The organism is Meiothermus sp. CFH 77666 (assembly GCF_017497985.1).
Classification (GTDB): domain Bacteria; phylum Deinococcota; class Deinococci; order Deinococcales; family Thermaceae; genus Meiothermus.
Genome location: NZ_JAGDFV010000009.1, coordinates 56,432 through 111,025, shown reverse-complemented (window position 1 = coordinate 111,025; position 54,594 = coordinate 56,432). Strand labels below are relative to the sequence as shown.

Below are 54,594 nucleotides of genomic sequence, written 5' to 3'. Positions count from 1 at the left end.
AACCACTAGCAGTGAGGTGAGGGTATTGACGGGCGGTCATGCCCGGCTGGGTTGAGGGGTTCGGATCAGGCGTGGTCGGATGAGAGGGCGTCGAAGCAAAACAGAAAAGCTAATCTTTGACCTTATACCAAATCTGCTCAGAAGTGACCCAAAAGCGATATACAAGTCCCTCGAACGCGCCCCTTGGCGCGGCAAGTGAGGGGCGCGTTTAGCGCCGCTCACGCGCAGAGTTGGTATTAGACAGGTCAACCTGGCTTTCGGCCTTCAGCCTTCAGCTTTCGGCTGCTTCAGGCCCTTTTAGCGCAGATTGAACAGCGTGTTGAATTGTGTAAGCAGGTTTTGCCGGTTGGCCTGGATGTAATCGGCTGCCGAGGGCACCGAGAGCACCTCCCCGCTCACCCCCGCAGGGCGAGGGGCCGAAGCGATGACGGGAATGTAGCCTTGCTGGGCGAACAGGGCCTGGGCTTCGGGCGAGAGCAAGAAGCGCAGGAAGCGCTCGGCCAGTACCGGGTTGCGGCTATTGCTCAGAATGCCGATGGGGGTGGGCACCAGAATGGCCCCGTCGCGGGGGTAGATCACCTTGAGCGGCGCCCCCTGGCGAATGAGGTCGCGGATGCCAAAGTCGGTGATGATGGCCAGGCCATACTGCCCCTCGGCCAACTTTTGCTGAAGGACGGGGTTGGACTGCTCGACCTTTAGGCCGTTGCGCTGGAGTTGCTCAAAGAAGCTAAAGCCAAAGCGCTGGCTGAAGGTACCCAGGGTAGAGAGGGCCGCCCCGGAAAAGTTGGGGTTGGGCATGCCCACCAGGTCGCGGTATTCGGGCTTCAAAAGGTCGCGCCAGGAGCGCGGTTCGGGGAGGTTGCCCAGCTTGCGGGTGTTCACGGCAATGCCGTTGTAGAGAAGCCGTACCTCATAGTAGCGCCCACCCTGGTAGGCAAACTTGACCGGGAAGCCGGGCGTAGTGGCCCGCACCGGGCGCAAGCGGTTTGCGGCGGCCAGTTCGCGGAAAAAGGTCTCGTCGGCCACCCACAGCAGGTCGGCCTGGGGGTTGTTGGCCTCGAGCTCGGCCCGCAGACGGGTAATCACCTCGCCGGTGCCGCTGCGGAAGACCTGCATGTTGACGCCCGGATTGGCCCGTCTGAACAGCTCAATCATGGGGTTGACGTTGGTCAGGACTTCCGAGGTGTAGAGGGTGATGGTTTGCTGCTGGGCCAGAGCCAGCCCAGAAGCAACCAGAGTAGCCATAAAGAATCTTCGCATTAAGCCTCCAGTGAAGGGTTGTATCCCCTTAGAGATTGTGCCCTGTTTATTGTCAGCCCACGGTCAGAACAGACTTGGTGTTGGGCTACGAAAGCCGTAGTTATCAGTAATCTCTATGGTCAGAACAGCAGGGTGCTGGTCACAGGTCTTGGGTAATCTGAGGAGCTTTTTTACGTGGAAAGTTCAGGCAGCACCGGCGATGATGCGGTGGTCTTTGAGCTCGAGCCTGCCCAGGCCGTGTTTGCTCGAGAGCCGCTCGAGGTTTTGCTGGCGCTCCCCCTGGCGGGCGGCATAGGACATATTGGCTCCGTGCATGGAAACCGCAACGCCCCTGCCGGGAAGCTGAATGAGCGGGTAGCCCGCCGAGGTCACGCGCAGATACCAGTCCCAGTCCCAGTAGTCGGCCATCTCGGGGTCGAAGGGGCCCAGCTCGTCGTGCAAAAAGCGCGGATAGGCCGCGCCGGTGGCGAGCAGGTGGTTGTCGGTGCGGAGCGAGAAGGGGCTGGCTTTGAGGTCGAAGGGGATGCGCTCGAGTTCCAGACCGTCGCGCTCCAAAACCAGGTAGCCGCCCCGGTAGACCAGCCCGGCCTGCGCTCGGAGGGCCCGCACCACCCGGTACAGGTGGGTGGGGTCGAGCCACCAGTCGTCGTCGTCGAGCAGGGCAATTATCGAGCCGGTGGCATGGGACAGCCCGGTGTTGCGGGCGTGCACCTGCCCCCGCCCCTCGTTGCGAACCCCCAGGATGCGGGGGTCGCGCAGGCTGTGGGCGGCCAGGATGCCCGAGCCGTCGCCATCGTCCACCACCACCGCTTCCCAGTCGGGGTAAAGCTGAAGCTGGAGCGAGCGCAAGGCCCGCAGCAAGAACTGGGGCCGATTGTAGGTGGGAATCAGCACACTGACCATCGTTTACTTGAGATTAAAACCCTTTTGTCAGGGCCGCTTGGTACGCCTCCTGACATTTGGCTGACCCGCCTGACCCTGTCCTGACGCATGGGCGCAACCCTCTCTTTTGGAGAGGTTTTCTATGCGAATCCTGGTGACCAACGACGACGGTATCTACAGCCCTGGGCTTCTGGCCCTGGCCGAGGTGGCAACGGCTTTTGGCGAGGTGCGGGTGGTCGCGCCCGATGTGGAGCAGTCCGCCATGGGCCACGCCATCACCATTTCCCGCCCCCTGCACTACCGAGCCACGCCGCTGGGGGGCCTCGAGGCCTACCGCGTGAACGGCACCCCTGCCGACTGCGTGGCCCTGGGCACCCACCACTGGGACAAGGTAGACCTGGTGCTATCGGGTATCAACCTGGGCTCCAACCTGGGCAACGAAATCTGGCATTCCGGCACGGTGGCCGCCGCCAAGCAGGCCGCACTGCTCGGCATTCCTGCCATTGCCTTTAGCGCCCCCGTCAATGGCCGCGAGCCCGACTTCGAGGCCCTCAAACCCTGGGTGGGGCGGGTGCTGGAAGCACTGCTGCGCGAGCACAGGCCCTTCCTGATCAACGTCAACCTGCCCACCAAGCCTAAGGGCATTCTATGGGCCCGCCAGTCGGTGCGGATGTACGAGGGCCGGATTGTGCCCGGCACCGACCCCATGGGCCGCGAGCACTTCTGGTTTGCCGCCTACCCCGACCACGAACCCGAGGAAGGCACCGACCGCTGGGCGGTGGGCCACAACTTCATCGCCCTTACGCCGCTGCGCCTCGACCTGACCGACGAAGCCCGCCTGAGCCAGGCCTTTCAGCTGGCGGCCTCGGCGGATTGAAGGTATTCATGGTCGATAGCTTATAGCCGATAGCTGATAGCCCAATTGTGCAGTAGCCGCTGGGCAACCTCCGGCCAGCTTAGGGCTATCGGCTATCCACCATCGGCTATCGGCAGATTTTTCGGCTACACGTTGAACAAAATCAGCATTACGTCGCCGTCCTGCACCACGTAGTCCTTGCCTTCGGTGCGTACCCAGCCTTTTTCCTTGGCCTGGGCCCAGCCGCCGGCCTCCACCAGCTTGTGCCACTCGATCACCTCGGCCCGGATGAAGCCCCGCTCGAGGTCGGAGTGAATCTCACCGGCGGCCTGGGGGGCCCTGGTGCCTTTGCGAATGGTCCAGGCCCGCACCTCTTTCTCCCCAGCAGTGAAGAAGGTTTGCAAGCCCAGGGTGTGGTAGGCGGTGTGCACCAGTCGATCCAGCCCCGACTCCTTCAGGCCCAGGGTTTGCAGGTACTCGGCAGCCTCTTCCTCGGAAAGCTCGGCCAGTTCGGCCTCGATCTTGGCCGAGACCACCATCACATCGGCGCCCTCCTGGGCTGCCGCCTCGCGCACCTTTTGCACGTGGGGGTTCTGGGCACCATCGGGCAGGTCTTCCTCGGCCACGTTGCACACGTAAATCACGGGCTTGTAGGTGAGCAGGCCCATCTCGCGGGCGGCTTTGCTCAAAAGTTCCGGCTCGGCACCCTTGAAGGTTCGGATGGGCTGGCCCTGCGAAAGGTGTTGCATGAGCGGTTCCAGCACCTCCAGCAGGGCTTTGTCGTCCTTGTCGGTGCGGGCCGACTTGCGCAGCTTGTCCAGGCGCTTTTCGATTGTCTGGAGGTCGGCCAGGGCCAGTTCGGTGTTGATGGTCTCGAGGTCGTCCAGGGGGTTGACCTGGCCGGCCACATGCACCACGTTGGGGTCTTCGAAGCAGCGCACCACGTGGGCAATGGCGGCTACCTCGCGGATATTGGCCAGAAACTGGTTGCCCAGGCCCTCGCCCTTGTGGGCCCCCTTCACCAGCCCGGCAATGTCCACAAACTCCACATGGGTAGGCACAATGGGCGGCACCCGTTCGCCCTTCACAAAGAGCTTTTGCAGGGCGGTCAGACGCGGGTCGGGGAGCGTGACCACCCCCACGTTTTTGTCAATGGTGGCAAAGGGATAGTTGGCGGCCAGGGCGCCTGCTTTGGTAATGGCGTTGAAGAGGGTGGATTTACCCACGTTGGGAAGACCTACGATGCCGACTCCGAGTGATGCCATGCGGTTCCTCTGGGCAGGCCACGCTGCCTGCACACAAGCCCCCATTCTAACCCAGAGGCAAAAGCCCCGGGCAAGAAGGGTAGACTCGAGGTGTCTCAGGAGGTGTTCATGGCAACGGTGCTGCTCTTGATGCTGGCGGTGGCGGCAGTGCTGCTGATGGTGCAGTTTGGCCTGGATACCCAGAATCTATCCCAGAAGCCCGCCGATATCCTGGCCGATGAAAGCTACGTGCTGGTGGCCTTGCTGGCAATGGTGGTGATTGCCGGGCTGGTTACGGCGGTGTTGCTCTATGTAGCGCCCCAGTGAGCTTGCAATGAGTCGGCAAATCATTGGTGTGCTGAAAGCCCAAGGTTCAAGGCCAAAAGCGAACAGCGCTGCAAACCAGGCCAGATACACGCCCCCTGTTTGAAGAGCGTTTGGGTTACCGCCAGGCCCTGCGTTTGCTGCTCACCGGGGAGCTTCAGAGAACCACAAGGGCGCTCTGGGGGCGTTTTTTATGCCAGCTTTATGGGGGCACAGGGCGAGCCCTCTCATCAGGCGACACCCCAGGCGCAACTTTCTGCCTAGCTGTCGGTTTGTGAAGGCGAGAGGAACGATGTGGATTCGGTATCATTCGCCCAAGCCAAGATGGGCCCTGGCTTCCTGGGCGAACCCGGCCCAGTCCAGCACGGCCCCGGCCAGGGCCAGGTAGCCCCTGGTGGTACAGACCTTGCCCTGCCAGTGGTAGGGTTCTTTACAGCGCTCTAATGCGGTTCCGGCCAGGGCTTCTTCGGCAATGGGGTGAGCGGCGACCTGGCCCGAGACCTGTCCGGCCTCCCACAAAAAAAGCACCCCATTGGCCCCGGCGAACACCGCCCGCAGGCCCTCCCACACCTCGCCCAACCAGTCCTGGTGCTCCGCATCGCGCCCCAGTTTTCGCATCTGGGGGCCGCCGGGAATCACCAGCAAATCCAGTTCGGGCCTGGCGGCGAAGGTGTACCTGGGCGTCCAGACCGCGCCCGCGCTGCCTTCCAGGGCGGTGCGTCCCCGTGCCAGGGTGAACCGCTCCCAGCCCAGGAGCCGGGCCACCTCGAGCGTCAGGGCCGCCTCGGCCTCGAGGAAACCCGGTGTGAGCAAAACGCCCATTCGCATGGCCTCATCCTACCAACCAAGGCCAAAGATTGAGCGGCGCGTGTGGGCACACAACCCTCAAGAGGATGGCGTACTGGGCGCTTCCCCAATGGGCCACACCGGCCCGTGGGCGGGGTATATGCTGGTTGCCCCCTTTGCTCGCAGGCGTTGCCAGCTTGCCAGTGCGACGGGGTTATCGAAAGCATAGGCCTCTGCCGGGAGGTCGCCGGTGAAGGCAAAGCCGTTGTCCAGTACAAGCGAGACGCAGTGGTCGGTGTGGCCTGGCGTATGCAGGATTTCGCCAGCAATTCCCATCTGGCCCAGGAGCAGGCGGCTCTGCTCGAATGAGATGATGATGTTGCCGTGCTCCGTGATGTCCAGGTAGTGATCTCCTGGCTTCGTCCAGGTTTTCATGATGGGGATGGCCTCGAGCTGAACCTCGAGCACCAGCAGTTGAACCCCCTCCCGCTTGAGCTCCTCGGCAAGCCCCGCATGGTCTATGTGGTAGTGGGTAGCCAGGGCGTAGCGAATCTCGCAGAGGGGGATGCCCACCCTGGCAAGATGGGCCTTCAGGGTTCCAAGGGTTCCGGGCCAGCCGATGTCCACCAGCAAGCGCGAGGTGCCCGCGCTTACAACCCAGTAGTTGGTAGAGCGGTAGCCCACATTCACAACGGTAATGGGCGGTGGGGTATTCATTGCGAGGTGTGCGCTCTGATAGGTATTTGCGCTCAGAACTTCAGTTTTCGGCTTTTACCGTCTGGCTTGGGCCTTACTTTTCCGGGTCGGCTTGCGTTCACCCTGCACAAACGCCTTCAGGTCGGCGGCTTGCCGGGCCAGCGAGGGCAGGTGCACGTACATCATGTGGCCGGCGGGGTAGTAGTGTACCTGGATGTTTTGTTGCAGGTGGGGTTCCAGGCTCAGGTGGTTCAGGGTGTAGTCGGTGGCAAAGTAGGGGGTGGCCAGGTCGTAGTAGCCGCTGCCTACATACACCCGCAGGAAGGGGTTCATGCAGATGGCCTTGCGGAGGGTCTCGGCCACATTCAGGTACTGGTTCTCGAACTCCTTGTAGCTCCAGTTCTGGTACAGGTTGGAGAGAATTTCGTAGGGCAGGTCGCTCTCGAAGCCCAGGTCTTGCCGCACGTACTGGTTGAGGGTGGCGGTGTAGGGCCCCTGAATGGCGGCATAACTGGGGTCGTACTCGAAGGCAGCCCCGGCGGCGTCGCGGTCGGTGCCGGTAAAGCGGCTGTCCAGCCGACCCACGGTTTTGCGCTCGGCACGCAGAAGCTCCTTGGTGAAGCGGAAGATCTCCAGGCGCAGGTTGCTGGCTAGTACGTACGCTTCTGTTAGGCCGGTGTAGCGGGCCAGCTTCTGAGCGATGCGCTTTTGCTCGGCGGAGGCCAGTTTGCTGCCTTGCATCAGGGCCAGGGTGTACTCGCCTTCGGCAAAGGCTTCCACTTCCTTCAAGAGGGCCTTTAGCGGTTTTTGTTGGAGGTCTTTGGGAAGCTTGCCGTGATACCAGGCGGTGGCGCTAAAGGTGGGCAGGAACAGGATGTGCGGCAGGTCGTTGCCGGGGCCAAAGCGGGCGGTGGAGAACTCCAGAATGCTGCTGACCAGCATGAGGCCGTTCAGGTACATGCCGTGCCGCTCTTGCAGATAGCCCGACAGGCCCGCCGCCCGGGTGGTGCCGTAGCTCTCGCCGATCAGGTACTTGGGGCTGGTCCAGCGCCCGTAGCGGTGGGTGTAGAGGCGGATAAACTCCCCCACGCTCTCGAGGTCGCGCTTGAAGCCGTGGTACTCCCGGGTTTTCTCGCCCTCCACCATGCGGCTATAGCCCGTACCGACCGGGTCGATGAAGACCAGGTCGCTCACCTCGAGCAGGGTGTGTTCGTTGTCTACCAGCCGGTAAGGCGGGGGGGTGAGGGCCCCGGCGTCGCCCATCTCCACCCGTTTGGGGCCCAGTAGGCCCAGGTGCAGCCAGACCGAGGACGAACCCGGCCCCCCGTTGAAGGAAAAGGTAATGGGTCGCTGGCTGCGGTCACTTACGCCCTCTTTGGTGTAGGCCACGAAAAACACTGTGGCCTTGGGTTTGTGCCCCTCGGCGGTGCCGTCCTTTTCCGATTCTTCGCGCAGCACCACAGTTCCGCAGGTTACGCTGTAGCGCAGTTCCTTCCCTCCAATGCGGATGCTGTGCTGGGTGGTGGTGAGCTGATCTTGCGGCGTGGGTTTGGTCTCGGTGGTTTTGGTTTCTTCCGGCATGGGGCTATACTATACGCCCACTCGGGGTAACTCAAAACCCAGGCCAGCGGCGCTCAGGCAGGCCTTATCTGACATACACAATCCTGCGATACCCTGGGCGGGATGATGCCGAGATGGAAGTACACGCTGGGGCTTGCAGTAATGCTATGCGCCCTGGGACTGGCCCAGGTGTCTCCGGAGGCCGCCCAACTGCTGGAAAAAATGCGCCTTGCCCACGGTGGGCCGGCCCTGGCCAATTTGCGTACCTACCAGGAAACCGCCACCCTGACCACCTTTTCCGGGCCGCAACCGGAGAACCAGCTAACGGTGGTTTCGTATGCAGATTTTCCTTCCAGGCGGCTCAGGGTGGAGTACCGCGACGGCTCCAAGCTCATTCAGGTGCTCCAGGTAACCCCCGCAGGCGGACAGAGCTGGAGCGTGGTCTCGGGGAGCAAGGCCCTCGAGGCCGAACTGGCCCAGGAGCTTCGCAACGGACTGTTCCAGACCTGGTACGGCCTGCGCCTGGGAAGCAGCGGAAGAGAGCAGGCCCGGCTGCTGGGGCGTCACACCTTTGGCGACCGCACAGGAACCGCCATAGAAGTCACGACTCAGGGCAGCAAGACCACCTATCTGGCAAATGCCCAGCACCAGCTCATCGCCGAGCGCTACCAGAATAGCCAGGGGCAGATGACGGTGCTCTACGCCGACCTGCGGCGGGTCTCGGGCATCCAGATTCCCTTCCAGGCTCGCCTCTACGCCGATGGCACCCTGTTTGCCGAGGTCAAGGTGCAAGAAGCCCGGGTCAACCCGGTGCTCAGGCCCGAGACCTTCAGGATGCCGTAGGGGGCCGAAAGCTAAGAGCCGAAGGCCAAAAGCTGAAAGCTAAAAGCTGAAGGCCAAAAGCAACGTGACCTGTGACATGAGACCTGAGACCTGCGACACTTGACGAACCCGTATTGCCCGCGCAGTTGTGATTTAGACAACCCACATCCCCAACTTTGGCGCTAAAAATAGAGCATGGACAAACGGCGGTTTTGGGGGGTCGTGCTGGTGTTGTGGGCGGGGCTCGGTCTGGCCAGCCCGGCCCAGGATTTGCTCAGCGAAGTGAGTCGTTTGCTGAACGACTACTACGGGGGTTTTTCGCAGGTCAGGCCGCAGGAACTGCGGCAGAAGTACCAGGGGGAGCTCGAGAAAATCTGCGCCCAGGAGGTGGTTTGCCCTGCGAACAAAGCCTACACGGTGATTGCCTCGCTGGTGGCTGAAATCGGGGATCGCCACACCCGCTACTTCACCCCAGAAGACTACGCCGAAGTCCAGCGGCGCCTGGCTGGAACCAGCAGCAGTCGCCCCCAACTGGGCGTGCAGCTCCAGGTGGTGCCGGGGCTCGAGGGCCTGCTGGTGATAGAGGTGAGCGCCGAAACCCCTGCGGAGGAAGCGGGTTTGCGCCGGGGGGATCGCATCCTGGCGGTGAATGGCGAGCCCTTGCCCCAGGCCGAAGCAGAGCGTAGCAACTTCCTGCGCGAGCGCCTGAGCGCAGGAGGGCCGGTCAGCCTGACCATCCAGCGGGTGCAGCAGCGTTTCGAGGTGGAGGTGCGCCCCAGGATTATCTCCCTGCGGCAGCTACCCTCGCTCAGCCTGCGTTCGGATGGGGTGGCGGTCTTGCGCATTCCCTCGTTCAGCGGCTATCAGCAGGTGGGGCCGCGCATTCACGAACTCGTACGCCAGGCCCAGGCGGCGGGGGCCAAAGGCATGGTCATAGACCTGCGCAACAACGGCGGCGGGGTGCTGAGCGAGTGCCTGGTGGGGGCGGGGGCCTTTGTCGAGGAGACCTACCGGCGCTTGCAGGACAACATGCGCGCCAGTGAGCAGGGCTACAAAGACGGCTACTACTACTTCCGCTCGGGGGGCCGAGACCGCCCGCAGTACGAGGTGCAGGCGGTTCGCTGGACAGGCCCGGTGGTGGTGCTGGTGAACGAGCGCACCGCTTCGTGTGCGGAATACTTCACCTTCGACTTACAGGAAGGCCGCCAGGCCCCGGTGATTGGGCAGCCCACTGCCGGGGTGGGCAATACCGCCACCATTTTCTTGCGCCTGAGCGATGGCTCGGGCCTGCAGGTGACCACCTCGAGGGCCCAGCGCAAGGACGGCAGCTTTTACCCCGACCGCGTAACCCCCAGCATAAGCTTTGCCGACGACTTTCAGGCCCTGGCCGAAGGGCGCGACCTGATGCTGGAAAAAGCCATTGAGCTCTTGATGGGCGTGAATGTGGGGGTTGAGCAAGAGTAGTCTCGCGCGGGGTTGCCGAAAGGTCTGGGGTCTCAGGTCAAAGATTTGGGAGCCCGACACAGGGCTTAATGCATAGCGAACAGCCTTTTGCATGGATCAATCCACTTCTGGTAAGTTCCTCACAAGCCCTCGACCGGCTCGGTTTCCAGGGTTCGGATGGCCTCGCGCAACCAGTCGGGGATGCGGGCAGGTTTACCGTCTTCCAGCCAGACCACCACCACCTTGATGCGGGCGGCCAGGGCTCCATTGGCCCAGATCTCGCTATGGGTGCGGAAGCTCGAGTTGCCCACCCGCTCCACCCGCAGGGCAATCTCCACCTGCTGCTCGAACAGGATGGGTTGAATGTAGTCCACCTCGGCCCGCGCCATCACGAAATGGCCGCTGTCTATGGTAGCCCCGGCCCGCCGCAGGTAGTGGCCCCGCGCCACCTCGTCGTAGGTCAGGTAAACCGCGTTGTTGACGTGTTTGAGGGTGTCCAGGTCGCTGAAACGCACCTCGAGGGGGACACGCACCGGAAAATACATGCCCTGGATTCTATACCGACTCGAGTCGAATCCCTATACTTGGGCCTATGAGCCAAGCCACTGCCGAGCTTCCTACCTGGGATCTGGATTCTTTGTTTCCAGGATTTGAGTCCAACGAGTTTTTGACTGCCTGGAACCAGGTGGCGGCTCAACTGCGGGATTTGCTGGACTTCCTGGAGACCCACCGCATTGGCCAGGAGGGAGCTTCTACCGACAGACCTACCTTCTGGGCCCTGGTGGAGAAGCTCAACACCTTTGGCGATACCCTGGGGCCGCTGTATGCCTATGTGCAGATGCGGGTGGATGCTGATAGCGCAGACTTTGCGGCCCAGGCCAGGCTTTCGGAGCTCGAGCTTCTGCACCTCGAGTACCAGAAGCTGCGCCCCCGCCTTCAGCGCTGGCTGGCCCGGCTCGAGGCCGATGCGGTGCAGGCCGGAGACTACCGGATTCTGCTCGAGGAGGCCAAGATCCAGACCCAGCACCTGATGTCCGAGCCCGAAGAAGTGCTGGCCGCAGAACTCTCGCTCTCGGGGGGGCGGGCCTGGGTCAAGCTGCACGGCAACCTGACCAGCCAGATTACGGCGGTGGTGCAGGGGGAGGAGTTGCCCATGACCGCTGTGCGGAACCTGGCCATGCACCCCGACGAGGCCGTGCGCAAGGCTGCCTACGAGGCTGAGCTTAGCGCCTGGAAAGCCCACGAAACCGCCCTGGCAGCGGCGCTCAACGGCTACAAGGGCGAGGTCTCGACCCTGAACCGTAAGCGCGGGTGGCCAGACGACCTGGCCCCTGCACTCTTTGAGAATCGTATCCGCCGCAAGACCTTATGGGCCATGCAGCAGGTGATGGTGGATAGTTTGCCCCACTGGCGGCGCTATTTTGCCGCCAAGGCACGGGCTTTGGGCAAGGACAGGCTAGACTGGTGGGATCTGTTCGCTCCGGTGGTACGACCCGGCGCCCGCCCCAGGAAGTGGGGTTGGGAGGAAGGACGGCAGTTCATCATCGAGCACCTGGCGAGCTTCTCCCCGGCGGCTGCCGACCTGGCCCGGCGGGCTTTTGCCGAGCGCTGGCTGGATGCCCCACCGCGCAAGGGCAAGGTGGGCGGGGCTTACTGCACGCCTGTAGGGCAGGGGCGCTCACGCATTCTGCTCAACCACGAGGACAGCTTTGAGTCCCTCTCGACCCTGGCCCACGAGCTGGGCCACGCCTACCACAACCACTGCTTGCGGGCAGTGCCCTACCTGCTGCGCCAGGAGCCCATGACCCTGGCCGAGACCGCTTCCATCATGAACGAGACGGTGGTGGGAGAGGCCGCCCTGCGGGTGCTACCCCCCGCCGAGCAACTGGGGGTGCTCGAGGGCGGCCTGCAAAGCGCAGCCCAGGTCATTGTGGACATTCACTCCCGCTTTCTGTTTGAGCAGTCGGTGTTTGCCAGGCGCCGGGAACGGGAACTTTCGGCAGCGGAGTTTTGCCAGCTAATGCTAGAGGCCCAGCAAGAGACCTACGGCGCGGCCCTGGCCACCTATCACCCCTACATGTGGGCGGTGAAGGGGCACTACTACGGCTCGAACTTCTATAACTTCCCCTATGCCTTCGGGCTCCTATTTGGCCTGGCGCTGTACCAGCGGTACCTGGACGAGGGTGCCGGTTTTGTCGCCCAGTACGAAGACCTGCTAGCCTCGGTGGGCAAGTACCCTGCTGAACAATTGGCGGCCCGCTTTGGCTACGATCTGGAATCGGAGGGCTTCTGGCAGGAGGGAATGGCCGTACTGGTCAAGCGGATCGAGCGTTTTGAGCAGATGATTCTTTGAAATAGAAAAATCAGATTTACTAAATGTAAAAAAATCATTGACAAAATATAACTCCCAGGTTTATAGTTATTGCCAGGGAGGTCAACCATGTTCGGACACTTCAATCAAGCTGAATTGACCGTTGCAATCACCGAGAAAATCGAGACCTACCGCCGGGAAGCCGAGCGGGAGCGCCAACTACCCAAACACTCATTTCGCCGCCGCGTTGCCCAGCAGCTTCGGGCCTGGGCCGAGGCGCTGGAGCCGACCCCCAGCCGTACCCCTGCTAAAAGGCGGTTGCGCGGGGCTTGAGCCCAGGGGGTTGGAGGATGAACAAAGTGGTCACGGCCCCCTACCCCGGCTACCGGTAAGAAATTGAGCGTGAAGCCCACCGTGGAGGTTCCCATGTCTGAACAAGAGCGTATCCAGGCCCTGTTGCAAGCAGGCAAAATCACCCAGCAGGAAGCCGATCTGTTGCTTTCGGCCCTCGAGGAAGGCGATACGGCGGCCCAGCAGGCCCAGGCCACCCTGGGCGAGCAGTATGCCGCCCAACCCAGCGGCTGGCAGCCGGAAGGGTTGCGCTGGGTGCGGGTTCGGCTCACGGCAGGTCAGCTCGAGGCCCGGCTCGACGAGAGCCTCCAGATGCCTGTGGTCGAGGGCCCGGCGGAAGTGCGCTCGGCGGGGCCCGACCTGGAAGTGTGGCCCGAGATGGCGGGGGGCAGCTTTTTGGGCGGTCTCATAGGTCGGGTGGGTTCGCTGGAACTGCGCCTTCCGCCGGGCTGGGGTTTGGAGATAGATAGCAAAGCCGCCCAGCTCGAAGCGGAGGGCATTGCCTTTTTGAAGGGCCGGGTGGCGGCGGGCAATGTCGAGCTTCAGGCCGTGGAGGGGCTCAACCTCGAGGTCACGGCAGGCAACGTGGAGGGCTCCCTTCTGCTACGGGACGGTCAGCACCGCCTGCGGGCCTCGATGGGCAATGTCGAGCTAGACCTGCTGCCCGGAAGCAGCGTCCGGCTCAGCCCCAGCGTGAGCCTGGGCAACCAGGAAATTAGAGGGTTTGATCGCACCCCGAACGGGGCCAAAGGGCAGCTAGGGGAGGGAAGGGCCAGCCTCGAGGTCTCGGTACGCATGGGCAACCTGGAAGTCAAGGCGAGGTAGGCCATGACCCCATCGGCCAAAGGCCCTTTACCCACGGTTTTTTCTTTGCGATTCGCTAAGGAGCCCTGTATGGAAGACAAAAAGCGCATCATGGATATGGTCAAGGAAGGCAAAATTACCGCCGAGGAGGCCATTCGCCTATTGGAAGCAATGGACTCTGGGCGACCCCAGACGGCGGCCCCCAGTGCAGGCTACGCTTACGCGGTGGCTACCACCCCACCCCCCCCTAAAGGCCTCGCCAGGATGATTCGCATTGTGGTGGACGGAGAGGATGTCAAGGTCAAGGTCAATGTGCCTGCGGCCCTGGCCAGGTTCGCCTCCAACTTCATCCCCCCCGAGGCCAAGCAGCAGTTGAACGCCCAGGGCATTGATATTGCGGGCATCCTGGACATGCTCAAGGGCGAGCTACCGGAGGGCCGCCTGGTAGATGTGGAAATCAGCGACGTGGCCAAGGTGAGCGAGGGCGAAACCAAGATGACCGGCCCCATGCGGGTCTTGATTGAGGTGGTCTGAGGGTTGGGGTGGGTCTTGGGCCCCTCCCTGGCGCGGGACGGAGATCATAGTATGGTGGCAGTGTTGAAAGCGACCCCCAGCGCAGACTGGTTCTCGAAGCTGAGCCTGGTTCGCCCCCGGTTTGTGTACATCTGGGTGCGGGTGCAAGAAATCCCGTTGCCCATCTTCTTGTTCGCCCCCCTGGTGATGCTCGAGTTTTTCCTGATGATGGGCCTGTGGATTCTCCGAAGAACCCAAAGCCGCGACCCCCAGCTCGCTTTTGCCCTGCATGCCCTGGAGGCCCTGCGGGGCCAGACCTGGGAACTGCGGAAGATGCCGCCTTTTGCCCTGGTAGAGGTGGAGGTCAAGCCCAAAGCCTTCGATTCCAACGCTCCCAAGCAGGTGTACGTCAAGATCGGTTTGTGGTGAATTATGGGAGTCCCTATGAGAGTCTTTCCCATGCCGACCCAATGCCCCGTACCGGGCTGCAACGGGCGTCTGCACGTGACCGGACTGGTCTGCTCAGATTGCCGCAGCGAGGTTCGGGGCGAGTTTCAGCCCAACGAGTTTGCCCTGTTGCCCCCCGAACACCTGGAGTTTTTGCGCCTGTACATCAAGGTGCGGGGCAACCTGAAGGAGGTGGAGCGGATTCTGGGGCTCTCGTACCCCACCATCCGGGCCCGTTTCGAGGGCCTGCTCCGGGTGCTGGGGTACGAATACCAGGACGCTCCCGAGACCGGCTCATCCCCCGAAGAAAAAGAGGCCATCCTGGCGGCGCTGGAAAAAGGCCAGATCAGCGCCGCCGAAGCCGCTGAACGGCTGCGGGCCTTGAAGAAACGCTAAAAGCGGGGTGGTCGCTTCTCAAAAAACGCGGCGATGCCTTCGGCCAGGTTGCCGGTCTCGCGCACCCAGGCATTGGCGATGGAGGCCAGCCGGAAGCCGTCCTCGAGGCCCATTCCCGGCAGGGCATTCAGCAACTCCTTGCTGAGCGACAGCGAGGTGGGGGCATTGGCGGCAACTTCCTGGGCCAGCGCCAGGGCTTCGTCCAGGAGTTGCTCGGCGGGCACGATTCGGTTCACCAGCCCCATCCGGTAGGCTTCCGGGGCCGATACCAGCCTGCCTGTTAGCAAGAGCTCCTTGGCGTGCTTCTCCCCCACATTGCGCACCAGAATCACCCCCACCAGCGCGGCTACGAAGCCAATCTTCACCTCGGTATAACCAATTTTGGCCTCCTCGCTCATTACGGCCAGGTCGCAGGCGGTGGCCAGCCCGGCCCCTCCGGCAACTGCTGGGCCGTTGATGGCGGCCAGGGTGGGCTTGGGAAAGGTGTAGACGCGGTGGAACAGGCGCATCAGCTCGCGGGAGTGAGCATAGTTGGCCTCGGCCCCGGCGGTGGTGACACCCTTCAAGAAGTCCAGGTCGGCCCCGGCGCTGAAAGCCAGGCCCGCGCCGGTCAGCACCACTGCCCTGGTGCTGGGGTCTTGTTCGGCGGCGTCCAGCTCTCGCAGCAAGTCCTTTACCAGCGGGGGGGAGAGTGGGTTGCGCCTTTCGGGGTCGTTCAGGGTGAGCAGCCGGATACCCTCGTGATTGGAGGTGAGTACGGTCATACCCAACATGCTAACGTTTGGAGCCTGGTCAGGAGAGCCAACTTCATGCCAGTGATGCCAGCTTTAGTTGAACGCGCATCATAGGGGCTAGCCATGTCAACGACCTGCGTACTACCCGCAGAGCCTTTGGCCCTGAGCTTTCGGCTTTCGGCCCTGCGGGTTCGCCGAGTGTGGGGGCTCATCATAGCTGAGTGTTCAGGTGAAGTTGGTATATGAGTGAAAAACCCAACCCATTTTTTGCGGCCTTGCTTTTCACGTTGCCCCTTGACCCGCTTTTTGTGTACACTCGAGGGCGTAGGTGACCAAACTCAGCCGGGTTTGTTGCTTGCGGAGGTGAAGTTATAACCAGAGATGTTCCAGTAAATGAACGAATTCGGGTGCGTCAGGTACGCCTGATTGACGAGCAAGGAAACCAGGTAGGGGTGGTGGACACCCGCGAAGCCTTGCGCATGGCCAAAGAGCGCGAATACGACCTGGTGTTGGTTTCGCCCAACGCCGTTCCACCTGTGGCCAGATTGCTCGACTACGGCAAGTGGCGCTATGAGCAACAGCAGGCCGAGAAAGAGGCCCGCAAAAAAGCCAAGCGCACCGAACTCAAGAGCATGAAGTTGCGCCCAAAAATCGAGGCCCACGACTACAACACCAAGGTTGGGCATATTCGGCGCTTCCTCGAGGAGGGGCACAAGGTCAAAGTTACGATCATGTTCCGTGGGCGTGAGATGGCTCACCAGGAACTTGGTTACAGGCTCCTCGAGCGCATTGCCAAAGACCTCGAGGGGATTGGCTTTGTGGAAATGCGCCCGGAAATGCTGGGCCGCGACATGAACATGGTTATGGCGCCAGGCTCCAAGCCCTCGGCCCCGGTGGCCCCTGCCGCTTCGTCTGGCAACCCCACCTAGGGTTTATTTGTTGCCCAGACTGCCAAAAAGTTGACCCGGCCCTGGTGAGGTCGGGTATTGTTTACGCCCGTTTTTTCGAATTTTCGTTGGCAAATGATGTGAAGGGGTGCTATACTTACAAGGCTGCCGAGTTTACAAGCCCTCTTCGGAGGCACTCAGGCCGCAGATACAGGAGCACACAATGGCCAAGATGAAGACCCACAAGGGCGCCAAAAACCGTGTAAAGATCACGGCTACTGGCAAGGTTGTTGGCAAAAAGCCGGGAAAACGCCACCTCAACTGGCACAAGTCGGGCAGCAGCCGCCGTCAGAAGGGGCGCGACTTCACCTTCTCCAAGGGCGAAGAGCGCCGTGTCCACCAGCTCATGCCCTACGACGTATAAGGAGAGGTGATATTGAATGCCACGCGCCAAGACCGGTGTAGTCCGTCGCCGTAAACACAAAGCCATCCTCAAGCGTGCCAAGGGCTTCTATGCCCTGCGCTCCAAGAGCGTTCGCAAGGCCCGCGAAACCCTGTTCAGCGGGGCCATGCGCTCCTTCAACGACCGCCGCAAGCGCAAGGGCGATATGCGTCGCCTGTGGATCGTGCGTATCAACGCTGCGGCCCGCCAGCATGGCCTGAGCTACAGCGTTTTTATGCACGGCCTGAAAAAAGCCGGTATCGAGCTCGACCGCAAGATTCTGGCCGATATCGCCGTACGCCAGCCCGAGGCCTTTGCCGAACTGATCAGCAAAGCCCGGGCCTGAGACCGGGTCTGTATTTAGCTCGAAAATTCCTGGGGGCCGCTAGGCCCCCTTTTTTTTACCTGTACCAAATGTACCCAGCGCGGCAAAAACTGTCGTACTGGGTATTTGTAGTAACCGCTCTATGCCAGCCAGCGTTGGATGAGCTCGAGTTCCCGCTCCCGGCTCAGGCCAGCCTTGAGGGGTTCTGTGCGGGTTGTGTCCCAGGCCAGAATGTCCTGCACGGTTTGCACGAGGGGTCGCATGGTAAAACCGGCAGCCTGGGCCCTGGTGTTCTGGGTTTGCGCGATCCCGCGTCCGGGCGCAAAGGAAGGAATCCAGGCGGGCAGGTCGGCCCAGGGCGTTACTTGTTGCTCTAGTAGCCACTGTTCATCGGCCCAGACGGCCTCGGCTGGGTGGGGGGCGGCTTGCTGACAGGCTTCGACCAGGCTGCCCCAGGACACCGGGGTAGAAGCCCCGTTGTAGGCCCCGCTCAACCCTTTTTCCAGGCCCAGCACCACAAATTGGCCTAGGTCGCGGGCATCCACAAACTGAAGGGTGTGCTCGGGCTTTCCTGGTACCAGCAGCTGGCCTCCCCCGGCAAAGCGGCGCGGCCAGTAGGTGAAGCGGTCGGTGGGGTCGTGTGGCCCTACCACCAGATGGGGGCGCACAACCAGGCTCTGGCTACCAAAGGCCCGCTCCACCTCGAGCTCACACAACACCTTGAGCCCGCCGTAGGTTTCGCCGGTGACCTCTTCAACCGTGGGATCGGCCAGGGCTTGCAGGGGTGAGGTTTCGTCCAGTGGCTCGCTGGACTCCTGATAGACCGAGACCGTGGAGATGAAAGCATAGCGCCCGACCCGACCCTTCAGTACACCAATGGCCTCGCGCACTTCGCGGGGTCGGTAAGCGTTCACGTCTACCACGGCATCCCAGGTACGACCCTGGAGGGCCTTCAGGTCGCCTTTTTGACGGTCTCCCACCAGCGACTCGGTGCCGGGGAGGGGGTTGGTGCCACGCGTGAAGGTGCTGACGGTATGGCCGCGCCGCAAGGCCGCCTCGGCAATGTGCCGACCCACAAAGCGGGTGCCCCCTAAAAGCAGAATGTTCATGGGCTGAGCATAACCCAAATAGCCGGCCCACTCGTCCACCCCTGGATGGATGCTGTAGTGCCTGTTTAGCTTCAATAGATGCAGGTTCTACCGGGCGTGAAGAGAAGTCTGTGCGAAATCGTGTCTTTGGCAAACCCGCCCAATGCCGGGAGGCCGACGAAAACATCCTGGATGATGGACGAGACCCCCATGCCCTACCGTGAGTTGGGCCGAGCCTTACGGAGTGTTCGCACCTTCGGTCTCGAGCGCTATCTCCTCGCCCTGGCGCAAGATAGCCAGGCGTCCTCCGTTCTTGAGCGGGCCAAAGAGCAGCAGGTCGGCCAGGGGCTTCTTGATTTTTTCCTGAATCAGCCGGGCCAGGGGGCGGGCGCCCATCAGCGGGTCGTAGCCTTTTTCGGCCAGCCAGGCCAGGGTCTCAGGGCGCACCTCGAGGGCCACCTTGCGCTCTTTGAGCTGGGCCTCGAGCTGCCGCAAAAACTTACCCACAATCTGCTGCATGACGGCAGGGGAGAGCGGGTCGAAGTGCACAATGGCATCCAGCCGGTTGCGAAACTCAGGGGTGAACATGCGCTTGAGCGCTTCCTCGCTGGCTTCAGCCCGGGTGCCGCCCAGAAAGCCGACCCGGCGCTCGCTGGCCTCGGCAGCCCCGGCGTTGGTGGTCATAATCAGGATGGTGCTGCGGAAGTCCACGTTTTTGCCGTTGTGGTCGGTGAGCTTGCCGTAGTCCATGACCTGCAGCAGGATGGCGTAAAGGTCCGGGTGGGCTTTCTCGATCTCGTCCAGGAGTAGCACGCAGTGAGGGTTTTGCAGAACGGCATCGGTCAGCAGGCCGCCCTGGTCGAAGCCCACGTAGCCCGGCGGGGCGCCGATCAGACGTGAGACGGAGTGCTTTTCCATGTACTCCGACATGTCGAAACGCAGCAGCGGCACCCCCAGCGAGGCGGCCAGCTGGCGGGCCAGCTCGGTCTTGCCGACGCCCGTGGGGCCTGCAAACAGATACGAGCCCATGGGCTTTTGCGGGTCGCGCAGCCCGGCCCTCGAGAGCTTGATGGCGCTGGCGACCTCTTCCACCGCCCGATCCTGCCCAAAAACCGCGCCCTTGAGTTCTTGCTCGAGGTTGGCAAGTACCACCTCGTCGTCGCGGCTCAGGTTCTTGGCCGGTATACGGGCGATGCGGGCCACGGTGGCCTCGACCTCGGCTACGCCAATACGGCTCTTGCGCTTGCCAGGGGGTAGCAGGGCCTGAGCGGCCCCGGCCTCGTCCAGCACGTCCAGGGCCGAGTCGGGCAGGCGGCGCTCGGAGAGGTGGCGGGCCGAGAGCTCCACCGCCCGCTCCAGGGCTTGCTTGGTGTAGGTGAGCCGGTGGTGGGCTTCCAGCCGGGGCTTGAGGCCCTCCAGAATCTTCACTGCGTCGGCGTGGGACGGTTCGGCAATGTCAATTTTCTGGAAGCGGCGGGCAATGGCCCGGTCTTTCTCGAAGTGTTTGTACTCGGCAAAGGTGGTGGCCCCGATGCACTTGAGCTTGCCGGTCAGGGCGGGCTTGAGCAGGTTGCTGGCGTCCACGGTGGAGCCGGTAGTGGAGCCAGCCCCCACAATGGTGTGGATTTCGTCTATGAAGAGGATAGCGTTGGGGTGGGCCTCGAGGGCTTTCATTACGGCCTTGACCCGCTCCTCAAAGTCGCCCCGGTAGCGGGTACCCGCCAGCAGGCTGCCCATGTCCAGGGCAAACACCTCGGCCCCCCGGATACGCTCGGGCAGCAACGGAGCGCTCCCACCCTTGCTGGAGGGGGCCACGATGAGCTGCGCCAGCCCCTCCACCAGGGCGGTTTTCCCCACACCGGGGTCGCCGACCAGCAGGGGGTTGTTCTTCTGGCGGCGCGAAAGGATGGTCAGCATGCGCTCGAGTTCCCGCTCGCGCCCGATGAGGGGATCCAGCTCGCCCTTGCGGGCGCGTTCGGTCAGGTTGGTGCAGTAAGCCTCCAGGGGGTTCTCGGCCACCCCTGAACCCTCCTCGCCAACCTGCACCGGCTCAATTTGTTGAGAGGTTCCCTTGGGCAGAGCCCCCCTGGAAATGGCCGCCGTCAGGTCGAGCCGGGTCACGCCGAGTTGCTCCAGTAGCGCATACACTGCCGACTGCCGCTCGTCCATAATGGCAACCAGCACATTAGCGCCGTTGGCCTGGTCACGCCCGGCGGAGCGCATCTGCAAAACCGCCCGCTGAATAACCCGCTGGAAGGCCGTGGTGGGTTCGGGCTCCTGGCCTGGGGTGCTCTCGAACTGCCGGAGCGACTCCTCCAGGAGCATTCGCAGGTGCTCCAGGTTCACCCGGGTATGGCGCAGCACCCGGCTGGCGTCGGGGTCGTCGAGCAGGGCGAGCAGCAAATGCTCCAAACCGGCGTACTCGTGACCGCGCTCGAGGGCCATCTGGAGGGCCCGTCGAATAGACTGTTCTAAAGCGGGGGTCAGGGGTGCTTCCATACCTGCAAGTTCAGTCTAGCAAGGCGCCGGCCTCAGATTGTGCCATTGTGCAGCTCACCGGCCTATCGCGTCTTTTACAGACTTACCGCTCTTTAGGGCGGCCACTGTTGTGTCCAGGACAAAACTTTCTTACTTTCGTATGGCTCTATACATGTGAAGTGCCCTCTACATGACAGCTGCACTCGGCGCCGTTGGCCTTAGCAAAGGCCTCGCGCCCTTCGGTAAAGGACAGGTAGGCCAGCCCCAGGGCCCCCAGGCTGTCCACAAACCAGATGCCACTAACGGCGTAAATCAGGCTGGAAGCCAGCAATAGCCCCGACATATACATGCAGACTCGAGCGCACTTGGCATCGGCCAGGATGGCCTCCGAGCCCAGGGCCATGCCGGCCTGGGTTTTGTAGTGAATGAGGGCCCACATCAGCGAGATGGAGATAATGGCGATGATCACACCGGCCAGGGTGGTTTCGGGCTTGTGCTGGGTGGCGAGGTTGTAAATGGCCATCAGCGAGAGAATAACCACCAGCCCGTAGAAGCCGGTGCCGGTGATTTGCAGGGCGGTTTTCTCGAAGCGACCTTTGGGGGCTCCAGGGTGCCGCCAGATGCGCAGTACCATGGCCAGAATGCCCATACCCGAGATCATTTCGATAAAGCTATCCAGGCCGAAGCCAAATAGGGTAAGCGATTCGTCGGCCAGGCCAAACCAGACCGAGATCAGCCCCTCGAGGAGGTTGTAGACAATGGTCAGCACGGCCAGCCAGAAGGCCAGCAAATACCAGCGGTTCGCATGGGGGGGTAGATACATGCTCACAACGCTAACCTGGCAGGGCCAAATGATTTGTGCCGGTGGCACCTTGGATACTGAAAAGCCAGCATCAAGTATCCCTGTTGTGCAAAGTGATGGGTACACCTAGGCCGCAGGTCAACCCTCGTCTAGCCCATCGAAACAGAAGTCAGTTATACGGGCAGCCTTCAACCATCGGCTATAGACCATTGACCGCTGTGCATCGGGCGTTAGCAGGCAACCACCGGCGCTGTTACTCCGGCTCCATAACGCACTGTAGAGGGTGTCCCTCGGCGCTGGCGGCGTCCATTACCTGATTAACCTTGGTCTCGGCAATCTCAAAGGGGTAAACTCCTGCAACCCCTACCCCAGCGTGGTGCACCTGCAGCATGATGCGGGTGGCCTCGGCCTCGCTTTTCTTGAAAAACCGCATCAAAACATACACCACAAAATCCATCGGGGTGTAGTCGTCGTTGAGCAACAAGACCTTGTACAAGGGCGGGGTGCGGGTGGTCGGTTTCGCCTGGGTACGGGTCTTGGTGTTGCTGTTGCTCACGGCTTACCAGTGTAGCAATCGGTACCGGGCCGAAAGGTGAGCTTGCTCGAGTGCCGGTGCTCCAGGCCGTCACCTGAAACCGGGGTATGCGGCATACTGTCCCTTCTAAATGCACTTGCCAGGCGAGGGAGTGCGTTTTAGGGAATGCTCTTACCGAGGGTGTGTTACCAGGCTGGGCGATTTCGCCACACCACAAAGGTATCTGCCACCATGTCGTGCAGAGCCTGCCGGTCTTTGTCCCAGAGAACAAACAGCAGCCCCAAATTAAGCACCATAGCGTTGAGCCAGCGCCCGGCGCTTTCACGCATAAAAGCTTGCAGGAGGGACACTTTCTGCCCACCCTGGCCGACCACCCGAATCCCCATAATCTCCTTGCCCAGGGTGGCGCCCGTGCGGGTCAGGGGTAGCACCGAATACAAGAACCAGGCCAGGGGCGAAAACACCCCGAAAAGAAGCAGGCCCTCGGCAGAGAAATAGTGCCCCGGATAGGTGGGCGGAAATAGGGCATTGGCCGAGCCCGCAATGCCAAACTGCAAACCCGCCATCACCCCGAGGTCAATCAGGCCGGCCAGCAGCCGGTGGATTAGGTATCGGAGGGTTTTGAGGGAAGGCCCCAGGCGAGTCATGCTACTTTTAGTTTAGCGACCTGGCGCTACTCTGAGCGAGTGCCTAACCGTTTAGCCAAGGAAAGCAGCCCCTATCTGCTACAACATGCCCACAACCCGGTGGACTGGTTCCCCTGGGACGAGGAGGCGTTTGCTAAAGCCCGCTCCGAACATAAGCCCATTTTTCTCTCGGTGGGCTATGCCACCTGCCACTGGTGCCACGTGATGGAGCGGGAGAGTTTTGAGGATCCAGAAGTTGCAGCTATTCTCAACACGCACTTTGTGCCCGTTAAGGTTGACCGCGAGGAACTGCCCGATGTGGATCATGTGTACATGTCGGCCTTGCAAGCCATGACCGGCTCGGGCGGTTGGCCCATGAACATGTTTCTGCTGCCCGATCTACGGCCTTTTTTTGGTGGCACCTACTGGCCACCCCAGGATCGCCAGGGTATGCCGAGCTTCCGTCGCGTACTGGTGGGGGTGCACAATGCCTGGCAACACCAGCAAAAAGAGGTATTGGAAAACGCCGAGCAGCTCACAGCCTTCCTGCAGGGCCAGCTCGAGCCCCGCCAGGGCGAGTTGCCCGAGAATCTGCACCAGATGGCCCTGGCCGGTTTGTCCAGAACCTTCGACCCTGCTTACGGAGGGTTTGGGGCTGCTCCCAAGTTTCCTCAGTCACCCGCCCTGCAGTATCTGCTGTCCCATGCCTGGCTGGGCGACGATGCGGCCTGGAAACATCTGCAGCTCACGTTAGACCGCATGGTTGAGGGTGGTCTATATGACCAGGTGGGGGGTGGATTCCACCGCTACGCGGTAGACCACATCTGGCGGGTGCCCCACTTCGAGAAAATGCTTTACGACAACGCGCAGTTGGCCCGGGTTTATGCGGCCTCGAGCCTGCTTGGCCAGGTCAGCCAGGCCCAGCGCCGCCGCTACCGACGCATTGCCACCGAAACCCTGGACTATGTGCTGCGCGAGATGACCGGGCCGGAAGGCGGGTTTTACTCAGCGCAGGATGCCGACTCGGAAGGGGTGGAGGGCAGGTTCTACGTCTGGCAGCAGCGAGAGTTTCGGGAAGTCCTGGGAGCAGAAGCAGAAGCCGCCGGCCTGTTGTTTGGGGTTTCGGAGGCCGGGAACTGGGAGCACACCAACGTCCTCGAGCGCCGCATCCCCGACGAGGTGCTCATGCAACACCTGGGGATGGGGCCGGAATCCTTTGAAAGCTGGGTCAAAAGTGTGCGATACCGGCTATATGAAGCCCGCCGCCAGCGCACCCCACCCCTCACCGACGACAAAGTGCTGGCCGACTGGAACGGCCTGATGCTGCGGGCATTTGCGGAGGTGGGGCGCTGGCTGGGGGAACCTGCCTATGTGGAGGCGGCCCGTCGGAACGCCCGTTTTGTCCTGAAGGAAATGTTCCGGGAGGGTCTCTTGCGACACGCCTGGCGGCAGGGTTTGCTCAAACCCCAGGCCTACCTTAGCGACCAGGCCCACTACGGGCTGGGCTTGCTGGCGCTCTATGAAGCCACCGGCGAGATGGAATGGCTGGAGGCCGCACATGCCCTGGTCGAGGCCATTCTGACCCACTTCCGTGAGCCTGCAGGGGGTTTCCGCGACTCGCTTGACCCAACCCTGCCTGTCGCTGTCCGCGATGCCTACGATGGCCCCTACCCCTCTGGTAGCGCCTCGGCGGTAGAGCTGCTGTTTCGGCTTGCGGCGCTGTACCTGCGCCCCGACTGGCATGAGGCGGCGCTGGCGGCGGTGGCATTTCATGCCCAGAGCCTGACCCGCAATCCCTTTGGTTTTCCGGCGCTGCTGCAAGCGCACTTGGTGGGTACTCGAGGCTCTGAGTTGGCCGTGGTGATCCCTTCGGAAATGTTGCCTGCAGTTCGCGCTTGGTTCCTGCCGCTCACCACCCTGGCCGCAGGCTCCCCTGGTACTCTGCCGGTGTTACAAAACCGTCAGCCCGGACTGGCTTACCTGTGCCAGCAAGGGGCCTGCCGACTCCCGGCGGCCAGCCTGGAGCAGCTTTGGGGTGAGGTGGGGGCTATTTATCCAAGTCAGCGGACGCAACCTATGCCCTGAATATCGAAGTGCTCAAGTTGTCTGGTTTTGAATGGGGACGAACCAACCCGACCGGTGGGAGGCGCATAATGGCCAGCTACAGGGGGAGTTGTGCTCGATATACGGTCTTTTACACCTCGAGCGCCCCCTTTGCACGATAAGCTGAGGCCATGCGTGTTTTGTTTGTCGGTGATGTTTTCGGTGAGCCGGGCTTGCGGGCGGTGGCGATGCACCTGCCCGACCTGCGCCCCCACTACGACATAGTGATTGTAAACGGAGAGAATGCCCACCACGGCAAGGGGCTGTCTAAGCCCGCCTACAAAAAACTGCGGGAGGCTGGGGCCGATCTCATCACCCTGGGTAACCACGCCTGGGATCACAAGGACATATACGAACTGATCAAGACCGAACCCATCATTCGCGCCCTCAACTATCCGCCCGGCACCCCTGGTCAAGGGCACTGGGTGCTGGAAGTGGGGGGAGAGCAACTGCTGGTGATGCAGGTGATGGGGCAGGTAGACATGGGCCTGAACCTGTACGACCCTTTTCGCACCACCGAGGCCTTACTGACCGAGGTGCCGCACGATTATGCTCTGCTCGAGGTACACGCCGAGGCCACCAGCGAGAAGTACGCCCTGGGGCATTACCTGGGCGGCAAGGTATCGGCCCTGCTGGGCACGCACACCCACGTCCAGACTGCCGATGCGGGCTTTCTAGCCAACGGAACCGCCATTCAGTGCGATGTGGGCATGACCGGCCCCATTCACTCGATTATTGGCGGTGAGATCGAAAGCTTTCTAGGGCGCTTCATCACCCAGCGGCCCACCCCCTTCAAAGCGGCTTCGGGCAGGGCCATGTTCTGTGCGACAGAACTCGTATTGGAGGGCGGTAAGTGTGTGCAAATCCGGCCCATGCGGTGGGAGGAGCCGGAGTAAGAGCGGCTTTCACGAAGACCCGGTGTGGCTTGACTGTGCAAGGTGGGCCACGTGACAAATGACGTTTTCTACAGGCGGCTGTCAGAATCAATCAGGGTTTGGCAGGGTCTGGTCAGGATCAAAAGTTGAAAAGACTCCTCCAATGGCCCCGGTAAGCGGCTTTTGAGGCCCGGATTGTCAGGCGAGCACGGGGGCTTGTTGGGCTGGAATGTAGCGCTTACTACATAAAGCCTGAAGTTTCAGCTTATTGTATCTTCATGCATTTACTGGTTCAGTGGTCAGACCAATAAGAGGGGTTGACTCTTTTATGATGCGCCCTGCCCGAATTCCCGAGAAGCTGGCCAAAGACCTCGAGCAACTGCTCCAGGACGGCGTATGGCGGCCCGGCGACCAACTGCCGGGGGAGCGCGACCTGGCCAGCCGCTTTGGCGTGAGTCGTTCGTCGGTGCGGGAGGCTTTACGAATTCTGGAGCTCCACGGCTGGGTAGATATTCGCCAGGGAGACGGGACGCGGGTGGCTCACCCCTCGGAGAGCTTTGGCCGACGCCTGCGCTCGAGGCTGCACGAGGAAGATTTCATCGCCGAGCTGTTTGAAGTGCGGCGAATCCTGGAGCCGGCGGTGGCTGCTTTAGCGGCAGAGCGAAGCGATACCGAAGGTATCCAACGCCTTGAAGAACTGCTATCCCAGCAGCAATCGGCAACCGCCGACCTGTACCGGTTTGTAGAGCTGGATCTGGACTTCCACAAGACCCTGGCCGAGATGAGCCAGAATGCCGTATTGAGCGAGATTGTGGTCTTATTGGCGGCGGAGCTGCGCCAGACCCGTATGACCGCCACAGCCAAGCGCTTCCGCCCACAATCCACCCTCGACGAACACCGCAAGATCCTCGAGGCCATTCGGGCTTCCGACCCCGAGGCAGCCCGTAAAGCCATGCTGGCACACCTGAGTACCGTTGAACGCTCGGCAAAAACCAAGGAGGTAGGCAGATGAAACAGTGGTTGGCAGCAGTTGTTCTTTGGAGCCTGGGGGGTCTGGGGCTGGCCCAGACTGTCACGGTGGGGTTGGACGCCGATCCACCCAACCTCGACCCCCTGCTTTCTTCGGCACTGGTAGATCGGCAGGTGCACAACCAGATTTACGACAAACTGGTAGACCTGGACGAAAACCTGCGCATCGTGCCCATGCTGGCCACAAGCTGGCGGGTGGAGGAAAACGGAACGGTGTATGTGTTCACCTTGCGCCAGGGGGTCAAGTTCCACGATGGCACCGACTTTAACGCCGAGGCGGTCAAGTTCAACCTTGACCGCTACCGCAGCGCACCGGGTTCGCGCCGCTCGGGTGAGCTCTCGCTCATCACCAACGTGCAGGTAGTCAACCCCACCACCGTGCGGGTTACCCTGAAGGAGCCCTTTGCACCCTTCCTGGCCATCCTTTCCGACCGTTCGGGCATGATGGTCAGCCCGACCGCTGCTCAAAGACTGGGGGCAGAGTTTGGCAACAACCCGGTCGGCACCGGCCCCTTTAAGTTTGTGGAGCGTCGGCGGCAAGACCGTATTGTGCTGGCCCGCAACGAAAACTACTGGCAGCGGGGCTTCCCCCGCATCGAACAACTGGTCTATCGCCCCTTCCCCGACGATGATGTGCGGGTGGCCAACCTGCTTTCGGGCGCTGTGAACATCATCACCCCCGTAGCTGCCAAAGACCTGGCGGCCATTCGTAACAACCCCAACCTGACCGTCAACAACTTCCCCGGTATCGGCTACCAGGGTATCTGGCTCAACCACACCAAAGGCCCCTTCACCAACAAAGCCCTGCGGCAGGCGTTTGCCGCGACCATTGACCGCGATGTGGTAGACCGGGTGGTATTCCTGGGTACAGCCCTCCCCTCCAACGGGCCCTTCCCGCCCGGCACGCTGGCCTACGATAAAGGCATTGCAGTCCCTAAGCGCGACCTGGCTCTGGCCCGGCAGAAGCTGGCTGAAGGGAGTCGTCCGCAAGGGTTTAGCTTCACCCTGACCATCGCCCCTGGCCCGGTACTGGCCCAACTGGCCCAGGTCTACCAGGCCATGGCTGCCGAAGCGGGCATTCAGGTTCGCATCGAACAGGTGGAGTTTGGCACCCTGCTCGACCGGGCGGCCAAGCTGGAGCTCGAGGCCGTGGCGGTGGGCTGGAGTGGTCGCCCCGACCCCGACGGTAACATCTACGACTTTGTGCGCTGTAAAGCTGCCAACAACTACTCCGGCTACTGCAATGCTCGAGTGGATAACCTGCTGAACCGGGCCCGCACCGTGCGCTTGCCGGAAGCCCGCCGCGACCTGTACAGCCAGATCACCAAAATCATCCAGGAAGACCTGCCCTACATCTACGTGTACCACCCCCAGACCACCATCGGCCTGAGCCGCCGCCTGAGCGGAATTCCGGTTATACCCGACGGCATCCTGCGTTTCCGCGGTGTGAGCCTGGGCGCTCAGTAGGAGTTAAGCGCGGTGTTCCTCTTCGTCCTGCGGCGCCTGGTTGGCGGTTTGCCCACCCTGCTACTGGTCACGGTGATGGTGTTTGCCCTGACCCGGGTTCTGCCGGGTGACCCTGCACGGCTGCTGCTGGGCGAGGAGGCCACGCCGGAGCTGGTGGCCCAGATACGAGAAGAGCTGGGGCTCAACCGGCCCATCCTGGTGCAGTATGCCGACTGGCTGTGGGGCCTGGTGCAGGGCGATTTGGGGCGTTCGATTCGGGGCAACGAACAAGTGGCCCCGATCATCTGGCAAAAACTGCCCACCACTCTCGAGCTCAGCTTTTTCTCGTTGCTGGTGGCCATCCTGATTGGCATTCCGGCGGGGGTGCTGGCCGCCTTGCGAAGAAACACCGCTGCCGATGCCAGCGTGACCGTGCTGGCCCTGTCGGGCATCTCGATTCCTAACTTTTTCCTGGGCATCCTGCTGATCTACTTGTTCAGCATCCGGCTGGCCTGGATTCCCCCTTCGGGCTATGTCGAACCCTGGGTAGACCTGCAAAAGAACCTGCTGCTGATGTTGATGCCTGCCATCACCCTGGGTACGGCGTTGGCCGGTGCGATTGCCCGCTTCACCCGCAACAGCATGTTGGAGGTGCTTTCGCAGGATTATGTACGCACCGCAAGAGCCAAGGGTCTGGAAGGCCGGGTGGTGGTCTACAAGCACGCCCTGCGCAACGCGGCCATTCCCGTCGTGACCGTGATTGGATTGCAACTGGGCGGTCTGCTGGGCGGGGCGGTGGTCACCGAGCAGGTTTTTTCAATTCCCGGCTTTGGGCGCTTGCTGGTGGACTCGGTCTTCAACCGCGACTTTCCGGTCTTGCAGGCAGTGGTGCTGATTTCGGCCCTGGCGGTGTTTCTGATTAACGTGCTGACCGACCTGCTGTACGCGGCCATTGACCCGCGCATCCGCTATCACTGAGATGAACAACCGCACCCTCCGAGCCTTTCTTGCCAACCGCCTGGCCATTGCCGGGGTGGTCATCTTGCTGCTGCTGGTGCTGGGGGCTACCTTCGCGCCCATCCTGGTACCCTATAGCCCCACCGCCACCGACTTCAGCGCCCTGCAACAGGGGCCTTCGGCCAAGCACTGGTTTGGCACCGACCAGCTAGGGCGGGACATCCTCTCGAGGGTTTTCTATGGGGCTCGAGTCTCGCTGGCGGCAGGTCTGGTCTCGGTGTTGATTGCGCTGGTGCTGGGGGGCCTGATTGGCCTGGTGGCAGGCTTTTACGGCGGGTGGATAGACGATGTGCTGATGCGCCTGACCGATGCCATGCTGGCCTTCCCCTTTCTGGTGCTGGCCATTGCCCTGGCCGCCGTCCTGGGGCCGAGCCTGCAAAACACCATGCTGGCCATTGGGGTGGTCACGACGCCGGTATTCGCCCGCCTCATCCGGGGGCAGGTGCTGTCCGAGCGCCCCCGCGACTACGTGCAGGCGGCGGTGGCTCTGGGCGGGGGCGATGGTCGCATCATAGTGCGGCACATGCTTCCCAACATCCTGGGACCGCTGATTGTGCAGGTGAGTTTGAGCACCGCCACGGCGGTTCTGGCCGAGGCTACGCTGTCTTTCCTGGGGCTGGGGGTACAGCCGCCCACCCCTTCGTGGGGCTCGATGCTCAACGATGCTCGAGGCTACCTCAGCCAGGCACCCCACATGGCCCTGTTCCCCGGTCTGGCCATTTTCCTGGCGGTGCTGGCCTTCAACCTGATAGGGGACGGCCTGCGCGATGCCTTCGACCCGCGCACGAAGAAGTAGGTGGGGCTGCCCAGGCCACGCCTGGGGGTATATCCCTCACGAAGCCCGTACTGTGGCATTGGCCTGGGCCAAGTCCGGTCTTTTGTAATCGGTGCACTTTTGCTCGAGGCATTCGCCCCGCTTTTGAGGCGGTTTGACAAACTCGGCTTGCGATCTAGAAAGGTCTTTCGTGATGAACCTCAACCAATATCCCTACCCCTCCCGGCGCAATGTGGTAGCCGGCAAGCGCGGCGCGGTGGCGACCAGCCAGCCCCAGGCCGCCCTGGCCGGTATGGAGATGCTCTTAGCCGGGGGCAACGCAGTGGACGCTGCGGTGGCGATGGCCATTGCCCTGACGGTGCTCGAGCCCACCGCCAACGGCATCGGCTCCGATGCCTTTGCTCTGATCCACGATGGCCAGAAGCTCCACGGTCTGAACGCCAATGGCATGAGTCCAGCAGGTCTGGATCTGGCCACTTTTGCCAGCAGTGGGCAGGTACCCACCCGGGGCTGGCTGCCGGTTACGGTGCCCGGCGCACCTTCGGCCTGGCGGGTGCTGCACGAAAAGTTTGGCCGGCTGCCCTTCGAGCAACTCTTTGCCCCGGCCATTCGCTATGCCGAGGAGGGCTTTGCCGTCACGCCCGAGACCGGGCGCACCTGGCCCCGCATCGAGGCCATCTATGGCCCCCTGAATGACCCCTGTTTCCAGCCGTTTAAAGAAGTGTTCATGCCGGGGGGTAGAGCCCCCCGACCCGGCGACATCTGGCACAGCCCGCGCCATGCCGAAACCCTGCGCGAGATTGCCCGCACCGGCGCCGAGAGTTTTTACCGGGGCAAGCTGGCCGCCCAGATAGCCGATTTTGCGGCGGCTACGGGCGGCTACATTACCCGGGCCGACCTGGCTGCTTACCGTTCGGAGTGGGTGGAGCCCCTCTCGGTGCGCTACCGGGGGCTGGAAGTGCACGAGATTCCTCCTGCCGGGCAGGGCATTGCCGCCCTGATGGCCCTGAAAATCCTGGAGGGCTTTGAACTGGGGCGGTATCCACGGGACTCGGTAGAGGGCTTTCACCTCCAGATTGAGGCCATGAAGCTGGCTTTTGCCGATGTGCAGAAGTACGTGGCCGACCCACGCTTCATGACCGTTTCGCCCGCCGAGTTGCTTTCTCCAGACTACCTGGCCCAGCGCCGCAGGCTAATCGGCGAGCGAGCCCTGCCAGTGCAGGCCGGTGCGCCCAAAGGGGGCACCGTGTATTTGGCCGCTGCCGATGGCGAGCTACAGGTTTCCCTGATTCAGTCCAACTACATGGGCTTTGGGGCGGGGATCGTGGTGGACGGCACCGGCATCTCGCTGCAAAACCGGGGGGCCTGTTTTGTGTTGGAAGAGGGGCACCCCAACCAGTACGCCCCTGCCAAGAAGCCCTTCCACACCATCATTCCTGGCTTCCTGACCCGCGATGGCAAGCCCCTGGGGCCTTTTGGCGTGATGGGGGGGCACATGCAACCCCAGGGCCACCTGCAGGTGGTGGTGAACCTGGAAGACTACAGTCTGAACCCCCAGGCGGCCCTGGACGCGCCCCGCTGGCAGTGGACGCGCAGCCAGCAGGTGGAACTCGAGCCCAGCCTACCCGCCCACCTGGTACACGGTCTCAAAGAGCGCGGTCACGAGGTGGTCTTGCAGAGCGAGTGGGCCTCTTTTGGCCGGGGTCAGATCATTCTGAAACCAAAAGACGCCTTCCTGGCGGCCACCGAGCCCCGCGCCGACGGCCTGGCCCTGGCCTGGTGAACTATCGCGTTTCCCACCAATACGACGCACACGGTGCGTCGTATTGTAGTCGGTACGGCAAAAACCGCCGTACCGACTATTCGTGGGAACCGCTCTACTCCTCCTCGAGCCGGAAGCCCACCAGAAGCGTCACCTGGTAGGTGTTCACGTAGCCATCGGTCAGGCTGCCGCGAATCTCCTTGACCTCGAACCAGTCCAGGTTCCTGAGGGTTTTGCGGGCCCGCGCCAGGGCGACCTTGATGGCGTCCTCGAGGCTCTCCGCACTGCTGCCAACCAGCTCCACTTTCTTGTAGACCTTGCTCATGGCTGACCTCCTGCGTTCCAAGGTTAGCGCCCCAAAGCGGGGATAAATGGCCTTTGTAGGTCTAAGGGTCGAGTCGGGGAGCCGTGCCGGGGAGGCGGAGCGTTTGTGTAAGGGATTAGCGGCTGTAGTGAACAATCCCGTCTTGCTCGAGCCTCTTTATCCTCCCTTCGGCCACCAGATACTCCAGGTGGGCCAGGGTTTCCGACCAGGCAAAACGCCTTTGGGCCAGGTTGAGGTTGCCGGGGAAAAGCTCGAGCGATACCTGCCAGCAGGTCTGCGGGGTGGGCTTTAGAAGATCCAGCAGATAGCCCAGCCGTTCGTGGTGGTGGGCTTTCAGCTCGGCGGCACGGCCTGCTACATCCAGGATAGGCCGGTAGTGCCCCGGTAAGGCCAGGGAGGCCCCCAGCGCGGTGGTTTTTTCCAGCGACTCAAAGTAGTGCTTCAGGGGGTTGGGGTAGGAGTAGGCCCAGATGCCGATATTGGGGGAGATGCGCTCCAGGATTTGATCCCCGGCCAGCAGCACCCCATCCGCCTCGCGCAGCAACATGGCATGGCCGTCGGCATGGCCGGGGGTCCAGACCACCCGGTAGGGTATACCTGCCAGTCGGAGGGTCTCGCCATCGCGGAAGGTCTGGGGGTTCTGCGCGGGGTGCACCCGGCTGCGGGTTTTGGTCATCTCCTGCCCCAGGTCGGCCAGGTACTCATCGGTAACGCCGTGTTGATGGAAGAGCGCCTGCCCCATCTGGTTCATGCGCTCGGGCTCGGTCCAGAAGACGTGGCCGCGCTCTAGCTCCACATCCAGCATCCACACCGTGGGGCCCTGAGCCTCGATAAGCCCGGCCAGGCCGTAGTGATCGGGGTGGTGATGGGTGACTATCAGGCGCTCGAGGTCGCCAAAGCCCAGCCCGTGTTCGCGCAGGGCCGCTTCCAGACCCGCCCGCGCTTCGGCGGTGTCCAGGGCACAGTCTACGAGCACCGGGCCGTCGGAAGAACCGGGGCCGGGCATCAGCAGGTAGCAGTTCACGTACTTGAAGGGGTAGGGGATGGGCACCGGAATGGCAAAAATGCCCGTTGCAACCTGGTGGGAGAGTTGAATGGCCCCTGCCATAGCAAGATTGTACCAAGTCAAACTTTTTTGCAAAGGTGCTCGGCCAATGCCAATGGTGTTCAGGCTCTTATCATTTGCCTGGGCATCGTCGCTTCAACCCCTCACCCGGCGACAGCGGTTACCGCCAGAATTGTTCTATTTGGCAAAAGGAGTACCAAACTAGCCGGTGCTGTCGCCACCCTCTCCCGCAAGGGGAGAGGGAAAGGGGAAAACGATAAAAGCCTGAATGGTGCTCGCATGGCTGGACACAGGGGGGGCAGGTCGTGGTACGATCAAATCCCGTGATAGTGAGGCGGCTCCACCGTACCGGTTGAGCGTTTGCAAAGGAGCTTTTAGGGCGCTGGACAGCGTCTGGCGCAAAACGGGAGTTTGTTATGAAATACATTTTTGTCACGGGCGGTGTGGTCAGCAGTTTGGGCAAGGGTATTCTCACCTCGAGCCTGGGAGCCATCCTGCGGGGGCGGGGCTACCGCGTGACCGCCATCAAGATTGACCCCTACGTCAACGTGGACGCAGGCACCATGAGGCCCTACGAACACGGCGAAGTGTTCGTTACCGGCGACGGTGCCGAGACCGACCTGGACATCGGCCACTACGAGCGCTTCCTCGATATAGACCTCTCCCGCGCCAACAACATCACCACCGGGCAGGTCTATCTCTCGGTCATTCAAAAAGAGCGGCGCGGGGAGTACCTCTCCCAGACCGTGCAGGTAATCCCGCACATCACCGACGAGATCAAAGACCGTATTCGCCGCACTGCCCAGGAGCAAAACGCCGAGATTGTGGTGGTGGAGGTAGGCGGTACGGTGGGCGACATCGAGAGCCTGCCCTTCCTGGAGGCCATCCGCCAGTTTCAGTTCGACGAGGACGACCAGGATTTGATGTACCTGCATTTGACGTTGGTGCCCTATCTGGTTGCGTCCGAGGAGTTCAAAACCAAACCCACCCAGCACTCGGTCTCCACCCTGCGCGGGGTGGGCATTCAGCCCGATGTTTTGGTGCTGCGTTCGGAAAAGATGGTGCCCGAGGATGTGCGCAGGAAGGTAGCCCTCTTTACCAACGTACATGCGGGTGAGGTTTTCAGTAGCCCCACCGTGCAGTACCTCTACGAGATGCCCCTGGTGCTGGAAGAGCAGGGCCTGGGCCGGGTGGTGGAGAAGAAGCTGGGCCTGGAGCCGATCCAGCCCAACCTGAGCTTCTGGCAGAATGCCGTGCGCAAGCTCAAACACCCCGCCGACGAGGTAACGGTGGCCTTTGTGGGCAAATATGTGAAGATGCCCGACGCCTACCTGAGCATTCTCGAGGGTTTTCGCCACGCGGGCATCGCCCATGACGCGCGGGTGAATGTGAAATGGGTCAATGCCGAAGACATCACCGACCTGGGCAAGGCCGCCGAACTCCTGGGCGATGTGGACGGCGTGCTGGTAGGGCCGGGGTTTGGCATCCGGGGGGTGGAGGGGAAAATTCTGGCCGCCCGCTATGCCCGCGAGAACCGGCTGCCCTACTTTGGTATCTGTCTGGGGTTGCAAATTGCGGTGATTGAATATGCCCGGAACGTGTTGGGCCTCGAGGGGGCCAACAGCACCGAGTTCGACCCCTACACCCCCTATCCGGTCATAGACCTGATGCCCGAGCAGTTGGAAGTTGAAGGCATGGGCGGCACCATGCGGCTGGGCAACTGGCCCATGCGCATCCACCCCGAGACCCTGCTCTATAAGCTCTATGGCAAGGAACTGGTCTACGAGCGGCACCGCCACCGCTACGAGGTGAACCCCGCGTATGTCCAGCGCCTGATCGAGAACGGTCTGACGGTCTCGGCGGTCACGCCGGGGGTGCAGGGGAGGGGCGAGGGGCTGGTAGAAGCCATCGAGCTACCCCAGCACCCCTTCTTTATCGGCCTGCAGGCCCACCCCGAACTCACCAGCCGCCCCATGCGGGTCTCGCCGCCTTTTAGCGGATTCATTGGTGCGGCCCTCGAGCGTAAAAGGAGGCCTACGCAGTCTGCCGACTCCCCAGCCTTATTGCGGTAGGCTCGCGCCTGACGGCCTCGAGCGCAAGACGAGGCCTACGCAGTTTACCGACGCTACACCCGCACGCAGTGGGCTCGCGCCTGACGGCCTCGAGCGCAAGACGAGGCCTACGCAGTTTACCGACGCTACACCCGCACGCAGTGGGCTCGCGCCTGACGGCCTCGAGCGCAAGCGCCAGACACTCTTCCAGCACGTTGAGCGTACTTCTTGATGTCGGGTCGTGCTCTTTCGTAGTTGAGCCCTGAGCGTTATTGCTGATTGGCAAAATGCCGTGCAGTGCGGCCAGAAAAGCCTCTGCCCTCGAGGGCAAACTGCAATGCGGTTTTGCGGGTGGTCTCGTCGAGCTCTCGCCCCAGGATATGGGCCACGGCTTCCAGGTAGAGCTGCTGATCGAAAGGGGGAAAGGTGAGCACCAGCCCAAAGCGGTCGGCCAGGGCCAGCTTGTCTTGCAGGGTGTCCCAGGAAGCGGGGTCGTTGGCATCGGGGTCGGGCCGATCCGACCAGTGCTGCGTCACCAGGTTGCGGCGATTGGAGGTCGCCACAACCAGCACGTTGGAGGGCCGCTCGTAGACGGCCCCTTCCAGCAGGGCCTTTAGTTTGTGAAACCGTTCGTCCTCGCTGGCAAAGGCCAGGTCGTCCAGATACAGAATGAACTTGTACGGCAAGGGGGCCAGCAGCTCCAGAAGGTTGGGTAGCTGCTCCAGCCCCTCCGAAAGCACCTCCACCAGCCGCAAGCCCTGGGCAGCGTAATGGGTTCGCAGGGCTTTGACCGAGGTGGACTTGCCGGAGCCTCTGGCCCCATACAGAAGCACCGGCACGGCAGGCTTTCCGGCCAGAAAACGCTCCACATTCACACGCAAGCTACGGATTTGCCGCTCGTAGCCCACCAGGTCATCAAAACGAACCGGGTCGGGCTGCTCGACGGCGTGCATCTGGCGGCTGTACAGGAAGGCCGTATGGTGGACATAAATACCGTAACCGTGGGTCTGATAAAGGTTTTGCAGGGCGGCGGGCGAACCCTCCAACAGTACCTTCAAGGCCGCGCTTTCGGCTCTGCTGGGCTCTCGGTTGCCAAAGTCCGAAAAGGGGTACTGCTTTTTGAGGCGCTCCACCTCCCGCCGTAGGTGCCCCAGCTCCTGGCTGATCCAGTCGGCCATTCCAGGGCTCAGGGGTTCGACGAGCAAGCGCCGGGCCAGGGTTTCGTCGGCCAGAATGCGCTGGCACAGTACCCAGGCCCAGGGCTCTCCCGCAGGGACTCGAGTGTGAAAGAGTTCTGCTAGGGGGGTGTCGTAGAGCGGGGGAAATAGCTGCATGGTCAGCTATTTTATCGTGAGGCCGCTACAGGAGCTTGTGATTTGTTCAGGGCGTGCCCAACAAGGGATTCGTGCTGCTCGAAGAATCTTGCCGAAATTACGAATCGAAGCGCACACAACCCGACTAGAGTTTAGGGTCGCGTATGGCCTGGCAATCAACTATGGGCTATGAGCTATGGACTATCTGCCTTCAGGCCTTGACATTGGCCTTGCTGGGGTTGGCAACCTCCATGGCTTCCTTACCGGAGGGGGAAGTGATGCGTTTGATGAAGATGTCCACCAGCTTGGGGTCGAGCTTTTTGCCGCGCAGCCGGTTCAGCTCTTCGATAATTTCGGCTGGTTTCCAGGCCCGCTTGTAGGGGCGGGGGCTGTAGAGCGCATCGAAGGTATCTACCACCGCAAAGATGCGGGCCAGAATAGGAATGTCCTGACCCTTGAGGCCGTCGGGGTAGCCGGTACCGTCCCAGTTTTCGTGGTGATAACGCACCACTTCCAGGGTTTCTTGCGGTAAGAAGGGTACCCTCGAGAGCATCTCCCAGCCCATGACCACGTGGCTTTTCATAATTTCCCATTCTTCCTCGTCGAGTTTGTCGGGCTTGCGGAGAATGTGATCGGAGATGGAGAGTTTGCCGATGTCGTGTAGGTAAGCCCCCCAACGAAGAAATTTGCGCATTGAAGGATCCAGGCCCAAGTCCTGGGCTAGTTGGTCGGCCCAGGCTACGACCCGCTTGGTATGGCCCTGGGTCTCGTGATCGCGGAATTCCAGAGCCAGACCCAAAGCCCGCAGCGTACCGTCGTAAGCATCCTCGAGGTGCTTGAGGGCTTCCATCTGCCCCAGTTGCGCCCCCATTACCCGCGCCAGCGAGTTGGCCATGGCCTTTTCGTCGGACTGGAAAGGCTTGTTACCCTCCCTGGCCAAGATCACCACCCCCAGGGGGCGCTTCTGCCGGGCCGAGACTGGAACTGCCGCCGTAGACCAGCCCGCGCTTTCAGGGATACCCTCGAGGTAGTTGCCTACAGTAAAACTATCGGTCAGAGAAGCGTGGGTGCTCAACTTTTGCTGCGGCAGGTGCCGCCCGCGGTAGCGCTCGAGGGCTCCCCTTGCGCTCACCACCACCGGCTTACCTTCGCGGAAGCGTACAAAAGCCAGGTGCGGGGCGATGTTCAGGTTGTGCAAGGCGGTCATGGCGCTTTCGGTTAACTCCAGGGGGTCGTTGGCGGTGCTGATGTTCAGGCTGCCTTCCTCGAGCAAGTGCATGAAGCGCAACGAGTCCTCGAGTTCCTTCTGCGAGCGCCGATCCCGTTCACGCAACCAGGCCACAAACCCCAGGGCTATCAGACCTGGAAGCATGGTAACCAGCAAACTATCTAAGCTCAGGCTGGACTTGGGGTACAGATGCTGCACAATCGTGTAGACAAATACCAGCGGTACCACCCAGCGCATGCTCCGGGGCCCGTCTTTCCAGACCCAGGGGATCAGAAAAAGAAAGCTAAAAGCCTGGTAGCTGTCGGGTAAGTAGAGGAACGAAACCCCGCCCCAGACAAGTAACGCCAGCAGACTTAGAAGGCTTTGGTTTTGTAATAGCTTGCGGTAGGAAACTCTCATAGCACGCTCGTTGCCCTCAATCTAGCACCGAGTGGGGAGTCTCGATAGGTTATTTGCCGACCCTCTGGCGTAAAGAGTCTTCCCGAATAGTTACAGTTCAGACCAGGTCATGAGCCGCATATCGCGCCTTTCACAGGCGTGGTCGCCCACGAAAACGCGGATGCGTCTGGGCCTAGCCGCAGGTTACGCACCCCCGCGTGGGCCGGGCCCGGCCCACGGGTGCTTGGGTTTCGAGTTTCACGGTGGTCACTGTTCTGTCCAGGGCAAAGCTCTGTTGAAGTTGGATGACGCAACATTAGTGAATGAGGTTTTAATCTCGCTTAAAACGAAAACCGGGGTTGTTCAAAGCCCCGGTTTTCTTCGTCCTGGACTTGGTGGGCTGTGCAGGAATCGAACCTGCAACCCACTGATTAAGAGAAGTTTTTGGAGAATAACAACTAGACACTTTTTATAACACTCAGCCCCATCAATACGGCGTTTTTCTTACTTTTTGCCACAATGGAATACATCCATATTGGGGTCAAAACTGGGGTCAATTGGGGTCAGAATTGGGGTCAAAACTCGAGGGGGCATAGCACTCCATGCAACCCAAAAACACATTTCTCCCCCCCCTTGGACTCTGCTCCACTTTGTGCTAACATAACGCTAATTTAGCCAAACTGCACCTCCACTCCGGTGGGGGTTTTCCATTTGGAGTGAATATGCCCCATCACACCCTTTCTCGAGGGCCACCCCAGAGAGCACCCCCCGCACCCCACGTGTGTGCGTGGGGTTTTCTTTTGCCTTATTTACCCAAGTCCCCTTCAAGCACCAAACACAAGGAAAAGCAAATGGAAAAACTCGTCTACAGCTTCAAAGAGGCGGCTATGGTGCTGGGAATCCACACCAATAGTCTCAGTAGGTATGTAAAGCATGGGCAAATCCGCGCTGTCAAACTCGGCAAACGGGTTTTGATTCCCAAGGCTGAAGTTGAGCGCCTGTTGGGCCTCGAGCCCAACAAGAACCCCGCCGGGGCTGGCGGGGAGCGCTAGGGGGTGGGCTGTGAATATCCCTGAGCCCATTCTACAGGACAGGGGGTTCTTCCTCGCCTACTTCCCCCACAACCAGCGGGCCACCGCCGCCAACTGCTTGCTCACGGCTGTGCGTCAGGGTTGTGCTGACCCTAACCAGGTGGTGGGATACGCCCTGGAGACTGCCCGCCGCCGTATGCGCTGGGGCTCGGAGGCTTTCCACACCCTGGTGTGGTTGGCGGAGTTCGACCCCGAGGCCCTCTTAGCCGGGGCCCGCTGGGCCTTGTGGTGGGAGTCGCTGCCCTTCGCCGAACGGCAACGAATCAAGCGGGAGCGGTCTGAAGAGGCCGTCACACGCTGGATGGAAACCCAGCCCCCTACCGAGAAGCAGCTGAGCTACCTGCGGATTCTGGGCTACACCGATGAGGTTGCGAACCGGCTCGAGGCTTCCCGCCTGATCGAGCGGCTGAAGGGGAGGCCCCATGTCTAAGCCCATCCTGGCTAACATCCCCTCCAGCCTGCGTACCCTGCCCCAGTGGGTGGTGTGGAGGTACGAGGAGCGCGACGGCAAACGCACCAAGCTTCCTTATCGCCCTCACCCCCACAAGCGAGCTAAGGCCAAAGCCAACGACCCCGCCACCTGGGGGATGCTCGAGGCCGCCCTCACCGCCCTGGAAACCCACAGGATGGAGGGGCTGGGGTTCGTGTTCGCCCAGGATGGCGGCATCGTCGGGGTTGATCTGGACTGGAAGGGTTACACCGAGGAGGGGGTTCCTCCCCAGGCCCAGGCCGTCATAGACCGGCTCAACAGCTACACCGAGTGGAGCCCCAGCCGGAAGGGGGCTCATATCCTCTTGAAGGGCTACCTGCTCCCCGGTGTGGGCAACCGGAAGGAGCTAGCCCCTGGAGTCGAGCTCGAGGTCTACGACCAGGGCCGCTACTTCACCGTGACGGGTGAGCGGTGGGAGGGGTATCCACAGGATTTGGAGGACAGGCAGGCCGAGCTCGAGGCCCTGCTCCTGGAGATCTTCCCGCCCAGGGTCAAGCCCGCTGTTGCCCCCAGGCCCACCCTGCCCACAGACCTGGATGATGGCGCCCTGCTCGAGCGCATGTTCAGGTCTAAGAACGGGTCCAGGATCCGCGCCCTCTGGGAGGGGAACTGGGCCGGCTACCCCTCCCCGAGTGAAGCAGACCTGGCCCTGGCTGGAGACCTGATGTGGTGGTGTGGCAACGACCAGAGCCGGGCTGACGCGCTGTTCAGAAAATCCGGGCTCTACCGGGAGAAGTGGGACGCCAAGCGCTACGCCAACGGCAAGACCTACGGGGAAGTCACCCTCGAGCGGGCTTATGCCTCTGACCCTTACGACCCTCAGAAGGATTCAGAGCCCCTCTGTCCCCTCGATGGCCGCGCCGGTGGGGGGCTGGTGTTGGAGAAACCGCGCTACCGCATCCACAGAGCGGTGATTGAGCACGGCAAGGTGGAGCGCGGTGAGAAACCCGAGGTGACCTATTACCCGCTGGCCAACTTCGCCGCTGTCATCACGCGGGAGATTCGCCGGTCTGATGGCCTCGAGGCCGAACTGTGGTTCGAGCTCCAGGGCTACGCGGGAGCCCAGCCCCTGCCCCCCGCACGGGTGAAGGCTGCAGAGTTTTCCGCCTTGAACTGGGTCACAAGGGAGTGGGGCTCCCAGGCTGTGGTGACCCCAGGGCAAGGGGCCAAAGACCATCTCAGGGCTGCCATTCAATACCTGTCTACCCCTCACCGGGCCACCGTCTATGCCCACACCGGATGGGTGCGGCTGGGGGAGCGCTGGGTCTATCTGCACGCGACTGGGGGCATTACCTCAGATGGAGCGGTGGAGGGCCTCGAGGTTGACCTGCCCCCTGCCCTCTCCAGCTTCACCCTGCCTCCTGCCCAGGGAGACGCTCGAGCCCTGCTCAGCCTGCTGGACGCTGCCCCTCGAGGGCTGACCTGGCCGCTGCTCCTGTACGCCCTGGCCGCGCCCATCAATCACCCTGAAGGGAGTCTGTACCTGGCCGGCCCCACCGGGGCTGGGAAAACTACCCTGGCCCTGCTCTTTCAATCCCTGTGGGGGCATGCCGGGGCTCCCCCGGCTTCCTGGGAGGCTACCGCGAACAGTTTGGAAGGGTTGGCATTCACCGCCAAAGACGCCTTGCTGCTGCTAGACGACTACGCTCCTACGGGGCATGAGGGGAAGCAGAAGGAACTTCAGGCCAAAGCCGCCCGCCTGTTGAGAAGTCAGGGCAACAGCACTGGAAGGCTCAGGATGAGGGCTGATGGAGGGTTGCGCCCTGACCACCCCCCACGTGGGAGTTTGCTTGTCACCGGGGAGGACTTACCCCCAGGCCACAGTGTGAGGGCAAGGGTGCTGGTGCTCGAGTTGCGCCGGGGTGAACTCGACTACACCGTGACCACAGAGCTTCAACGCGCTGCACGGCAAGGGGTGCTGGCTTCCGCGCTCACCGGCTGGATTCGCTGGCTGGCTGGGAGGTTGGATGAGGTGCGTGACCGGGTGCTCCAGCACCGGGGCGAGCTCCGGGCTTTGTACCCCTCTGCCCACGGAAGGACGACCGACGCGGTGGCCCGCCTTCACGCCGTGTGGAAGGTGGTACGGGAGTACCTGGCCCACAGCTTGAGCGAGGATGAGCTCGAGGCCCTCGAGGCTGAAGTCTGTACCGCCCTGGCCCAGGTAGCCCAGGCCCAGGCTGATTACCAACGTGACGCCGATCCAACCGAGCGCTTCATCCCGCTGCTCCTGGGGCTGTTGGAGAGCAAGCGGGCACACCTAGCCAGTGTGGACGAGCCCACCGAACCGCCTTCCCACCCCGAGCGCTGGGGGTGGACGTGGCAGGAGAACCTGAGCGGTCATCCCGATGCTCCCTCAGGCCGGTGGATGGCCCAGGGGCCACAGGTGGGGTGGCTAAACGGTGAAGACGTGCTGCTCAACCCCGAGGCCGCCTATGCCGCCCTCAACCGGCTGGCATCCGATGCCGGGGAACCCCTCCCAACCCCTCGCACCCTGTGGAAGCGGCTGGGGGAGCGGGGCATCATCCGAACCCAGGTAGAGGCTGGGGAGGTTCGCTACCTCGTCCGGGCTCGTATTGGGGGGCAACTCCACCGAGTGGCGTATGTCCTAGGGTCTTATATCGCAAAAACCGGGAACACCGGGAACAAGGCAGAAAACGCCGTCCGGGACGGCGAAAAACCTGTTCCCGGAAATCTAGCTGTTCCCGGTAATTTCCGGGAACAGGCCCAGCCCCCCACCACCCCCGAGGAAGTGTTCCCGGAAGCTTCCGGGAACAAAACAAAAACCGGGAACAACCAAAACGCTGTCCAGGACAGGGAAAAACCCTCTGTTCCCGGTGTTCCCGGTTCTGGAGATATAGGGGCCTATAGGTGTGAGGAGGAGGAAGACATCCTCGAGCTCTGATGAGGTAAACGATGAACCGTTGGCGAACCCTCATCCGCTATACCCCCCGGCTTGTGGAAAAGCTACAACGGATCAACCCTCCCAAACTTCGCCTTGTGGTAGATGGCCGGGTGATCTACTGGGCCTTGCAGGTTCCCAAAGAAGACGACCTGGCCGCCCACGCGAGATGGCCGGGGATGAGCAGCCCCAGCCACGAGGGGTGGTTGGTCGAGATGCTGACCCGGTTCGAGCACGGCTGGCCCCACGCAAGCGAGGTGGAGCTTCTGGCCTTCTGGCCCCCAGACCGGCTCGAGCCCTTCGCTCGTGTAGCCCCCAAAAAGGCAGAGGCTGGCCGGTGAACCGTTACCCCCATCTTCCTACCGCCCTGCACACCCTGCTCGAGGCTGACGGGTTGCAGGGCGTGGGGGAAACGACGAATAACGGCGCATTTTGGCGCATACTGACAATAACTTGCAACTTTGGCGTTTTGCCGCCTGGCCCCTGCTCGACGAGGCTCATATCCTCGAGGTGACGCTGTACCGGGGAGCGGTCTGGCGATAATTTCTCAATTTTTCGCCTATAAAAACACCAAGTCGAACACGAGTATCAACCCGTGCGACTCCTAACTGTCGCAATTTGTCGCCCATAAAAAACCCCCAGGCTGGCCCTGGGGGTTGCGCTTATGGGAGCTCGAGATTACTCGATCTGCGCCCCCCAGGGAGCAAGCATGTGCTCGAGCTCCTGGCTGAACTGCTCCAACAAGGCCAAGCCCTTCTCATCAGTGGGGGTCAGGGCAACCTCGAGCCGGGCATTCATACCCTCGATGTCTATGTCATTCCCGTGTACCAGTCGCCCGAGCTCTCGGGCTACCAGTAGCACTTCATGCCAAGAGGTGGGAGAGTCAATCTGAAAGCGGAAGGTGGGGTAACGCTTCATGGGGTGTCCTTTCGTGGGGGTAGGGGTTGAGCCTACCCCCGGTCTTCTCAGGCTCCTACCTGACGATAGCTCCACTCGAGCTCAGCCACACGCTTGAGCCGGGACAGTTGGGCCTGGGCTTCCTCGATGGAGGAAAGCAGGGCCTCGAGGGCGGCATCATCCAGGCTCTCGGGCAGGTTCTTGAGCTCTGCACTGAGCATGAAGGCCACAGTTTCAATCGCTCTGGCTTGGGGTGGGAGGTTGTGGGTGGTGTACACTGGGCTTACTCCTTTCTGTGAGTGGTTGGGGGCTTGGTTTCTCAGGCTCAGCTCCTAACCGCCCCAATAGTACCATGTATCTTGACCTAGGTCAAGCTAACTGGTACTATTGGATTGTTGGGTATAAGCCCCAGAATCGAGGTGATGATGGTGAGGTGGAAAGTACAGCAATACCTGAGCACCCACGGGAAGAGCGCCTACGCCCTGTGGAAGGCTTCCGGTCTATCCAAGACCACGGTCTACGCTATTACCTCAGGAAAGCTCATCCGCACCGATTTTGAAACCCTGGCTAAGGTAATCAATGGCCTGGAAAAGCTCACCGGGAAGCGGGTAGAGCCTAATGACGTGCTCGAGGTGGTACGGGATGCCCAGGCTGACCAATAAACCCAGGAAGCGCAAGGATGGCCGCTATGAAGTGCGCCTGAGTATCCCTGAGAACGGGAGAAGGGTGCGTATCTCCATCTACGGCAACACTGCCCAGGAAGCCGAGCGCCTGGCCCGTGAGGTCAAGACCAAAGCCGAGCGTGGGCAGTTTAGCCGGGACAGGACGACCGTCACGGGCTTTGTGAAAGCCTGGCTCGAGCGCAGAACCCAGGAGGTCAGACCCCGAACGGCTGAGGCTTACCGCTATGAACTGGGCCTGGTGCTGCCCAGCCTGAAAGACCCCCTGGCCCCTGACCCCCTGGGGGCCCGACCCCTCAAAGACGTAACCCCTGCCCATATCCGTGAGCTACTGGATGACCTGGGCAAACGGTGCAGTATCCGCACCGTAAGGCAGGCTCGAGCCCGGCTGCACGCCATCTTCGAGGAAGCCCTGAGCCTGGAGCTCATCCACAGAAACCCGGTAGCACCGGTGAAGATCAAAGCCCCCCGTGACCAGGCCAAAGCCAAAGCTGGGAGGGCCCTCGAGCTCCACGAGGTGCAGGCCCTGCTTACCGCCCTGGATGCTCACAGTGACCCCAGGACTGCCCTCTCGTTACGCCTGATACTGGCCTGTGGGTTGCGTTTGGGCGAGGCCCTGGGCTTGCAGTGGCAGGATGTAGACCTCGAGGCCGGGGTGCTCAAGGTATCCAGGGCCTACAGCGCAAACCGCATCACCCTACCCAAGACCCACACGAGCGCCCGGACTGTACCCATCCCCAGGGCTACGCTGGAGCGGCTGAGGGCCTACCGGGACTGGTGGAGGGAGAAGCTGGGGGTCTATCCACCCCAGGGCATGTGGGTATTCGCCGGGAACAACCTGGATAAGCCTTTGGAATACCGGGCCCCTGCTCACCTGCTGACCAGGGTTACGAAAAAACTGGGAATCCCCCACGTCCGGGTGCATGACCTCCGGCACAGCTACGGCTCCCACCTGCTGGCTAATGGCGCACCCCTCGAGCTGGTATCCGAGCGCATGGGCCATGCCAACCCGAACATCACCCTGGGGGTGTACCGGCATCTGCTCCAGCACGAACGGCAGGGCTTTGTGATTGACCCGGAGGACTTGCTGCAACCCAGGGCGCAAGCCTAGGGGTCAAAAGTTTATTGGGGTCAAAACCTGGGGTCAAAACGAAAACCGGGGCTTTGAACAACCCCGGTTTTCTTCGTCCTGGACTTGGTGGGCTGTGCAGGAATCGAACCTGCAACCCACTGATTAAGAGTCAGTTGCTCTGCCAGTTGAGCTAACAGCCCAAGCAACCAATAAATATAGTGATTACCTGACCGCTTGTCAATATGATTTGAGCTTCGTCAACAGGGCGTTTGACCGTTTTTGCCTTGCCGTGCTATCTTTGGTGTTGCGCTCTGGCAAGCCAGCCAGGCGAACAACTCGGGGAGTAGCGCAGTCTGGTAGCGCATCTGCTTTGGGAGCAGAGGGTCGCTGGTTCGAATCCAGTCTCCCCGACCAGAAGCGCGAGCGACCAACAGGCCCAAGCCTGCCATGCGGGAGTAGCTCAGTTGGTAGAGCGTCAGCCTTCCAAGCTGAATGTCGCGGGTTCGAATCCCGTCTCCCGCTCCAAAGACCGCCCGAGGGCGGTTTTTTCGTAGACTGATTTCGCGTGCTTCGCAATGCCGATAAGTTTGCTAAACTGTCGCTTGCCCCAGGATGGGGTTCATTGCGCCCGTAGCTCAGTGGATAGAGCAGCCGCCTTCTAAGCGGTAGGTCGGGGGTTCGAGTCCTCCCGGGCGCGCCAGACCAAAAAATGGGCCATCCGCAGGATGTCTTTTGCGATTTGTGTGGTCGGATGAGGTGCAGTCGTTTAAGCCAGTTTTTGAGGCTGGGGTAAGTCACTCAGAAAGCGAACCGCTTTGTGGGCAGCTTCCCGACCCATGCGCACGACCTCCGGCAGGCCGACGCCGTGGTAGGCGGCACCGGCGAGGAAAAGTCCCGGCAGCGCTTCAGCCTGCAGGGCCTGGGCCACGCGCTCCAGATGCCCCACGGTGTAGCGGGGCAGGCCCAGCGGCCAGTGGAACACCCAGGTATGGAGGGGCTTGGGTAACCTTCCCCAGAGCCGCTCGAGGTCATGCAGCGCTAACTTAACCAGTTCGTCCGGGCTGGCTTCGACCCCGGAAAAATAGGCCCGCACCAGCCCAAAGCCTTCGGGGGCCCGTCCTGCCCACTTCTGGTCACTCCAGGTAAAGCCCCGTGCGCTGAAGCCCTGGCCCAGGCTCATCAAGAGGCCGTGGCCAACGCGAGGCGGCAGTTGCGCCTTATCGAAGGCAAGGCTGACGGTGGCCGAACTGCCGTAGGGAATTGCTTGCAGCGCCTGAGCAGCTTCGGGGTGCAGGTTTGCCAGCAGCTCTCCCGCAACCCCCGCGGGGGTAGCCAGCACGACAGCATCGGCATGAAGTGTGCCTTCTGGGGTGTGAACCAGCCAGTTCCCCTTCCGCTCGAGCCCCACCACGCGGACACCGAGCCGCAGGCTCACCCCGGTCAGCTGGGCCTCCAGCGCTTTCACCAGTGTGCCCAGACCGCCCTCGAGGGAAGCGAACAACTGCCCGGCTTCGCGGCTGCCCCGGGTCTTACGCTGGGCGATGGCTCCCCGGATCAGACTACCGTGTTGCTGCTCGAGGGCCACAAGCTGCGGGAAAGCAGCCTGGGTTGAAAGCTCGTAGGGGTCGCCCCCGTAAATGCCGCCCGAGAGTGGGGCTACCAGCTGCTCCCAGACCTGCCGCCCCAGCCGACGCTCGATGAAGGCGCCAAAAGCCTCGTCGTTCCCCGTTCTTCTGGGAAGGATCAGGTCGAGGAGGGCTCGAGCCTTGCCCAGAGGGCTCAGGAGCGGGCTCTGCGCCAGTGCCCGCAGGTCGCCCGGCACCACCATCTGCAAGCCTGCGGGAATCGGCAGCGCCTGCTCGCCATTGTGGATGAGCGCCGAAGGCCTGGCGGGCGTGGTGCCCACGATGCGGCTTTCCAGCCCCAGCTCGCGCATCAGCTCGAGCGCCCAGGGCTTATAACGCACCACCGCATCGGGCCCGCCTTCCAGTACAAAGCCGCCCTCGGCCACAGTGAAAATTTTCCCGCCTAAGCGGGTGTCGGCCTCGAGCAGGGTAATGGCCAGGTCGGGCGCGGCCTGGCGTGCGTAGTAGGCCGCCGAGAGGCCAGCCGCTCCGCCTCCCACCACCACCAGATGCGCCATCAGACCCCCCTCACGGGGGCGCTAAAGCGGGCCCATTCGCGCAGCACCAGGTCGCGCAGCACCTCGATGTAGTCGGGGTCGGCATTCAGGCTGCGGGTGCGTAGGAGGCGGAGGCCCAGCCGGGCAGCGGTGTTTTGCGCTTCGTAGTCGAGGTCGTAGAAGACCTCGAGGTGATCCGAAGGAAACCCTACCGCGGTCACCACCACCTCGCTGAACCCCAGGGCCCTGGCCTCCTCCAGTTTTTCGTTGACATCGGGGCCAATCCAGGGCTCCGGGGTGCGGCCTGCCGACTGCCAGGCGGTGTCCCAGTGCGTGAGGTTTAGCGCCCGAGCCACCAACTCGGCAGTAGCGCGTACCTGAGCCTGGTAACGCCCATCCTGGGCCGCCTTTTCGGGGATGGAGTGGGCGGTGAACAGGTAGAGCGCCTGCTCTGGCTTCCGCAGCCGCCAGAGCTGCTCCAGCACGCGGTTAGCCACCGCCTGAAGGTAGCCGGGGTGGTCGTAGTACTCCTCGACCAGGCGGAATTCCAGTGGGTGACCCAGCTCGGCAAGGGTAGCTTCTACCTTCTCCCGGTACTCGGCAATGCTGCGGGCCGAGAAGTGCGGGGCCGCCACAATGCCTACGGCCTGCCTGACCCCGTCCTCGGCCATGGCCCGCACCGCCTCGGCAATGAAGGGGTGCCAGTGCTTGGTGCCGTGGTAGACGCGAGCAGGGCCCCGCACCCTGGCACCGGGAGAAGCCCTGAGGGGGGTGGGGTAAAGCGGGAGGGTGGCGTTCAGAGCGGCCTCGAGGCGCACCGCCTGGGCAAAGGTAATCTCGTTCAGGGGGCTGCGGCCAATCAGATGGTAGCGCTCCTCCAGCTCTTGCAACAGCGCTTCGCTCGGCGGCCGTCCGCGGCGGATATCGGTGTAGTAAGGCAAAATCTCTTCTTGACGGTAGGGGGTGCCATAGGCCATCAGCAGAACGTTCATCTTGATCCTCGGTTGGGTTTCATGGGTTAAGTTGCACTTGTATAGAGATGAATTCAGGCTGCGCTAGAAAATCCTGCTCCGGGCGCAATACCTGAATGATTTTCGATCATGCCATTATCCAAAACATAGGCGGGACTCAGCAGGTGAAGCGAGAGGGTCTGTACAGGTCAAACGAAACTGGCGGAAAGGGCGTGGGCTCTCCCGATTGGAGGCTGCTCCTGGGCGCATTGCTGCTGCCCGGATTGCGGTGGAGGCCATCAGGCCAGATCGTCCAATATCTCCCGAAGCTCCTTCTTGACGCAGGTGAACATTGGGGTGTCGCGCAGGGTGTACTGGCTGGCCTCGGTGAAGCGTAAACGCTGCACCAGGTCTACAAACTCCTGGGGGTAGTTGGAGTCGAAAGCCACCACAAACTCCTGGTCGTCAATGCCGTAGGAGTAAGAGGTGTTGAGGGTAACGCCGGTGAAGGGGGCCGATACGTAGATGTGCTCGTCCATCATGCCCTGTCGGGCCTGCGGCGAAAGGTCGTACCAGGGGCGGGTTTTGATGAACGGGTAGACAAACAGATACTGCCCCTGCCCTGGCAGAAGCTGGACGCCCTCGCCTTCGGGGTTGAAGCGGTCCACATAGATGGAGCGTTTCTGCATGGAAAGGAAGGAGTAAGGCTGGCTCAGGTAGCCGGCCAGGGCAGTACGGTTCAGCTCCCGTTGCATGGCCTGGAAGTCGGGCACCTGGAAGCTGATGCGCCAGAGCATGAAGTCTGCATCGGCCCGCAGGCCCACCAGGCTGTATGAGCGCAGGATAAAGCCCTGGCCCCTGGCCGCCCAGCGCTCGCACACCTCGGCAAACTCGGCCTTGGCGGCTTCGATGAACTCGCGGCTTTGCCGACGGAACTCCGGGTTTAGCTTGAAGAAGGCGTAGTTCATGAACTGCCGCTTGGCCTGGTCGGGGGCCTTGCGGCTCACCAGGCCGGCGGGGTCCAGGTCTACCATGCGTCGGGTTTCTTTTTCCTTGTAGTCGCGGGTTTCTTTCTCACTCATGCGGGTTCCTCTTGGTGGCGGTTGTACTGATGAACGACTTCGACCAGATGGGCGACGTGCTCGGGGGGCGTGGTCCGCAAGACCCCATGCCCCAGATTGAAAATGTGGGGGCCGCCTCGCCCGGCTCGCAGCACCTGCAGGGCCTCTCGGGTGATCACCTCGGGGGGCGCTAGAAGAGTGGTGGGATCCAGGTTGCCTTGCAGCGTGCGGCCTGGCCAGAGCGGGCGAATTTCGTTCAGGGGCACGCGCCAGTCCACGCTGATGGCCTCGCAGGGCAGTTCGGCCAGGGTGGGGTAGAGGTGGCTGGCCCCTACGGCCAGGTACAACCTGGGGACGCTCAGGCCCGCCAGGCCTTCCAGAACGGCGCGGTTATAGGGCAGGCCAAAGGTACGGTAGGTGCGGGCGTCGTGCAGCCCGGCCCAGGAGTCGAAGAGCTGAACGGCCTGGGCGCCGGCCGCTATTTGCATTTTGAGGTAGCGCAGGGTGAGCTCGGTCAGCTTTTCCAGCAGTCGGTGCGCGGCGGAGGGTTCTTGTCGCAAGAAGGCCCGGAACACCTCGTAGTCCTTAGAGCCCGCCCCTTCGATCAGGTAGGTGGCCAGGGTCAGGGGGGCTCCGGCAAAGCCAATGGTGGCTACCTCGCGACCAGCCAGGGCCCGCCGCACCTGCTTCAGGGCCTCGGCCACGAAGGGGGCAATTTCCTCGCCTGGCGGCAGTTGCAGTGCTTCTATCTGGGCCAGACTTCGCAGGGGCTGGGCTACTACCGGGCCGGGGCTAAAGGCAATCTCCACCCCCATGGCAGGCAGGGGGGTCATGATGTCGCTGAAGAGAATGGCTGCGTCTAGCGGGAAGCGTTGCAGGGGCTGCAGGGTAATCTCGGCGGCCAGCTCCGGGGTGCGTACCATCTCCCAAAAAGAGGCCTTTTCCTTGATGGCCCGGTACTCGGGCAGGTAACGTCCGGCCTGCCGCATTAGCCAGATGGGGGCGTGGGGGGTATCCTCGCCCCAGGCGGCCCGGAGAAAGAGGGAGGTGGTGGTGGGGTTTTGTACGGTGTTCACAGTGGCTCCAGTGCTGCGCGGTGGGTGTTTGGCTCCTCGGTTACTGCAAGGGCTTTTTAGCGATGTGCGGGCTCAGTGGGGGGTTCGGGTTCGGGGGTGAAGCGGTACCCCACCCCCCAGACGGTGTGGAAGTGCTGGGGGTTTTGCGGGTCGGGCTCGAAAAGCCGGCGCAGGCGTACCACAAAGTTGTCTATGGTGCGGCTGCTGGGGAAGACCTCCTGGCCCCAGACCCGGTCCAGAATCTCGTCGCGGCTTACTACCTCGCCGGCCCGCTCAATCAAGAGCCGCAGAATGGCCATCTCGCGCTCACCCAGCAGCTCCTTGCGGCCATCCCGCAGCCGAACCGTCCAGGCGCGGAAGTCTATCTGGTGGCCGGCAAAGGTATAGGTAGGTGCTGCGCGGGTTTCCTCGCGGCGGCGCAGGAGGTTTTTGACCCGCAGCAAAAACTCCGGCAGGTGGAACGGCTTGCCCAGGTAGTCGTCGCCCCCCACCCTTAGCCCCTCCACGCGGTCTTCGGGCTGACCTTTGGCCGAGAGGAACAGCACCGGGGTGCTGTAGCCGGCTGCGCGCATCTGGCGGCAGACCTCGAGGCCATCCAGCTTCGGTAGCATCACGTCGAGCACTACCAGGTCGGGGTTCCACGCCGCCCAGCGCTCCAAGGCGGCCTGGCCGTCGGGGGCGATCTGCATAGCGTAGCCTTCACCCTCGAGGTTGTCGGCCAAGGCCTGGGCCAGGGTCGGCTCATCTTCCACTAAAAGCACTTTGGGTTTCACACAGGTCTCCTCTCAGTCTCGGCTAAGGGGAAGCTCAGGGTGAAGCGGCTGCCCTTGGGCAGGGCTTCGGCCCGCACCCGTCCGCCCATGAGTTCGGTGATGCTCTTGACTAAGTAAAGACCCAGGCCCAGCCCCCGGGTGCGGCGGATCTGCTCGTCGCCCACCCGGTAAAAAGGCTCGAAGAGCTGGGGAATCTCCCCCTTGGGCAGACCCACTCCGCGATCCTCTACCTCCAGGACAGCCTGGTCTTTCTCCAGCCTGAGCCGCACCCAGATGGGCTTCTCGGGAGCGGGGGTGTACTTTACCGCGTTGTCCAGCAGGTTGGAGAACACCAGGCCAAAGGCTTCGGGATCCAGTTTGACCGGAAGGGGATGGGGGGCAGGCTCGAAGTTAAGCTGGGCTCCCCGCGCGGTGAGGGTGCTCTGCTGGCGCGCCAGGCAGAGACCGGTGAGCCGGTTCAGCTCGAGCCGTTCCGGCTTCACCTGGCCCAGGCCCTGGGCCAGCCTCGAGGTGGTGAGGAGCCGCTCGGTCAGATCTTCCAGCCGGGCGATCTCCTGGGTCATGTGGGCCAGATAGGCCAGCGCCTTCTCGCGGGGAAGTTCGCGCAACTCCAAAGTTTGGGTGAGCAGACGCAGGGTGCTGATGGGGGTGCGAAACTCGTGGGTGGCCGCCAAAAGGAGGTTTTGCTGGCGGCGCTTGTACTCTTGCTCGCTTCGCAGGCTTCGCCCGATGATGTAGAGGCCCAGGAGCATGACCAGCAAAAAGACCGGCCCCTCGAAAGCAAACATGCGCAGGTGGCGCATCTGCTCGGCGCGGTAAGCCGCCAGTCGCTCGGGGTTCACGTAGACCCGCTCACCTTCGACCTCGAGGTGGGGGAAGGCCGCCTTTAGCTCGGCCAGAAGGGCCGACCTTTTCTCGGGGGCGGTGGCGGCCCAGAGCTGCTGCACCAAAGCGGCCTCCTGCAGCCAGGCGGTTTCGGCGTACTCGATGTTCTGCTGGATGTAGTTGCGTTGGAAGGCAAGCCACCAGCTAACCTGCGCCAGCAGAAACGCCACCACCAGGCCGAAGGCCCACCAGACCCAGTGGCGTGGCCAGGTTTTGAGCCGACCGCGCAACCCCACCTCCTATAGCCAGCCCGAGGCCAGAGCCTCCAGGGCGTGGTAGCTCACGATCAGGTCGGCTCCGGCCCGCTTGAGGGCAAAAAGCACTTCTCGCACCGCGCGCGCTTCGTCCAGCGCCCCGGCCCGCGCCGCCGCTTTGAGCATGGCGTACTCCCCACTCACGTTGTAGGCCACCAGAGGGAGGGTAGTGGTGGGCCGTAGACGGGCCAGTACGTCAAGGTAAGCCAAGGCAGGCTTGACCATGAGCATATCGGCGCCTTCGGCTTCGTCTAGGTGGGCTTCCTTCAAAGCCTCGCGGGCATTGCGCGGATCCATTTGATAGCTCTGGCGGTCGCCGAAACTGGGGGCGCTCTTGGCCGCCTCGCGGAAGGGGCCATAGAAGGCGCTGGCGTACTTTACGGCGTAGGAGAGGATGCCCACCTCAGTGTGCCCGGCCTGATCAAGTGCCCTGCGGATGTAGGCCACCCGGCCGTCCATCATGTCGGAGGGCGCCACGAAGTCGGCTCCGGCCTCGGCGTGGGCGAGGGCCATGGCGGCTAGCCGTTGGAGGCTTAGATCGTTGTCAATGCGCGGCCCACGGGGAGTCTCCATTATCACGCCGCAGTGGCCGTGGGTGGTGTGGGCGCAAAGACAGACATCGGTATAAAGCACCACCTCTTCGCCAAAAGCCTTGCGGGCCGCCCGCAGAGCCCTGGGCACAGGGCCCTCGGGGTCGGCGCTCGAGGCGCCCAGGGGATCTTTGGCTTCCTCCGGTAGAACGCCGAATAGAAGAAACGAGCGCACCCCAAGGCGCAGCGCTCTTTCCGCTTCGCGCAGGAAGTCGTCCACGCATAGTCGGCTCACGCCGGGCAGGGCTGCGACAGGCTCGGCAGGGCCCCGGCCGGGCATGACAAAAAAGGGGGCAATGAAGTCGGCAGGGCGCAGGTGGGTCTCGGCCACGCTCTCGCGCAGCGCGGCGCTTTGGCGCAGGCGGCGGGGTCTAGAGGAGAGGTTCTGGAGGGGGGTCTTGGGTTTCTTCAGCTCGAGCATCTCATACCTCGGATGGTCTCCAGCACGGCCTTCGCGCTGGGCTGGGGTAGAAGGGTGTAGGGGAAGCCTCGCTGGCGCAGGGCTGCCGCGGTGGTGGGGCCCAGGGCCAGCAGGCGGGACTTCTGGCCAATCTCTGGGGGCAGGGCTTCCACCGCTGAAGGGCTGGCCAGCAACACCAGGTCGGGGGGGGAGAGTTCTTCGGGCCAGGCTCGGCCCTGAGTCTCGTAGACCGGGATGCTCCTTACCGTGTAGCCCGCTGCCCTTAGGCGCTGGGCCAGCACCGGCCGGGCCCGGTTGCCCTGGGGCAGGCCCACAAAACCGAAGGGGCGGGCATGCAAGAAGGCCTCCGCCAGACCCTCGGCGCTTGCCTCCGGCGCCACCAGCGCTACCTTTCCACCTGCCGCTTCTAGGGCCTGCTGGGTGGCCGGGCCCACCGCACCTAAGAAGCGCCCCCCAAGTTGCCCGCCGTTGTCCAATACTCCCTGCACCGCGGCCGGACTGGTAAAAAGCCATATCCGGCAGTCCAGCAAGGGTGAGAGATCGGCCTTTAAGGTGCGGGTCTCGATCAGGGGAACCCGGAGTACCCTCAGGCCGAGAACCTCCAGGGCCTCTGCCAGGCCGGCTAGACGGCCTTCCGACTGGGTCAGGGCGATGACCATACCACCTCCGGGTGCTCGGCGCAGATTTGCTGGAAGACCCCCTCGGCCACCGCCTCGGGGTTCTGGCCGATTGCGCGGTAGATCCGCCCTTTGTACCAGGCAAGAAGTTCTAGGCCTTGCGGGCCCTCTTCCGCGTAGGCCCCTAGGGCGAGCTGACACCCTCCGGCCAGCCGGGCCATCAGGCCCCGCTCGGCGGCTACGGTTCGGCGGGTTTTGGGGTCGTCGAGGTGCTTCACCAGGGCTTTCAGCTCCAGGTCGCCTTCCCGGCATTCCAGGGCCAACGCCCCCTGAGCCGGGGCCGGCACCAGCAGCGTAGGCGGGAGCGCCGCGGCGTAAAAGGAACTTAAGTCCGCCCCCAGCCGCCTTACCCCGGCGTAGGCCAGAAGTACCGCCTCGTACTCGCCTCTAGCCAGCTTCTCGAGACGGGTGGGTACGTTGCCGCGGAGTTCTTGCGGCCTCAGGTCGGGGCGCAGGTGGCGGAGCTGGGCCTGGCGGCGCACCGCGCTGCTGCCCACCCGAGCGCCCCGGCAGAGGGGCAGGTGGGCCGCCTTTTCGTCCACCGCTTCAGGCCGGGCCAGAATGAGATCGCGGGGGTCTTCGCGGGGAGGCACAGCGACTATCTCGAGCCCCATGGGCCGGGCGCTGGGCAGGTCTTTGTAAGAGTGCACCGCCAGGTCGGCCCGGCCCTCCAGCA

General features: G+C 62.3%; 55 protein-coding genes and 5 tRNA genes (1 of these 60 running past the window's edge). 30 read left to right on the top strand and 30 right to left on the bottom strand.

Going from position 1 to position 54,594, the window contains the following annotated elements:
* Window positions 1-297 precede the first annotated feature (297 nt).
* Both J3L12_RS06940 and J3L12_RS06935 read right to left on the bottom strand, forming a co-directional pair.
* On the bottom strand, window positions 298-1,245 hold the full coding sequence (locus J3L12_RS06940; protein WP_243455015.1) for an ABC transporter substrate-binding protein: 948 nt from the start codon (window positions 1,243-1,245) through the stop codon (window positions 298-300).
* Window positions 1,246-1,443: 198 nt separating this feature from the next.
* Window positions 1,444-2,163 (bottom strand): glycosyltransferase, encoded by a 720-nt coding sequence (locus J3L12_RS06935; RefSeq protein WP_208014314.1) that lies wholly within the window; start codon window positions 2,161-2,163, stop codon window positions 1,444-1,446.
* A gap of 121 nt (window positions 2,164-2,284) precedes the next feature.
* On the opposite strand from J3L12_RS06935, the gene surE reads away from it, so the two are divergent.
* A complete protein-coding gene (surE, locus tag J3L12_RS06930) occupies window positions 2,285-3,019 on the top strand; it encodes a 5'/3'-nucleotidase SurE (RefSeq protein WP_208014313.1) in 735 nt (244 codons plus the stop codon).
* Between the two features lie 125 nt (window positions 3,020-3,144).
* On the opposite strand, the gene ychF is transcribed toward surE, so the two are convergent.
* Complete coding sequence (gene ychF, locus J3L12_RS06925; RefSeq protein ID WP_208014312.1) at window positions 3,145-4,263, bottom strand: redox-regulated ATPase YchF; 1,119 nt, start codon at window positions 4,261-4,263, stop codon at window positions 3,145-3,147.
* A 108-nt stretch (window positions 4,264-4,371) separates the two neighbouring features.
* Here ychF and J3L12_RS06920 point away from each other — a divergent pair, with 108 nt between their 5' ends.
* Window positions 4,372-4,569 carry a hypothetical protein gene (locus tag J3L12_RS06920; RefSeq protein WP_208014311.1) on the top strand — a complete coding sequence of 66 codons (198 nt, stop codon included), beginning with the start codon at window positions 4,372-4,374 and terminating at the stop codon, window positions 4,567-4,569.
* Between the two features lie 303 nt (window positions 4,570-4,872).
* Here J3L12_RS06920 and J3L12_RS06915 read toward each other — a convergent pair whose 3' ends face one another.
* The 3 genes from J3L12_RS06915 to J3L12_RS06905 are packed head-to-tail and all read right to left on the bottom strand — an operon-like array spanning window position 4,873 to window position 7,629.
* Window positions 4,873-5,394: a DJ-1/PfpI family protein gene (locus tag J3L12_RS06915; protein ID WP_208014310.1), complete on the bottom strand. Its 522-nt coding sequence runs from the start codon at window positions 5,392-5,394 to the stop codon at window positions 4,873-4,875.
* Window positions 5,395-5,451: 57 nt separating this feature from the next.
* Window positions 5,452-6,069 carry an MBL fold metallo-hydrolase gene (locus J3L12_RS06910; protein WP_208014309.1) on the bottom strand — a complete coding sequence of 206 codons (618 nt, stop codon included), beginning with the start codon at window positions 6,067-6,069 and terminating at the stop codon, window positions 5,452-5,454.
* Between the two features lie 54 nt (window positions 6,070-6,123).
* The gene (locus J3L12_RS06905; RefSeq protein WP_208014308.1) at window positions 6,124-7,629 is read right to left on the bottom strand and encodes a peptidase S10; all 1,506 of its coding nucleotides are present in this window, start codon (window positions 7,627-7,629) and stop codon (window positions 6,124-6,126) included.
* A 105-nt stretch (window positions 7,630-7,734) separates the two neighbouring features.
* Between J3L12_RS06905 and J3L12_RS06900 the strand changes: the two genes are divergently transcribed.
* Window positions 7,735-8,451 carry a hypothetical protein gene (locus J3L12_RS06900; RefSeq protein ID WP_243455014.1) on the top strand — a complete coding sequence of 239 codons (717 nt, stop codon included), beginning with the start codon at window positions 7,735-7,737 and terminating at the stop codon, window positions 8,449-8,451.
* Window positions 8,452-8,625: 174 nt separating this feature from the next.
* The gene (locus tag J3L12_RS06895) at window positions 8,626-9,894 is read left to right on the top strand and encodes a S41 family peptidase (protein ID WP_208014306.1); all 1,269 of its coding nucleotides are present in this window, start codon (window positions 8,626-8,628) and stop codon (window positions 9,892-9,894) included.
* A gap of 119 nt (window positions 9,895-10,013) precedes the next feature.
* Here the strand turns inward: J3L12_RS06895 and J3L12_RS06890 are convergent, their stop codons facing one another.
* A complete protein-coding gene (locus J3L12_RS06890) occupies window positions 10,014-10,418 on the bottom strand; it encodes a thioesterase family protein (RefSeq protein WP_208014305.1) in 405 nt (134 codons plus the stop codon).
* Between the two features lie 47 nt (window positions 10,419-10,465).
* Between J3L12_RS06890 and J3L12_RS06885 the strand changes: the two genes are divergently transcribed.
* The 6 genes from J3L12_RS06885 to J3L12_RS06860 all read left to right on the top strand — a co-directional run bounded on the left by J3L12_RS06885 (window position 10,466) and on the right by J3L12_RS06860 (window position 14,695).
* Window positions 10,466-12,226, top strand: a complete 1,761-nt coding sequence (locus J3L12_RS06885) for a M3 family oligoendopeptidase (RefSeq protein WP_208014304.1) — start codon at window positions 10,466-10,468, stop codon at window positions 12,224-12,226.
* 114 nt (window positions 12,227-12,340) lie between these two features.
* Complete coding sequence (locus J3L12_RS06880) at window positions 12,341-12,517, top strand: hypothetical protein (protein WP_243455013.1); 177 nt, start codon at window positions 12,341-12,343, stop codon at window positions 12,515-12,517.
* A gap of 93 nt (window positions 12,518-12,610) precedes the next feature.
* Entirely contained in the window at window positions 12,611-13,360 is a 750-nt protein-coding gene (locus J3L12_RS06875; RefSeq protein ID WP_208014302.1) for a hypothetical protein, read from the top strand.
* Window positions 13,361-13,429: 69 nt separating this feature from the next.
* On the top strand, window positions 13,430-13,873 hold the full coding sequence (locus J3L12_RS06870) for a hypothetical protein (protein ID WP_208014301.1): 444 nt from the start codon (window positions 13,430-13,432) through the stop codon (window positions 13,871-13,873).
* A gap of 51 nt (window positions 13,874-13,924) precedes the next feature.
* Window positions 13,925-14,281: a hypothetical protein gene (locus J3L12_RS06865; RefSeq protein WP_208014300.1), complete on the top strand. Its 357-nt coding sequence runs from the start codon at window positions 13,925-13,927 to the stop codon at window positions 14,279-14,281.
* 15 nt (window positions 14,282-14,296) lie between these two features.
* The gene (locus J3L12_RS06860; RefSeq protein ID WP_208014299.1) at window positions 14,297-14,695 is read left to right on the top strand and encodes a DUF2089 domain-containing protein; all 399 of its coding nucleotides are present in this window, start codon (window positions 14,297-14,299) and stop codon (window positions 14,693-14,695) included.
* Here the strand turns inward: J3L12_RS06860 and J3L12_RS06855 are convergent.
* On the bottom strand, window positions 14,692-15,459 hold the full coding sequence (locus tag J3L12_RS06855) for an enoyl-CoA hydratase/isomerase family protein (RefSeq protein WP_208014298.1): 768 nt from the start codon (window positions 15,457-15,459) through the stop codon (window positions 14,692-14,694). The genes J3L12_RS06860 and J3L12_RS06855 overlap by 4 nt on opposite strands.
* Window positions 15,460-15,800: 341 nt before the next feature.
* Between J3L12_RS06855 and infC the strand changes: the two genes are divergently transcribed.
* The 3 genes from infC to rplT all read left to right on the top strand — a co-directional run bounded on the left by infC (window position 15,801) and on the right by rplT (window position 17,104).
* Window positions 15,801-16,358, top strand: coding sequence for a translation initiation factor IF-3 (infC, locus tag J3L12_RS06850; protein ID WP_208014326.1), 558 nt, complete (start codon window positions 15,801-15,803; stop codon window positions 16,356-16,358).
* Window positions 16,359-16,539: 181 nt separating this feature from the next.
* A complete protein-coding gene (gene rpmI / locus J3L12_RS06845; protein WP_208014297.1) occupies window positions 16,540-16,740 on the top strand; it encodes a 50S ribosomal protein L35 in 201 nt (66 codons plus the stop codon).
* Window positions 16,741-16,756: 16 nt separating this feature from the next.
* Complete coding sequence (gene rplT, locus J3L12_RS06840; RefSeq protein ID WP_208014296.1) at window positions 16,757-17,104, top strand: 50S ribosomal protein L20; 348 nt, start codon at window positions 16,757-16,759, stop codon at window positions 17,102-17,104.
* Between the two features lie 119 nt (window positions 17,105-17,223).
* Here rplT and J3L12_RS06835 read toward each other — a convergent pair whose 3' ends face one another.
* The 5 genes from J3L12_RS06835 to J3L12_RS06815 form a co-directional block, all read right to left on the bottom strand.
* Window positions 17,224-18,192, bottom strand: coding sequence for an NAD-dependent epimerase/dehydratase family protein (locus J3L12_RS06835; RefSeq protein WP_208014295.1), 969 nt, complete (start codon window positions 18,190-18,192; stop codon window positions 17,224-17,226).
* Window positions 18,193-18,408: 216 nt separating this feature from the next.
* Entirely contained in the window at window positions 18,409-20,670 is a 2,262-nt protein-coding gene (gene clpA, locus J3L12_RS06830) for an ATP-dependent Clp protease ATP-binding subunit ClpA (protein ID WP_208014294.1), read from the bottom strand.
* A 145-nt stretch (window positions 20,671-20,815) separates the two neighbouring features.
* Window positions 20,816-21,472, bottom strand: a complete 657-nt coding sequence (locus tag J3L12_RS06825; RefSeq protein WP_208014325.1) for a cation transporter — start codon at window positions 21,470-21,472, stop codon at window positions 20,816-20,818.
* 232 nt (window positions 21,473-21,704) lie between these two features.
* The gene (gene clpS / locus J3L12_RS06820; protein ID WP_208014293.1) at window positions 21,705-22,007 is read right to left on the bottom strand and encodes an ATP-dependent Clp protease adapter ClpS; all 303 of its coding nucleotides are present in this window, start codon (window positions 22,005-22,007) and stop codon (window positions 21,705-21,707) included.
* 164 nt (window positions 22,008-22,171) lie between these two features.
* The gene (locus tag J3L12_RS06815; RefSeq protein ID WP_208014292.1) at window positions 22,172-22,633 is read right to left on the bottom strand and encodes an RDD family protein; all 462 of its coding nucleotides are present in this window, start codon (window positions 22,631-22,633) and stop codon (window positions 22,172-22,174) included.
* Between the two features lie 39 nt (window positions 22,634-22,672).
* Between J3L12_RS06815 and J3L12_RS06810 the strand changes: the two genes are divergently transcribed.
* The 7 genes from J3L12_RS06810 (at window position 22,673) to J3L12_RS06780 (ending at window position 31,640) form a co-directional block, all read left to right on the top strand.
* Window positions 22,673-24,697, top strand: coding sequence for a thioredoxin domain-containing protein (locus tag J3L12_RS06810; RefSeq protein ID WP_208014291.1), 2,025 nt, complete (start codon window positions 22,673-22,675; stop codon window positions 24,695-24,697).
* A 149-nt stretch (window positions 24,698-24,846) separates the two neighbouring features.
* Window positions 24,847-25,611: a TIGR00282 family metallophosphoesterase gene (locus J3L12_RS06805; RefSeq protein WP_208014290.1), complete on the top strand. Its 765-nt coding sequence runs from the start codon at window positions 24,847-24,849 to the stop codon at window positions 25,609-25,611.
* A 307-nt stretch (window positions 25,612-25,918) separates the two neighbouring features.
* A complete protein-coding gene (locus J3L12_RS06800; RefSeq protein WP_208014289.1) occupies window positions 25,919-26,602 on the top strand; it encodes a FadR/GntR family transcriptional regulator in 684 nt (227 codons plus the stop codon).
* On the top strand, window positions 26,599-28,086 hold the full coding sequence (locus J3L12_RS06795) for an ABC transporter substrate-binding protein (protein ID WP_208014288.1): 1,488 nt from the start codon (window positions 26,599-26,601) through the stop codon (window positions 28,084-28,086). The genes J3L12_RS06800 and J3L12_RS06795 overlap by 4 nt, the downstream gene beginning before the upstream one ends.
* 12 nt (window positions 28,087-28,098) lie before the next feature.
* Window positions 28,099-29,043, top strand: a complete 945-nt coding sequence (locus J3L12_RS06790) for an ABC transporter permease (RefSeq protein WP_208014287.1) — start codon at window positions 28,099-28,101, stop codon at window positions 29,041-29,043.
* A 1-nt stretch (window position 29,044) separates the two neighbouring features.
* Window positions 29,045-29,878, top strand: coding sequence for an ABC transporter permease (locus J3L12_RS06785; RefSeq protein WP_208014286.1), 834 nt, complete (start codon window positions 29,045-29,047; stop codon window positions 29,876-29,878).
* Window positions 29,879-30,050: 172 nt separating this feature from the next.
* A complete protein-coding gene (locus tag J3L12_RS06780; RefSeq protein ID WP_208014285.1) occupies window positions 30,051-31,640 on the top strand; it encodes a gamma-glutamyltransferase family protein in 1,590 nt (529 codons plus the stop codon).
* 94 nt (window positions 31,641-31,734) lie between these two features.
* On the opposite strand, the gene J3L12_RS06775 is transcribed toward J3L12_RS06780, so the two are convergent.
* Both J3L12_RS06775 and J3L12_RS06770 read right to left on the bottom strand, forming a co-directional pair.
* The gene (locus J3L12_RS06775; protein ID WP_208014284.1) at window positions 31,735-31,944 is read right to left on the bottom strand and encodes a dodecin; all 210 of its coding nucleotides are present in this window, start codon (window positions 31,942-31,944) and stop codon (window positions 31,735-31,737) included.
* A 115-nt stretch (window positions 31,945-32,059) separates the two neighbouring features.
* Entirely contained in the window at window positions 32,060-33,052 is a 993-nt protein-coding gene (locus J3L12_RS06770) for an MBL fold metallo-hydrolase (RefSeq protein WP_208014283.1), read from the bottom strand.
* Between the two features lie 374 nt (window positions 33,053-33,426).
* Here J3L12_RS06770 and J3L12_RS06765 point away from each other — a divergent pair, with 374 nt between their 5' ends.
* Window positions 33,427-35,082, top strand: a complete 1,656-nt coding sequence (locus J3L12_RS06765; protein ID WP_208014282.1) for a CTP synthase — start codon at window positions 33,427-33,429, stop codon at window positions 35,080-35,082.
* A gap of 248 nt (window positions 35,083-35,330) precedes the next feature.
* Here J3L12_RS06765 and J3L12_RS06760 read toward each other — a convergent pair whose 3' ends face one another.
* The 3 genes from J3L12_RS06760 to J3L12_RS06750 all read right to left on the bottom strand — a co-directional run bounded on the left by J3L12_RS06760 (window position 35,331) and on the right by J3L12_RS06750 (window position 38,465).
* Window positions 35,331-36,395: an ATP-binding protein gene (locus tag J3L12_RS06760; protein ID WP_208014281.1), complete on the bottom strand. Its 1,065-nt coding sequence runs from the start codon at window positions 36,393-36,395 to the stop codon at window positions 35,331-35,333.
* Between the two features lie 190 nt (window positions 36,396-36,585).
* Entirely contained in the window at window positions 36,586-38,001 is a 1,416-nt protein-coding gene (locus tag J3L12_RS06755; protein WP_208014280.1) for an HD-GYP domain-containing protein, read from the bottom strand.
* A gap of 372 nt (window positions 38,002-38,373) precedes the next feature.
* Window positions 38,374-38,465, bottom strand: a tRNA-OTHER gene (locus J3L12_RS06750).
* 366 nt (window positions 38,466-38,831) lie between these two features.
* Here J3L12_RS06750 and J3L12_RS06745 point away from each other — a divergent pair.
* The 4 genes from J3L12_RS06745 to J3L12_RS06730 are packed head-to-tail and all read left to right on the top strand — an operon-like array spanning window position 38,832 to window position 42,801.
* Window positions 38,832-39,032: a helix-turn-helix domain-containing protein gene (locus J3L12_RS06745; protein ID WP_208014279.1), complete on the top strand. Its 201-nt coding sequence runs from the start codon at window positions 38,832-38,834 to the stop codon at window positions 39,030-39,032.
* A 10-nt stretch (window positions 39,033-39,042) separates the two neighbouring features.
* Window positions 39,043-39,501 carry a hypothetical protein gene (locus tag J3L12_RS06740; protein WP_243455012.1) on the top strand — a complete coding sequence of 153 codons (459 nt, stop codon included), beginning with the start codon at window positions 39,043-39,045 and terminating at the stop codon, window positions 39,499-39,501.
* A complete protein-coding gene (locus tag J3L12_RS06735; protein WP_243455011.1) occupies window positions 39,494-42,463 on the top strand; it encodes a DUF927 domain-containing protein in 2,970 nt (989 codons plus the stop codon). Before J3L12_RS06740 ends, J3L12_RS06735 begins: the two co-directional genes overlap by 8 nt.
* 11 nt (window positions 42,464-42,474) lie before the next feature.
* On the top strand, window positions 42,475-42,801 hold the full coding sequence (locus tag J3L12_RS06730) for a hypothetical protein (protein ID WP_208014278.1): 327 nt from the start codon (window positions 42,475-42,477) through the stop codon (window positions 42,799-42,801).
* A gap of 337 nt (window positions 42,802-43,138) precedes the next feature.
* On the opposite strand, the gene J3L12_RS06725 is transcribed toward J3L12_RS06730, so the two are convergent.
* Both J3L12_RS06725 and J3L12_RS06720 read right to left on the bottom strand, forming a co-directional pair.
* Window positions 43,139-43,378 carry a hypothetical protein gene (locus tag J3L12_RS06725; RefSeq protein WP_208014277.1) on the bottom strand — a complete coding sequence of 80 codons (240 nt, stop codon included), beginning with the start codon at window positions 43,376-43,378 and terminating at the stop codon, window positions 43,139-43,141.
* Window positions 43,379-43,425: 47 nt separating this feature from the next.
* Window positions 43,426-43,635, bottom strand: coding sequence for a hypothetical protein (locus J3L12_RS06720; RefSeq protein ID WP_208014276.1), 210 nt, complete (start codon window positions 43,633-43,635; stop codon window positions 43,426-43,428).
* Window positions 43,636-43,779: 144 nt separating this feature from the next.
* Here J3L12_RS06720 and J3L12_RS06715 point away from each other — a divergent pair, with 144 nt between their 5' ends.
* Both J3L12_RS06715 and J3L12_RS06710 read left to right on the top strand, forming a co-directional pair.
* Window positions 43,780-44,019, top strand: coding sequence for a helix-turn-helix transcriptional regulator (locus J3L12_RS06715; protein ID WP_208014275.1), 240 nt, complete (start codon window positions 43,780-43,782; stop codon window positions 44,017-44,019).
* Window positions 44,000-45,148: a site-specific integrase gene (locus J3L12_RS06710; protein WP_208014274.1), complete on the top strand. Its 1,149-nt coding sequence runs from the start codon at window positions 44,000-44,002 to the stop codon at window positions 45,146-45,148. Before J3L12_RS06715 ends, J3L12_RS06710 begins: the two co-directional genes overlap by 20 nt.
* 85 nt (window positions 45,149-45,233) lie before the next feature.
* On the opposite strand, the gene J3L12_RS06705 is transcribed toward J3L12_RS06710, so the two are convergent.
* Window positions 45,234-45,309: transfer RNA gene (locus tag J3L12_RS06705), tRNA-Lys, on the bottom strand.
* Between the two features lie 137 nt (window positions 45,310-45,446).
* Here J3L12_RS06705 and J3L12_RS06700 point away from each other — a divergent pair.
* The 3 genes from J3L12_RS06700 (at window position 45,447) to J3L12_RS06690 (ending at window position 45,809) form a co-directional block, all read left to right on the top strand.
* A tRNA-Pro gene (locus tag J3L12_RS06700) sits at window positions 45,447-45,523 on the top strand.
* A 35-nt stretch (window positions 45,524-45,558) separates the two neighbouring features.
* Window positions 45,559-45,634: transfer RNA gene (locus J3L12_RS06695), tRNA-Gly, on the top strand.
* Window positions 45,635-45,733: 99 nt separating this feature from the next.
* Window positions 45,734-45,809: transfer RNA gene (locus J3L12_RS06690), tRNA-Arg, on the top strand.
* A 66-nt stretch (window positions 45,810-45,875) separates the two neighbouring features.
* Here J3L12_RS06690 and hemG read toward each other — a convergent pair.
* The 9 genes from hemG to hemC all read right to left on the bottom strand — a co-directional run.
* Window positions 45,876-47,252, bottom strand: coding sequence for a protoporphyrinogen oxidase (hemG, locus tag J3L12_RS06685; protein WP_208014273.1), 1,377 nt, complete (start codon window positions 47,250-47,252; stop codon window positions 45,876-45,878).
* Complete coding sequence (hemH, locus tag J3L12_RS06680) at window positions 47,252-48,223, bottom strand: ferrochelatase (RefSeq protein ID WP_208014272.1); 972 nt, start codon at window positions 48,221-48,223, stop codon at window positions 47,252-47,254. The genes hemG and hemH overlap by 1 nt, the downstream gene beginning before the upstream one ends.
* 257 nt (window positions 48,224-48,480) lie before the next feature.
* Window positions 48,481-49,263, bottom strand: a complete 783-nt coding sequence (locus J3L12_RS06675) for a chlorite dismutase family protein (protein WP_208014271.1) — start codon at window positions 49,261-49,263, stop codon at window positions 48,481-48,483.
* The gene (hemE, locus tag J3L12_RS06670; RefSeq protein WP_208014270.1) at window positions 49,260-50,318 is read right to left on the bottom strand and encodes a uroporphyrinogen decarboxylase; all 1,059 of its coding nucleotides are present in this window, start codon (window positions 50,316-50,318) and stop codon (window positions 49,260-49,262) included. The genes J3L12_RS06675 and hemE overlap by 4 nt, the downstream gene beginning before the upstream one ends.
* 56 nt (window positions 50,319-50,374) lie before the next feature.
* Window positions 50,375-51,091, bottom strand: a complete 717-nt coding sequence (locus J3L12_RS17085; RefSeq protein WP_208014269.1) for a response regulator transcription factor — start codon at window positions 51,089-51,091, stop codon at window positions 50,375-50,377.
* Complete coding sequence (locus J3L12_RS06660) at window positions 51,088-52,206, bottom strand: HAMP domain-containing sensor histidine kinase (RefSeq protein ID WP_208014268.1); 1,119 nt, start codon at window positions 52,204-52,206, stop codon at window positions 51,088-51,090. Before J3L12_RS06660 ends, J3L12_RS17085 begins: the two co-directional genes overlap by 4 nt.
* A gap of 9 nt (window positions 52,207-52,215) precedes the next feature.
* Complete coding sequence (gene hemB, locus J3L12_RS06655; RefSeq protein ID WP_208014267.1) at window positions 52,216-53,241, bottom strand: porphobilinogen synthase; 1,026 nt, start codon at window positions 53,239-53,241, stop codon at window positions 52,216-52,218.
* Window positions 53,229-53,900 (bottom strand): uroporphyrinogen-III synthase, encoded by a 672-nt coding sequence (locus J3L12_RS06650; RefSeq protein WP_208014266.1) that lies wholly within the window; start codon window positions 53,898-53,900, stop codon window positions 53,229-53,231. Before J3L12_RS06650 ends, hemB begins: the two co-directional genes overlap by 13 nt.
* Window positions 53,885-54,594, bottom strand: partial view of a hydroxymethylbilane synthase gene (gene hemC, locus J3L12_RS06645; protein ID WP_208014265.1) — the 3' portion only. Its footprint extends 193 nt past the window's final position; 710 of the gene's 903 nt are visible here — the last part of the coding sequence; the start codon falls outside the window, past its right edge; the stop codon is at window positions 53,885-53,887. The genes J3L12_RS06650 and hemC overlap by 16 nt, the downstream gene beginning before the upstream one ends.

Excerpts from the sequence above, each read along its gene's own strand:
- J3L12_RS06940 (WP_243455015.1), bottom strand. The coding sequence starts at position 1,245 with ATGGCTACTCTGGTTGCTTCTGGGCTGGCTCTGGCCCAGCAGCAAACC.
- J3L12_RS06935 (WP_208014314.1), bottom strand. The coding sequence starts at position 2,163 with ATGGTCAGTGTGCTGATTCCCACCTACAATCGGCCCCAGTTCTTGCTG.
- surE (WP_208014313.1), top strand. The coding sequence starts at position 2,285 with ATGCGAATCCTGGTGACCAACGACGACGGTATCTACAGCCCTGGGCTT.
- ychF (WP_208014312.1), bottom strand. The coding sequence starts at position 4,263 with ATGGCATCACTCGGAGTCGGCATCGTAGGTCTTCCCAACGTGGGTAAA.
- J3L12_RS06920 (WP_208014311.1), top strand. The coding sequence starts at position 4,372 with ATGGCAACGGTGCTGCTCTTGATGCTGGCGGTGGCGGCAGTGCTGCTG.
- J3L12_RS06915 (WP_208014310.1), bottom strand. The coding sequence starts at position 5,394 with ATGCGAATGGGCGTTTTGCTCACACCGGGTTTCCTCGAGGCCGAGGCG.
- J3L12_RS06910 (WP_208014309.1), bottom strand. The coding sequence starts at position 6,069 with ATGAATACCCCACCGCCCATTACCGTTGTGAATGTGGGCTACCGCTCT.
- J3L12_RS06905 (WP_208014308.1), bottom strand. The coding sequence starts at position 7,629 with ATGCCGGAAGAAACCAAAACCACCGAGACCAAACCCACGCCGCAAGAT.
- J3L12_RS06900 (WP_243455014.1), top strand. The coding sequence starts at position 7,735 with ATGCCGAGATGGAAGTACACGCTGGGGCTTGCAGTAATGCTATGCGCC.
- J3L12_RS06895 (WP_208014306.1), top strand. The coding sequence starts at position 8,626 with ATGGACAAACGGCGGTTTTGGGGGGTCGTGCTGGTGTTGTGGGCGGGG.
- J3L12_RS06890 (WP_208014305.1), bottom strand. The coding sequence starts at position 10,418 with ATGTATTTTCCGGTGCGTGTCCCCCTCGAGGTGCGTTTCAGCGACCTG.
- J3L12_RS06885 (WP_208014304.1), top strand. The coding sequence starts at position 10,466 with ATGAGCCAAGCCACTGCCGAGCTTCCTACCTGGGATCTGGATTCTTTG.
- J3L12_RS06875 (WP_208014302.1), top strand. The coding sequence starts at position 12,611 with ATGTCTGAACAAGAGCGTATCCAGGCCCTGTTGCAAGCAGGCAAAATC.
- J3L12_RS06870 (WP_208014301.1), top strand. The coding sequence starts at position 13,430 with ATGGAAGACAAAAAGCGCATCATGGATATGGTCAAGGAAGGCAAAATT.
- J3L12_RS06865 (WP_208014300.1), top strand. The coding sequence starts at position 13,925 with ATGGTGGCAGTGTTGAAAGCGACCCCCAGCGCAGACTGGTTCTCGAAG.
- J3L12_RS06860 (WP_208014299.1), top strand. The coding sequence starts at position 14,297 with ATGAGAGTCTTTCCCATGCCGACCCAATGCCCCGTACCGGGCTGCAAC.
- J3L12_RS06855 (WP_208014298.1), bottom strand. The coding sequence starts at position 15,459 with ATGACCGTACTCACCTCCAATCACGAGGGTATCCGGCTGCTCACCCTG.
- rpmI (WP_208014297.1), top strand. The coding sequence starts at position 16,540 with ATGGCCAAGATGAAGACCCACAAGGGCGCCAAAAACCGTGTAAAGATC.
- rplT (WP_208014296.1), top strand. The coding sequence starts at position 16,757 with ATGCCACGCGCCAAGACCGGTGTAGTCCGTCGCCGTAAACACAAAGCC.
- J3L12_RS06835 (WP_208014295.1), bottom strand. The coding sequence starts at position 18,192 with ATGAACATTCTGCTTTTAGGGGGCACCCGCTTTGTGGGTCGGCACATT.
- clpA (WP_208014294.1), bottom strand. The coding sequence starts at position 20,670 with ATGGAAGCACCCCTGACCCCCGCTTTAGAACAGTCTATTCGACGGGCC.
- J3L12_RS06825 (WP_208014325.1), bottom strand. The coding sequence starts at position 21,472 with ATGTATCTACCCCCCCATGCGAACCGCTGGTATTTGCTGGCCTTCTGG.
- J3L12_RS06815 (WP_208014292.1), bottom strand. The coding sequence starts at position 22,633 with ATGACTCGCCTGGGGCCTTCCCTCAAAACCCTCCGATACCTAATCCAC.
- J3L12_RS06805 (WP_208014290.1), top strand. The coding sequence starts at position 24,847 with ATGCGTGTTTTGTTTGTCGGTGATGTTTTCGGTGAGCCGGGCTTGCGG.
- J3L12_RS06800 (WP_208014289.1), top strand. The coding sequence starts at position 25,919 with ATGATGCGCCCTGCCCGAATTCCCGAGAAGCTGGCCAAAGACCTCGAG.
- J3L12_RS06795 (WP_208014288.1), top strand. The coding sequence starts at position 26,599 with ATGAAACAGTGGTTGGCAGCAGTTGTTCTTTGGAGCCTGGGGGGTCTG.
- J3L12_RS06785 (WP_208014286.1), top strand. The coding sequence starts at position 29,045 with ATGAACAACCGCACCCTCCGAGCCTTTCTTGCCAACCGCCTGGCCATT.
- J3L12_RS06780 (WP_208014285.1), top strand. The coding sequence starts at position 30,051 with ATGAACCTCAACCAATATCCCTACCCCTCCCGGCGCAATGTGGTAGCC.
- J3L12_RS06775 (WP_208014284.1), bottom strand. The coding sequence starts at position 31,944 with ATGAGCAAGGTCTACAAGAAAGTGGAGCTGGTTGGCAGCAGTGCGGAG.
- J3L12_RS06770 (WP_208014283.1), bottom strand. The coding sequence starts at position 33,052 with ATGGCAGGGGCCATTCAACTCTCCCACCAGGTTGCAACGGGCATTTTT.
- J3L12_RS06765 (WP_208014282.1), top strand. The coding sequence starts at position 33,427 with ATGAAATACATTTTTGTCACGGGCGGTGTGGTCAGCAGTTTGGGCAAG.
- J3L12_RS06760 (WP_208014281.1), bottom strand. The coding sequence starts at position 36,395 with ATGCAGCTATTTCCCCCGCTCTACGACACCCCCCTAGCAGAACTCTTT.
- J3L12_RS06755 (WP_208014280.1), bottom strand. The coding sequence starts at position 38,001 with ATGAGAGTTTCCTACCGCAAGCTATTACAAAACCAAAGCCTTCTAAGT.
- J3L12_RS06745 (WP_208014279.1), top strand. The coding sequence starts at position 38,832 with ATGGAAAAACTCGTCTACAGCTTCAAAGAGGCGGCTATGGTGCTGGGA.
- J3L12_RS06735 (WP_243455011.1), top strand. The coding sequence starts at position 39,494 with ATGTCTAAGCCCATCCTGGCTAACATCCCCTCCAGCCTGCGTACCCTG.
- J3L12_RS06730 (WP_208014278.1), top strand. The coding sequence starts at position 42,475 with ATGAACCGTTGGCGAACCCTCATCCGCTATACCCCCCGGCTTGTGGAA.
- J3L12_RS06725 (WP_208014277.1), bottom strand. The coding sequence starts at position 43,378 with ATGAAGCGTTACCCCACCTTCCGCTTTCAGATTGACTCTCCCACCTCT.
- J3L12_RS06715 (WP_208014275.1), top strand. The coding sequence starts at position 43,780 with ATGATGGTGAGGTGGAAAGTACAGCAATACCTGAGCACCCACGGGAAG.
- J3L12_RS06710 (WP_208014274.1), top strand. The coding sequence starts at position 44,000 with ATGCCCAGGCTGACCAATAAACCCAGGAAGCGCAAGGATGGCCGCTAT.
- hemG (WP_208014273.1), bottom strand. The coding sequence starts at position 47,252 with ATGGCGCATCTGGTGGTGGTGGGAGGCGGAGCGGCTGGCCTCTCGGCG.
- hemH (WP_208014272.1), bottom strand. The coding sequence starts at position 48,223 with ATGAACGTTCTGCTGATGGCCTATGGCACCCCCTACCGTCAAGAAGAG.
- J3L12_RS06675 (WP_208014271.1), bottom strand. The coding sequence starts at position 49,263 with ATGAGTGAGAAAGAAACCCGCGACTACAAGGAAAAAGAAACCCGACGC.
- hemB (WP_208014267.1), bottom strand. The coding sequence starts at position 53,241 with ATGCTCGAGCTGAAGAAACCCAAGACCCCCCTCCAGAACCTCTCCTCT.
- J3L12_RS06650 (WP_208014266.1), bottom strand. The coding sequence starts at position 53,900 with ATGGTCATCGCCCTGACCCAGTCGGAAGGCCGTCTAGCCGGCCTGGCA.